At 60.9% G+C, this 54,114-nt stretch carries 62 protein-coding genes, 2 tRNA genes and 1 riboswitch (1 of these 65 running past the window's edge); of the genes, 40 read left to right on the top strand and 24 right to left on the bottom strand.

Annotation, left to right across the window (positions count from 1 at the left end; translation table 11 throughout):
* Positions 1-46: 46 nt before the first annotated feature.
* Positions 47-556, bottom strand: a complete 510-nt coding sequence (locus tag J1N02_RS21355; protein WP_421147698.1) for a phage regulatory CII family protein — start codon at positions 554-556, stop codon at positions 47-49.
* Between the two features lie 273 nt (positions 557-829).
* Positions 830-1,018: a Cro/CI family transcriptional regulator gene (locus J1N02_RS21350; RefSeq protein ID WP_053130838.1), complete on the bottom strand. Its 189-nt coding sequence runs from the start codon at positions 1,016-1,018 to the stop codon at positions 830-832.
* A gap of 98 nt (positions 1,019-1,116) precedes the next feature.
* Between J1N02_RS21350 and J1N02_RS21345 the strand changes: the two genes are divergently transcribed.
* The 12 genes from J1N02_RS21345 (at position 1,117) to J1N02_RS21290 (ending at position 9,107) form a co-directional block, all read left to right on the top strand.
* Positions 1,117-1,773, top strand: a complete 657-nt coding sequence (locus J1N02_RS21345; RefSeq protein WP_065927349.1) for a LexA family transcriptional regulator — start codon at positions 1,117-1,119, stop codon at positions 1,771-1,773.
* A gap of 266 nt (positions 1,774-2,039) precedes the next feature.
* Positions 2,040-2,600: a hypothetical protein gene (locus J1N02_RS21340; RefSeq protein WP_421147697.1), complete on the top strand. Its 561-nt coding sequence runs from the start codon at positions 2,040-2,042 to the stop codon at positions 2,598-2,600.
* Between the two features lie 9 nt (positions 2,601-2,609).
* Positions 2,610-2,900, top strand: coding sequence for a phage antirepressor KilAC domain-containing protein (locus J1N02_RS21335; protein WP_421147696.1), 291 nt, complete (start codon positions 2,610-2,612; stop codon positions 2,898-2,900).
* 162 nt (positions 2,901-3,062) lie between these two features.
* On the top strand, positions 3,063-3,530 hold the full coding sequence (locus J1N02_RS21330) for a hypothetical protein (RefSeq protein ID WP_421147695.1): 468 nt from the start codon (positions 3,063-3,065) through the stop codon (positions 3,528-3,530).
* Positions 3,527-3,847, top strand: a complete 321-nt coding sequence (locus J1N02_RS21325; RefSeq protein ID WP_184744335.1) for a pyocin activator PrtN family protein — start codon at positions 3,527-3,529, stop codon at positions 3,845-3,847. The genes J1N02_RS21330 and J1N02_RS21325 overlap by 4 nt, the downstream gene beginning before the upstream one ends.
* 88 nt (positions 3,848-3,935) lie before the next feature.
* Positions 3,936-4,334: a hypothetical protein gene (locus tag J1N02_RS21320; RefSeq protein WP_421147694.1), complete on the top strand. Its 399-nt coding sequence runs from the start codon at positions 3,936-3,938 to the stop codon at positions 4,332-4,334.
* Entirely contained in the window at positions 4,331-4,552 is a 222-nt protein-coding gene (locus tag J1N02_RS21315) for a hypothetical protein (RefSeq protein WP_421147693.1), read from the top strand. The genes J1N02_RS21320 and J1N02_RS21315 overlap by 4 nt, the downstream gene beginning before the upstream one ends.
* Positions 4,549-5,091, top strand: a complete 543-nt coding sequence (locus tag J1N02_RS21310) for a phosphohydrolase (RefSeq protein WP_421147692.1) — start codon at positions 4,549-4,551, stop codon at positions 5,089-5,091. The genes J1N02_RS21315 and J1N02_RS21310 overlap by 4 nt, the downstream gene beginning before the upstream one ends.
* 273 nt (positions 5,092-5,364) lie before the next feature.
* The gene (locus J1N02_RS21305) at positions 5,365-7,041 is read left to right on the top strand and encodes a DNA cytosine methyltransferase (protein ID WP_421147691.1); all 1,677 of its coding nucleotides are present in this window, start codon (positions 5,365-5,367) and stop codon (positions 7,039-7,041) included.
* Positions 7,042-7,363: 322 nt separating this feature from the next.
* Complete coding sequence (locus J1N02_RS21300; protein ID WP_421147690.1) at positions 7,364-7,681, top strand: hypothetical protein; 318 nt, start codon at positions 7,364-7,366, stop codon at positions 7,679-7,681.
* Positions 7,678-7,893: an excisionase family protein gene (gene xisR, locus J1N02_RS21295; RefSeq protein ID WP_421147689.1), complete on the top strand. Its 216-nt coding sequence runs from the start codon at positions 7,678-7,680 to the stop codon at positions 7,891-7,893. Before J1N02_RS21300 ends, xisR begins: the two co-directional genes overlap by 4 nt.
* The gene (locus tag J1N02_RS21290; RefSeq protein ID WP_421147688.1) at positions 7,890-9,107 is read left to right on the top strand and encodes an Arm DNA-binding domain-containing protein; all 1,218 of its coding nucleotides are present in this window, start codon (positions 7,890-7,892) and stop codon (positions 9,105-9,107) included. The genes xisR and J1N02_RS21290 overlap by 4 nt, the downstream gene beginning before the upstream one ends.
* A gap of 111 nt (positions 9,108-9,218) precedes the next feature.
* Here J1N02_RS21290 and J1N02_RS21285 read toward each other — a convergent pair.
* From J1N02_RS21285 to dapA, 5 genes are all read right to left on the bottom strand, one after another.
* A tRNA-Ser gene (locus J1N02_RS21285) sits at positions 9,219-9,308 on the bottom strand.
* Between the two features lie 83 nt (positions 9,309-9,391).
* Positions 9,392-10,105, bottom strand: a complete 714-nt coding sequence (purC, locus tag J1N02_RS21280; RefSeq protein WP_027604309.1) for a phosphoribosylaminoimidazolesuccinocarboxamide synthase — start codon at positions 10,103-10,105, stop codon at positions 9,392-9,394.
* 27 nt (positions 10,106-10,132) lie between these two features.
* Positions 10,133-10,891: an MBL fold metallo-hydrolase gene (locus J1N02_RS21275; RefSeq protein WP_027604310.1), complete on the bottom strand. Its 759-nt coding sequence runs from the start codon at positions 10,889-10,891 to the stop codon at positions 10,133-10,135.
* 4 nt (positions 10,892-10,895) lie between these two features.
* A complete protein-coding gene (bamC, locus tag J1N02_RS21270; RefSeq protein WP_027604311.1) occupies positions 10,896-12,011 on the bottom strand; it encodes an outer membrane protein assembly factor BamC in 1,116 nt (371 codons plus the stop codon).
* A gap of 17 nt (positions 12,012-12,028) precedes the next feature.
* Positions 12,029-12,907: a 4-hydroxy-tetrahydrodipicolinate synthase gene (gene dapA / locus J1N02_RS21265; protein ID WP_065928210.1), complete on the bottom strand. Its 879-nt coding sequence runs from the start codon at positions 12,905-12,907 to the stop codon at positions 12,029-12,031.
* A gap of 273 nt (positions 12,908-13,180) precedes the next feature.
* Here dapA and J1N02_RS21260 point away from each other — a divergent pair, with 273 nt between their 5' ends.
* Positions 13,181-13,741, top strand: coding sequence for a glycine cleavage system protein R (locus J1N02_RS21260; protein WP_003172487.1), 561 nt, complete (start codon positions 13,181-13,183; stop codon positions 13,739-13,741).
* Positions 13,742-13,753: 12 nt separating this feature from the next.
* A complete protein-coding gene (locus tag J1N02_RS21255) occupies positions 13,754-14,227 on the top strand; it encodes a peroxiredoxin (RefSeq protein ID WP_065928211.1) in 474 nt (157 codons plus the stop codon).
* Positions 14,228-14,276: 49 nt separating this feature from the next.
* Here the strand turns inward: J1N02_RS21255 and J1N02_RS21250 are convergent, their stop codons facing one another.
* Together J1N02_RS21250 and J1N02_RS21245 are read right to left on the bottom strand one after the other, a co-directional pair.
* Positions 14,277-15,347, bottom strand: coding sequence for an AI-2E family transporter (locus tag J1N02_RS21250; protein WP_027604314.1), 1,071 nt, complete (start codon positions 15,345-15,347; stop codon positions 14,277-14,279).
* 31 nt (positions 15,348-15,378) lie between these two features.
* Positions 15,379-15,618 (bottom strand): sulfurtransferase TusA family protein, encoded by a 240-nt coding sequence (locus J1N02_RS21245; RefSeq protein WP_010212198.1) that lies wholly within the window; start codon positions 15,616-15,618, stop codon positions 15,379-15,381.
* Positions 15,619-15,713: 95 nt separating this feature from the next.
* Between J1N02_RS21245 and J1N02_RS21240 the strand changes: the two genes are divergently transcribed.
* Positions 15,714-17,147 (top strand): M48 family metalloprotease, encoded by a 1,434-nt coding sequence (locus J1N02_RS21240; RefSeq protein WP_027604315.1) that lies wholly within the window; start codon positions 15,714-15,716, stop codon positions 17,145-17,147.
* Between the two features lie 67 nt (positions 17,148-17,214).
* Here J1N02_RS21240 and J1N02_RS21235 read toward each other — a convergent pair whose 3' ends face one another.
* On the bottom strand, positions 17,215-18,654 hold the full coding sequence (locus J1N02_RS21235) for a DegQ family serine endoprotease (RefSeq protein ID WP_027604316.1): 1,440 nt from the start codon (positions 18,652-18,654) through the stop codon (positions 17,215-17,217).
* Positions 18,655-18,679: 25 nt separating this feature from the next.
* Here J1N02_RS21235 and J1N02_RS21230 point away from each other — a divergent pair, with 25 nt between their 5' ends.
* A complete protein-coding gene (locus J1N02_RS21230; RefSeq protein ID WP_133822131.1) occupies positions 18,680-18,859 on the top strand; it encodes a hypothetical protein in 180 nt (59 codons plus the stop codon).
* A gap of 29 nt (positions 18,860-18,888) precedes the next feature.
* Here the strand turns inward: J1N02_RS21230 and J1N02_RS21225 are convergent, their stop codons facing one another.
* The 3 genes from J1N02_RS21225 to rpoE are packed head-to-tail and all read right to left on the bottom strand — an operon-like array spanning position 18,889 to position 21,069.
* Positions 18,889-19,851, bottom strand: coding sequence for a MucB/RseB C-terminal domain-containing protein (locus J1N02_RS21225; protein ID WP_098480214.1), 963 nt, complete (start codon positions 19,849-19,851; stop codon positions 18,889-18,891).
* A 16-nt stretch (positions 19,852-19,867) separates the two neighbouring features.
* Positions 19,868-20,455, bottom strand: a complete 588-nt coding sequence (locus tag J1N02_RS21220) for a sigma-E factor negative regulatory protein (RefSeq protein WP_003172479.1) — start codon at positions 20,453-20,455, stop codon at positions 19,868-19,870.
* Between the two features lie 32 nt (positions 20,456-20,487).
* Entirely contained in the window at positions 20,488-21,069 is a 582-nt protein-coding gene (gene rpoE, locus J1N02_RS21215; protein ID WP_003172477.1) for an RNA polymerase sigma factor RpoE, read from the bottom strand.
* A gap of 462 nt (positions 21,070-21,531) precedes the next feature.
* Between rpoE and nadB the strand changes: the two genes are divergently transcribed.
* The gene (nadB, locus tag J1N02_RS21210) at positions 21,532-23,148 is read left to right on the top strand and encodes an L-aspartate oxidase (protein ID WP_065928214.1); all 1,617 of its coding nucleotides are present in this window, start codon (positions 21,532-21,534) and stop codon (positions 23,146-23,148) included.
* On the opposite strand, the gene J1N02_RS21205 is transcribed toward nadB, so the two are convergent.
* Both J1N02_RS21205 and J1N02_RS21200 read right to left on the bottom strand, forming a co-directional pair.
* Positions 23,117-23,563 (bottom strand): protein YgfX, encoded by a 447-nt coding sequence (locus tag J1N02_RS21205; protein ID WP_108573987.1) that lies wholly within the window; start codon positions 23,561-23,563, stop codon positions 23,117-23,119. The two genes, nadB and J1N02_RS21205, sit on opposite strands and share 32 nt — an antisense overlap.
* The gene (locus J1N02_RS21200; RefSeq protein WP_027604321.1) at positions 23,547-23,801 is read right to left on the bottom strand and encodes a succinate dehydrogenase assembly factor 2; all 255 of its coding nucleotides are present in this window, start codon (positions 23,799-23,801) and stop codon (positions 23,547-23,549) included. The genes J1N02_RS21205 and J1N02_RS21200 overlap by 17 nt, the downstream gene beginning before the upstream one ends.
* Before the next feature lie 140 nt (positions 23,802-23,941).
* Here J1N02_RS21200 and J1N02_RS21195 point away from each other — a divergent pair, with 140 nt between their 5' ends.
* Positions 23,942-24,883 (top strand): YgfZ/GcvT domain-containing protein, encoded by a 942-nt coding sequence (locus J1N02_RS21195; protein ID WP_027604322.1) that lies wholly within the window; start codon positions 23,942-23,944, stop codon positions 24,881-24,883.
* A 36-nt stretch (positions 24,884-24,919) separates the two neighbouring features.
* Positions 24,920-25,741 (top strand): HDOD domain-containing protein, encoded by an 822-nt coding sequence (locus tag J1N02_RS21190; RefSeq protein ID WP_027604323.1) that lies wholly within the window; start codon positions 24,920-24,922, stop codon positions 25,739-25,741.
* Here the strand turns inward: J1N02_RS21190 and J1N02_RS21185 are convergent, their stop codons facing one another.
* Complete coding sequence (locus J1N02_RS21185) at positions 25,742-27,127, bottom strand: sensor histidine kinase (protein WP_027604324.1); 1,386 nt, start codon at positions 27,125-27,127, stop codon at positions 25,742-25,744. It lies immediately after the preceding gene.
* Positions 27,120-27,791, bottom strand: coding sequence for a response regulator (locus J1N02_RS21180; RefSeq protein ID WP_065938886.1), 672 nt, complete (start codon positions 27,789-27,791; stop codon positions 27,120-27,122). The genes J1N02_RS21185 and J1N02_RS21180 overlap by 8 nt, the downstream gene beginning before the upstream one ends.
* A 235-nt stretch (positions 27,792-28,026) precedes the next feature.
* On the opposite strand from J1N02_RS21180, the gene J1N02_RS21175 reads away from it, so the two are divergent.
* Genes J1N02_RS21175 through J1N02_RS21155 form a run of 5 tightly spaced genes read left to right on the top strand, consistent with a single transcriptional unit; the run spans position 28,027 to position 33,398 of the window.
* The gene (locus J1N02_RS21175; RefSeq protein WP_065947359.1) at positions 28,027-29,319 is read left to right on the top strand and encodes an OprD family porin; all 1,293 of its coding nucleotides are present in this window, start codon (positions 28,027-28,029) and stop codon (positions 29,317-29,319) included.
* Between the two features lie 31 nt (positions 29,320-29,350).
* A complete protein-coding gene (locus tag J1N02_RS21170) occupies positions 29,351-30,334 on the top strand; it encodes a Bug family tripartite tricarboxylate transporter substrate binding protein (protein WP_027604327.1) in 984 nt (327 codons plus the stop codon).
* Between the two features lie 59 nt (positions 30,335-30,393).
* Positions 30,394-30,852, top strand: coding sequence for a tripartite tricarboxylate transporter TctB family protein (locus tag J1N02_RS21165; protein ID WP_027604328.1), 459 nt, complete (start codon positions 30,394-30,396; stop codon positions 30,850-30,852).
* 1 nt (position 30,853) lies between these two features.
* Positions 30,854-32,368, top strand: a complete 1,515-nt coding sequence (locus J1N02_RS21160; protein WP_027604329.1) for a tripartite tricarboxylate transporter permease — start codon at positions 30,854-30,856, stop codon at positions 32,366-32,368.
* A complete protein-coding gene (locus tag J1N02_RS21155; RefSeq protein ID WP_027604330.1) occupies positions 32,361-33,398 on the top strand; it encodes an AbrB family transcriptional regulator in 1,038 nt (345 codons plus the stop codon). The genes J1N02_RS21160 and J1N02_RS21155 overlap by 8 nt, the downstream gene beginning before the upstream one ends.
* 31 nt (positions 33,399-33,429) lie before the next feature.
* Here the strand turns inward: J1N02_RS21155 and ung are convergent, their stop codons facing one another.
* Positions 33,430-34,122: a uracil-DNA glycosylase gene (gene ung / locus J1N02_RS21150; protein ID WP_027604331.1), complete on the bottom strand. Its 693-nt coding sequence runs from the start codon at positions 34,120-34,122 to the stop codon at positions 33,430-33,432.
* 136 nt (positions 34,123-34,258) lie between these two features.
* Between ung and J1N02_RS21145 the strand changes: the two genes are divergently transcribed.
* Positions 34,259-35,371: an enoyl-CoA hydratase/isomerase family protein gene (locus J1N02_RS21145; RefSeq protein ID WP_065938877.1), complete on the top strand. Its 1,113-nt coding sequence runs from the start codon at positions 34,259-34,261 to the stop codon at positions 35,369-35,371.
* A gap of 55 nt (positions 35,372-35,426) precedes the next feature.
* Here J1N02_RS21145 and J1N02_RS21140 read toward each other — a convergent pair whose 3' ends face one another.
* Positions 35,427-35,798, bottom strand: coding sequence for a hypothetical protein (locus J1N02_RS21140; RefSeq protein WP_081744398.1), 372 nt, complete (start codon positions 35,796-35,798; stop codon positions 35,427-35,429).
* 262 nt (positions 35,799-36,060) lie between these two features.
* On the opposite strand from J1N02_RS21140, the gene J1N02_RS21135 reads away from it, so the two are divergent.
* From J1N02_RS21135 to J1N02_RS21085, 11 genes are all read left to right on the top strand, one after another.
* Positions 36,061-37,683 (top strand): methyl-accepting chemotaxis protein, encoded by a 1,623-nt coding sequence (locus J1N02_RS21135; RefSeq protein WP_027604333.1) that lies wholly within the window; start codon positions 36,061-36,063, stop codon positions 37,681-37,683.
* Positions 37,684-37,851: 168 nt separating this feature from the next.
* Positions 37,852-37,953: riboswitch (guanidine-I (ykkC/yxkD leader) on the top strand.
* Between the two features lie 60 nt (positions 37,954-38,013).
* Entirely contained in the window at positions 38,014-39,081 is a 1,068-nt protein-coding gene (locus J1N02_RS21130) for a putative urea ABC transporter substrate-binding protein (protein WP_092356557.1), read from the top strand.
* Between the two features lie 12 nt (positions 39,082-39,093).
* Positions 39,094-39,909: an ABC transporter permease gene (locus J1N02_RS21125; protein WP_027604335.1), complete on the top strand. Its 816-nt coding sequence runs from the start codon at positions 39,094-39,096 to the stop codon at positions 39,907-39,909.
* A complete protein-coding gene (locus J1N02_RS21120; RefSeq protein ID WP_092356554.1) occupies positions 39,906-40,670 on the top strand; it encodes an ABC transporter ATP-binding protein in 765 nt (254 codons plus the stop codon). Before J1N02_RS21125 ends, J1N02_RS21120 begins: the two co-directional genes overlap by 4 nt.
* Positions 40,667-41,392, top strand: coding sequence for an urea amidolyase associated protein UAAP1 (locus J1N02_RS21115; protein WP_027604337.1), 726 nt, complete (start codon positions 40,667-40,669; stop codon positions 41,390-41,392). Before J1N02_RS21120 ends, J1N02_RS21115 begins: the two co-directional genes overlap by 4 nt.
* Before the next feature lie 9 nt (positions 41,393-41,401).
* Positions 41,402-42,031, top strand: coding sequence for an urea amidolyase associated protein UAAP2 (locus J1N02_RS21110; protein WP_421147687.1), 630 nt, complete (start codon positions 41,402-41,404; stop codon positions 42,029-42,031).
* A gap of 163 nt (positions 42,032-42,194) precedes the next feature.
* Complete coding sequence (gene uca / locus J1N02_RS21105; protein ID WP_421147686.1) at positions 42,195-45,800, top strand: urea carboxylase; 3,606 nt, start codon at positions 42,195-42,197, stop codon at positions 45,798-45,800.
* A gap of 47 nt (positions 45,801-45,847) precedes the next feature.
* Complete coding sequence (locus J1N02_RS21100) at positions 45,848-46,054, top strand: cysteine-rich CWC family protein (RefSeq protein WP_065938870.1); 207 nt, start codon at positions 45,848-45,850, stop codon at positions 46,052-46,054.
* Positions 46,044-46,736, top strand: a complete 693-nt coding sequence (locus J1N02_RS21095) for a 16S rRNA pseudouridine(516) synthase (RefSeq protein WP_421147685.1) — start codon at positions 46,044-46,046, stop codon at positions 46,734-46,736. Before J1N02_RS21100 ends, J1N02_RS21095 begins: the two co-directional genes overlap by 11 nt.
* A gap of 304 nt (positions 46,737-47,040) precedes the next feature.
* Positions 47,041-47,925 carry an alpha/beta fold hydrolase gene (locus J1N02_RS21090; protein ID WP_027604342.1) on the top strand — a complete coding sequence of 295 codons (885 nt, stop codon included), beginning with the start codon at positions 47,041-47,043 and terminating at the stop codon, positions 47,923-47,925.
* A 110-nt stretch (positions 47,926-48,035) separates the two neighbouring features.
* A tRNA-Gly gene (locus J1N02_RS21085) sits at positions 48,036-48,109 on the top strand.
* A 143-nt stretch (positions 48,110-48,252) separates the two neighbouring features.
* On the opposite strand, the gene J1N02_RS21080 is transcribed toward J1N02_RS21085, so the two are convergent.
* Both J1N02_RS21080 and J1N02_RS21075 read right to left on the bottom strand, forming a co-directional pair.
* Entirely contained in the window at positions 48,253-48,762 is a 510-nt protein-coding gene (locus tag J1N02_RS21080; RefSeq protein WP_092356545.1) for a GNAT family N-acetyltransferase, read from the bottom strand.
* A 9-nt stretch (positions 48,763-48,771) separates the two neighbouring features.
* Complete coding sequence (locus J1N02_RS21075) at positions 48,772-49,140, bottom strand: hypothetical protein (protein ID WP_133822129.1); 369 nt, start codon at positions 49,138-49,140, stop codon at positions 48,772-48,774.
* A gap of 496 nt (positions 49,141-49,636) precedes the next feature.
* Here J1N02_RS21075 and J1N02_RS21070 point away from each other — a divergent pair, with 496 nt between their 5' ends.
* Together J1N02_RS21070 and J1N02_RS21065 are read left to right on the top strand one after the other, a co-directional pair.
* On the top strand, positions 49,637-50,161 hold the full coding sequence (locus tag J1N02_RS21070) for a DUF3833 domain-containing protein (RefSeq protein WP_027604345.1): 525 nt from the start codon (positions 49,637-49,639) through the stop codon (positions 50,159-50,161).
* Positions 50,162-50,181: 20 nt separating this feature from the next.
* Positions 50,182-50,487, top strand: a complete 306-nt coding sequence (locus tag J1N02_RS21065; protein ID WP_092356542.1) for a DUF6482 family protein — start codon at positions 50,182-50,184, stop codon at positions 50,485-50,487.
* 68 nt (positions 50,488-50,555) lie between these two features.
* On the opposite strand, the gene J1N02_RS21060 is transcribed toward J1N02_RS21065, so the two are convergent.
* On the bottom strand, positions 50,556-50,795 hold the full coding sequence (locus J1N02_RS21060) for a DUF6124 family protein (protein WP_027604347.1): 240 nt from the start codon (positions 50,793-50,795) through the stop codon (positions 50,556-50,558).
* Between the two features lie 403 nt (positions 50,796-51,198).
* On the opposite strand from J1N02_RS21060, the gene J1N02_RS21055 reads away from it, so the two are divergent.
* A complete protein-coding gene (locus J1N02_RS21055; protein ID WP_051429321.1) occupies positions 51,199-51,441 on the top strand; it encodes a DNA-binding protein in 243 nt (80 codons plus the stop codon).
* Between the two features lie 5 nt (positions 51,442-51,446).
* Here the strand turns inward: J1N02_RS21055 and J1N02_RS21050 are convergent, their stop codons facing one another.
* Both J1N02_RS21050 and J1N02_RS21045 read right to left on the bottom strand, forming a co-directional pair.
* Positions 51,447-52,637, bottom strand: a complete 1,191-nt coding sequence (locus tag J1N02_RS21050; protein WP_098480225.1) for an MFS transporter — start codon at positions 52,635-52,637, stop codon at positions 51,447-51,449.
* Positions 52,634-53,797, bottom strand: coding sequence for an MFS transporter (locus J1N02_RS21045; RefSeq protein ID WP_368961174.1), 1,164 nt, complete (start codon positions 53,795-53,797; stop codon positions 52,634-52,636). Before J1N02_RS21045 ends, J1N02_RS21050 begins: the two co-directional genes overlap by 4 nt.
* A gap of 95 nt (positions 53,798-53,892) precedes the next feature.
* Between J1N02_RS21045 and J1N02_RS21040 the strand changes: the two genes are divergently transcribed.
* On the top strand, positions 53,893-54,114 hold the start of the coding sequence (locus J1N02_RS21040) for a LysR family transcriptional regulator (protein ID WP_027604350.1). The gene runs 675 nt beyond the window's last position; the window shows 222 of its 897 coding nt (coding positions 1-222); its start codon is at positions 53,893-53,895; the stop codon falls past the right edge of the window.

Here is a 54,114-nt window from a genome sequence, read left to right as displayed (position 1 = left end):
CACTGCAAGATTAAGAGCAATGACGTTATCAGCAACATCTGCGTTGTCAGACATAGGTCAGATCCTCCGCATGCATCTTGCGGAGTACCGCGCGCAACTTGAACACAGCCTGCACCATGCGCTCAGCCAGCAGCTCAAACTCGGCCAGTTCGGCATCGTCCAATTTGTCATCACTCAATGAAGCCGATACATGCGTGGCCAACTCTCCCTCACGAGAAAGCAACTCGCCAATGCTTGCCATCAGCGACTGCGCCGTGTCGGTGTCGCTCAACTCGGAAACGTCGATACCCACCCAGCCAATGGGATGCAACAACGCATCTACAATGCGCGGATCGCGCGTTGCATCCAGCACCAATTCAAGATCGCCGATATTGGGCGTGTGGCTGGTGTTGGTCAGGCTCAGCTTATGATTAAGGGTAGTGGCGTTGCCGCCGTCGATAGCGGCAATAGCAGTGGCACCGCCAGGATAATCACGTGCCGCGTGGAGCAAAGCTTGCGGTAGGGTCAACAGCGAACGCCGTGCGCGTTCAATGGAATTGAACTGTTTACGGTTCATGGCAAATCTCCAAAAACTCTGCCAGTGACCGCCGCACGCCTGTTTGATACAGTTGTGCCGTGGTCACTCACAAGTGGTCGCATGCAGCCGGTTGCTCTGTGGTAGGAAGTCCGGCTGCACCCCAATGGAAAGGCACACGCTCCGCATGTGCCTTGCCGTTACAGCCTGCAGACCGTGGTGGGTTAGCAGGCAACCCAGGGCATCCGTGCCTTGGGGGGTGGTGGAACGGCGCGTTGTATTGGTTTGCTCCGCGCCGCTCTGCCTTTTACTTCGTTAAGCGGCCTGCTGGCTTGACGCTTTATCTGTCGCCCTGAGCTTTCCATCTGTAAGCACTTGAACCTGATACTGGCGTGACTGCGGCGGCTCAGAGCCCCATTGCGATACTGCAGCGGGGGAGACTTTCAGAGCCGCAGCCACTTTAGATTTCCCTCCGAAGAAGGCGATTACTTCTGTCGTGAGCATGGTGCTCTCCTGTTTGCCTGCCCAATACAGTAAGTACACTTAACTTATTTGGCAAGCAAATGAAGGACTCCAAACAAAGTAAGCCTTAAGCTAGCTTAATGAATACTCCAGCAGAAAGAATCGCATACGCCATTTCCAAGTGCGGAAAGAAAGCCAGCGTCTTGGCCATAGAGTCCAACCTGAGTGCTGCCAGAATTAGCCAGTTAGCGCAGGGAGACGGGAGCCTCAAGGCTGAAAATCTTTTCCTATTCGCACGCGCTACCGGGTTCTCAGCACAGTGGCTTGCCGAAGGCATAGGGGACAAATATGACGCCGGTGCCCTCGAGGAGGGCCATGTGCTGATTCCCCAATTCACCGCCAAGGCGGGAGCAGGCCCGGGTCACACAAACCACCACATAGAAGACCTCGGCGGCCTAATGTTTAGGAGAGACTGGCTTACCCGAATGGGCTTGAAGGAAAAGAACCTCAAGGTCATCTACAGCACAGGAATGAGCATGTTCCCGACCATTGCTGATGATGATGTGCTGCTGATTGACGAAGGCCAGCGCGAGCCCTTGAACGGCAGAATCTATGCAATTCAGCGCCCAGACGGAGACATCAGCATCAAGCGCTTAGTCCACACGCTCACCAATGGCTGGATAATTCGAAGCGACAACGAGGACAAACGCGCTTATCCGGATGAGAGCGCTACCGATACAAGCATTGGTCATCTACTCATCATAGGACGGGCCGTATGGCACGCTGGAGCCCTCTAGCTGTAGATCTCTTAACAAAATACATTAAGTAGCCTTGACTTAAAAAGTTAAGAGAACTTTAATTGCCTCACTCTCCCACCACAGAGCGAGGCAATTCCCATGCAAACCGCAACGTTGCACGTCCTACCAACGTGCCCAGAAAGCCGCGTTTTCGAGGTGCGCCGCCTAGCCATAATCCACGGCTGCGCCTTCGCCCCTACCAAACGCAAATCAACCACCAACCCAACGCCAACCCCCTTCAATCCAGACGATGGAGGGCGTGCAGCATGAGTAGATTATCTCTCAACGCCAGCGCCTACATCCGTCTACAGGCCCAGGTAAACCTTAGCGGCACCTTCAATCACACCCTGCATTCGTGTGATGGCTGCCAATCCGTAGCGGCTCAGGTCGAGATCGAACAATGCACCGCCGGCATCACGGTGATGGTGCGCATCTGCGGGACGCGCAATACATCAGTCACTCTCGATAAGCACCGCAAAAACAACGCCACGCGCGTTGCGAGCTTTATCGAAGGTATCGCCAATGGCCGCAGTCCCACCGGTGTGCCCGACGTAGATGAGCATGAAGCTGTCAGCGATATAGAGGCCACCCTACGTCTGGCTATCCGGCGTGGGCGCGGCATCTACCACCTGATCGCCGACGAACTAGTGCCCTCCCTCCAGATCCAGCGCAACCCACGCGGCGGCTATATCGCCACGCTCGAACTCGACGACGCCGGCTACTTGTTCACCCTGCCCGCCGACAACCAGCGCGCCTACGCAATCCTGGCTGAATACCTTAACCAATTCCTGCAAGGCTACCGCGATAGCCTCGCAGCCGCCGCGTGAGGTACCGCAATGAGCCTATCCCTCAAACGCGTAGCCGATCGCCTAGGTCTGGGCCACCGCAAGCTGATGCAACGCATGCGCGAGAAAGGTCTGCTGGATAAATACAACCTGCCAGCGAATCCAGCCGCGACTAAAGACTTTCTGGTCACCCGAGAAAGCCGCTGGTTTCACGAGAAGCACGGCATGCAATACAAACGCACCACCCGCGTGACTGAGATCGGCATCTCCTGGCTAGCCAACCAGATCGGGATTGAACGCCCCACCCCACCAGCCGTGCCTGACCCGCGAGAAGTCGCCTAATGAGACAGCCCGAAGCCTGGCCGCGCCAGTACGCCCGTCAGATCACGGCAATGCGAACCCGCGAGAAACGCATCGCCGCGCTGGCAGAAGTACCGGAGCACCTACGCGATCTGGTACGCACCCACGTTGAGATCGCCTGGAACCACCCCCGAGGGAACACACATGGACCGCAAACTGATTGACACCCTATTGATCGAACTACTGAATCTGCCTGAAGAACGTCGTACGGCTGAGAAAATTCTTGCCAACCTCACCCTGGCCGCCACCGCCGCCGACGTTTCCCTCACCATCACCGGCACACCGCTGCAAATCGAACACCTCCAACTGGCGGCTGCTCTCGACCAACTCGTGATCGATCTCGGCCCCAACTACCGTGCTCGCGCCATGCTGCGCCTTGGCAATGGCATTGAGGGAGTTGAGCTGGGCGCCGTTCTCGAACCGCTAGACAGCACCTCACCACTGCCGCGTTTCGTGGCGTTTGGCAGCACGGCACGTACAGCCCTGGCAGCCATCAACCGTGACATTCGAGCGAGCCACCAACCGCGTACTAAAGAAGCGACGCAACGTACATCCGGAAAGCTGACGCTCGGCACGCTCAAGGCGCAGGTAGATAAGGCGAATGCAGCATGACGGCCTCCGTACAGCGCGAACTGCGCCTGCCGATAGCGCCCAGAAGTCAGACCGTTGACCTGTTGTACCGAACGCTCGGGGACCTGCTCGTGCCCGTCGAACAGGTACGTGAACGCTACTTCAGCAATCTGAACCAGGACAACTTCACTCGCGCACTGACAAGCGGCCGTGTAGCGCTACCCATCACAACTCTGGATACCAGCGCCAAGCGCCCCCGCTTTATCGACATCCGCCATCTGGCCATCTTCATTGATACCCAGGCTGATGCCGCAGACGAAGAACTGACAAACACTCAACCCCAGCCAGACGAGCGATGAGTCTTTACCTACGCACTTAGATAACAGCTGCACTACCGCAACCGCTGCACCACCAGCCAAGCGGAACACAACAGTAGGAGCAAACCACATGACTGCATTTGAAATTTTCGCATTGATCAGCTTCGTAATTGCACTCGCCATTCTGTATTGGGTCGGGTACCGAGGCGGCTTAAGGGACGGATGGGGCGAAGGCTACGACGACGGCCACGCTAAGGGCTACATCCAGGGCATTGAGGAGGGCGAGTCATCGGGTGCTACTGCTCTCGAAAACGCCACACGGCGATGTGAACGCTTGGAACTGATTTTGATCAGGGAACCTCAGGACCGTCAGATCCTTCTGGCCATCGCGGGAAAACTCAAACTCGCCGCCGATTTCTTCCACGCCATCAAATCGGAAAGCCACGCAACTCAAGCACTCATTTTACGTGACCACGCTTTGAACATGGCCGACGAGTTGGATTCCTTCTATCAGGAGGATGCAGCATGAGTCGCGCTATCCCAATGCTGCGTCTGACGCCCCAGGCCGCTGGAACACTGCAACAGCAGTACACCAAGGCCATGAAGGAACTGAGCGCATTAACACGCCACAACAAAGAATTTGACCGGCAGTTGAAAGCGCTGATTGGTTACGACGCACTCCACGAATTGCATAAAACAACTGAAAACGCCCTGCTGCTGGCCGATCTCGTGAAGGAGGCCGCATGAACTGGATCCTCCCCCATACCGGCAAGCGTTTTGATCTGTTCGAGCCTGACGCTGACATGATCGATCCACGGGACATCTCCCACTCACTGGCACACCTCTGCCGCTTCAACGGGCATACCCGCGAGTTCTACAGCGTGGCTCAACACAGCTGCATCGTCGCCGAGCTTGTGCCGGAAGAACACAAGCTCGCCGCCTTACTCCACGACGCGCCAGAGGCGTACCTGGGCGACATGACCAAGCCACTTAAGCAGTGGATACATACATACCAAGACTTTGAAGACTGGGTATGGCAACGCGTGTGCCAGCGCTTCGACATTGCTGCGGAACTTCCTGCATGCGTTCACCAGGCCGACTTGATTGCTCTCGCGACCGAACGCCGCGACCTCATGCCAACCGATCCGGCTATCTGGGATTGTTTGGTCGGCATACAACCCATGGCTGAAATCATCCGTCCATGGCCTGCCGCTGAAGCCCGACTCACCTACCACCAGCGCCTGATGGACCAACTCGCTGTCGAACATCGGAGGAAAGCGGCATGAAGAACCAACAGGAAAACACCAGCGCCCTGCCCGCTTTGCTCCGCAGCACCAGTGGTGTCGACAGTTCAGAAACAAACAGTCTCTGCTGCGCAGCAGCAGGCATTATTGCTCCTTCCAGCGCCACTGCCGAGGCACGTATACCCCACGGAAAGCTGCGCGGGGCAGCGGTCAGCAATGCAACGCTAACCGCTTCGGGACGCCCGCCCGCGCAGCCTGTCGTGGGGTATATGCGCACTGCGGGGAATAGCTGCCATGGTGCGCGGGAGGCCTCTCATGCTTAAGCGCACCCTCACCCACTTCCATTTTTGCTGTGGCGTCGGTGGTGGGGCCAAGGGCTTCAACCGAGCCAAACCCAAGGTAGGTAACGTTCAGGCTCAATGGGAGTGCATCGGCGGCATCGATGTTGACCCGGCCGGACTACGAGACTTCGAACGATTGAGCGGTGTTAAAGGCACCTTGCTGGACCTGTTCACCCGTGACCAATACATTCGCTTCCATGGTAAAGAGCCACCGCTGGAATGGCGTGAGGCAACCCCGGAAGACATCCGACGCGCCGCCGGCGGACGCAGGCCGGATGCCGTGTTCATTTCTAGCCCCTGCAAAGGGGCGTCGGGCTTACTGTCCGAGTCCATGAGCCTTACCCCCAAATACCAAGCTCTCAACGAGTTGACACTGCGGTGTATATGGCTGATGTGCGAAGCCTGGAAAGATGATCCCGTGCCGTTGATCGTCTTCGAGAACGTGCCTCGCCTGGCAACCCGTGGCCGGTACCTGCTGGACCAAATCAACAAGCTGCTGAACCACTACGGTTATGCAGTCGCAGAAACCACCCACGACTGCGGCGTTATCGGTGGTCTGGCCCAAAGCCGCAAGCGCTTCTTGTTGGTGGCGAGGAACATTGAGAAGGTGCCGCCCTTCCTGTACGAGCCTGAAAAGAAAACCCTCAAGTCCGTCGGTTCGATCCTGGGCCGAATGCCCATGGCTGGCGATGTAGAAGCCGCTGGCCCGATGCACCGGGTTCCGGCGCTGCAATGGAAAACATGGGTGCGGCTCGCTCTGGTCGAAGCAGGCAAGGACTGGCGCTGCCTGAATGAGTTAGCGATCGAGGACGGCTATCTGCGCGACCTGGTCATCGTTCCACAGTTCCGGGACGGCTTCCTGGGCGTGCACGACTGGAGCGAAACCGCCGGCACCGTAGCCGCACGCAGCGGACCAACCAACGGTAAGTTTTCGGTAGCTGATCCACGTGCCAGCGCCGGCGCCCTGCAATACCAGCAGTACGGTGTTCGTCGCTGGGACGAAACCAGCGGCGCAGTGATCGGCGTGAAGTCGCCCGGGCAGGGGACGTTCAGCGTTGCAGATCCCCGTGATCCAGGCATTGGGCACGCCAAGTACAACGTGGCCCAGTGGGATGGTGTATCGCGAACGGTGATTTCCGGCAGCACCACGGGCCAGGGTGCTTTCGCTGTTCAAGATCCACGGCCAGGCATGAGGCGCGGTAAGGGTGATGCCTACTTGACCGGTGGGCACTACGGCGTCACCAGCTGGAACGACCAGTGCGGCGCCGTTTCAGCCAGTGCCCGCCAGGATAACGGCCGGTGGTCTGTTGCAGATCCCCGCATGCCGGAAGCCAACGAGCGGTTGACCTGCGTTATCGAAAGCCTAGACGGCACCTGGCACCGGCCGTTCACCACGCTGGAACTGGCCGCGCTACAAAGCCTGGTCGAGCCAGAGGAAATGTTTGAGCTGGACGGCCTGAGCGACCAAGCCTGGCGTGAGCGGATCGGGAACGCCGTTCCACCGGCAGCCGCTGAAGCAATCGCCCACGTGATGGGCACCACCCTGTTGCTGGCCGAGGCCGGCGAAACCTTCATGCTCAACAGCATGCCGATCTGGGTTCAACCCGTGGCGATTGCGCTAAGCGTGGCTCAACTGGAGCAGCAGCCATGACCCAACTCCCAGCGTACTGCTGGTGCCTGCTGGCACTGGCACAACTGATTTGCTGAGGTGATTTATGAGTAATACGAAACCGATAACTCGCGACGGCCTATCGCCCATCCAGTGCCGCTTGCTCGATGGTTTAGCGGCAGGCAGTCGCCTTTACTCCGAGCGCTCATGCACAAACTTGACTATGAAAGCGCTGGAGAAGCGCGGCCTTGTGCGACTTGAATGGGTTGAACGGATAGCGGGCAATCCTTTTAGCCGCCGAGAAAACTGGATGTGTACTGATATTGGCAGAGCACTGGCGAGTAGTACGCTAACGATTGACTGCATGCCGAAACGATACCGGGCAAGCATTGGCAAATGGGGTGCTTCTCGGAGTGAATCGGTATACCTGTGTTCTGACATTGATGAGATAAAGGAGGGATTGTTCAAATCGGTTTCGGCACTGCGCGACTTGCTTGATGGCCGAGATCGTCGTGACAGCGTGCAGCGCTTCTGGTCCTACAACGCACAAAACATCCGCTGCGTTCGTGAGTCGGACTACGACGCCCTAGAGCAACGACTCACGAATGCCGAGGCGGCCCTGAAGTGGGAATCGGAGCGAAACGCGCTGTTACTAGCCGATCGCAAGCAGGTGGCATCATGAGCGCAGCAGAAAAACTCGACGTATACATCACCCCAGGCGCCTGGTTTCGCCAAGATCTGCTCTACCCAGTCTTCGGCCTAAGCACCGAAGCGGTTCGCAAATACCGCTCCAAAGGTCTGTGGCTTGAGGGCAAGCACTGGCGTTACGACCCAGCTAACGTGATCGTCTACAACCGCGCGGCCATTGAGCGCTGGATGGAAGGAAAGCCATGATCGATAAGATGCCAACTGGCGTGGAGATGAACGGCAAGCAACTCCGCATCTGGTTCATCTTCAACGGTCAACGGTGCCGAGAACCCCTGGAAGGGATCTCGAAGGTAAACAAGGCCGCTATCGCCTACGCCGACAACAAGCGACGTACCATTCTGGCGGAAATCAAAGAGAGCCGCTTCGACTATGCGGCCCACTTTCCCAACTCGCCAAGAGCCGCCATGTTCACGGGGACTGGCGGTCCTTCGCTCAAGCGCACCGTAAAGGAAGGCATTGACCGCTGGCTGGAGGTTCAACGCGCGCTCAAGGCGTCGAGCACCGTCATCAACTACGTCAGTAAGGCTGTGCACGTCGAGAAGAAATTCGGCAAGCGTCGAATCGTCGACGTCAGTAAGAGCGACATCGAGTTGTTTCAAGCACAGTTACTCAAGCAAGGCCTGGCCCCGAAGACAGTGAATGACATTTTTACCGTCGTCCGAGGTATTTGGGCCGATGCATTCGGCGATGGCATCCTGAAAGCTAACCCGCTCGACAGGATCAGTAACGTCGGATCGGATGTCGACCTGGAACATGCCGATCCTTTTAGTCGTACCGAGATTAAGCAGATCGGCGAAGCAGATCCTGACCGCCGAGCTGACACCCGAATGATTGAGTTCAACTGCTGGGCCGGATTGTCCCTTTCCGAACTCATCGGGCTCGCCGTTGAAGACGTAGATCTTGAAGCCGGCCTTGTACACGTCCGCCGCGCACTGGTGGTAGGAGAATTCAAAGTCCCCAAAGAGCGCTCCAGGGTTCGAGCCATCGAACTCATAGACCCAGCCCTCGTATTAATGAAAGAGATAGTTGCCGCCGCAAAGGAAGCTGTAGCCGAAGAGATCACCGTTATCCAACGCGACAACATCACGTCCAAGAAGATGAAAGTCAGGTTCCTTTTCCGCAGTTCGACCAGCGGTTTACTCTGGAACGGCAAGACATTAAGCAACTGGTTCACTACCCATCTGCAAAAAGCAGAGGTCCGCCACCGAGGCGCCAACCAATGCCGCCACACGTTTGCCAGTCAAATGCTGTCGAGTTACGTTCCGGTCGAATGGGTGGCCAGGCAACTGGGGCACGCCGATACAACCATGGTGCGAAAGCATTACGGGAGATGGATACCGAAGGACACCAAGAGCATGGCGGGTATCGTGTCAAAAATGTTGGGGTTTAGGCCGGACTAGAGCGGTATACAGGGAAAGGTTTTTGCCCTAAAAATGCCCTAAATGGTATGAAGAAAACGAAAAAGCCCCTGTAATCTCTAACGATTACAGGGGCTTAGTCATATTCAATAATGGCGGAGAGATAGGGATTCGAACCCTAGGTACCGGTGAAGGTACAACGGATTTCGAATCCGTCCCATTCGGCCACTCTGGCATCTCTCCAACGGCGCGCATCATAACAGCCTGTTTCGTGGAAGCAAAGCTCAAACGAGATTTTTTTCCGTGCTATCAGATGCTTGCGTCGATTAAAGCGGTACGCCGAGGCGCTTGGCGACTTCTTCGTAGGCTTCGATCACATCACCGAGGCCTTGGCGGAAGCGGTCCTTGTCCATCTTCTTCTTGGTGTCCTTGTCCCACAGGCGGCAGCCGTCCGGGCTGAATTCGTCGCCGAGGACGATGGAGCCATCGTGGAACACACCGAATTCCAGCTTGAAGTCCACCAGCAGCAGGCCTGCGTCGTCGAACAGCTTGCTCAGCACGTCGTTGACCTTGAGGGACAACTCCTTCATGCGTGCCAGTTGCTCGGCGGTGCCCCAGCCGAATGCCACGACGTGGGATTCGTTGATGAACGGGTCGCCCTTGGCGTCGTCCTTCAGGAACAGCTCGAACGTGTAAGGGTTGAGCTTGAGGCCCTCTTCCACGCCCAGGCGCTTGACCAGGCTGCCGGCGGCGTAGTTACGCACGACGCATTCCACCGGGATCATGTCCAGCTTCTTCACCAGGCACTCGTTGTCGCCCAGCAGTTTGTCGAATTGGGTCGGAATGCCGGCCGCTTCGAGTTTCTGCATGATGAAGGCGTTGAACTTGTTGTTCACCATGCCCTTGCGATCAAGTTGTTCGATGCGCTTGCCGTCGAACGCCGAGGTGTCGTTGCGAAACAGCAGGATCAGGCGGTTGGCGTCGTCGGTCTTGTAAACCGACTTGGCTTTGCCGCGGTAGAGTTCTTCACGTTTTTCCATGATGGGCTCCGCTTTGAGTGAGGTGGGCTAGGCGATATGTCGCCAGTCGAGCCCTGAATCTTGATCGGCCAGTTGCAGCCAGTCCGGGTCGCACCCGAGGGTGTCGACAAAACATTGCCGGGCAAGCGTCGGCAGGTTGTTCTTGCTGCTCAAGTGGGCCAGGACCAGGTGTTGCAGGTCTTGCCAGCCCAACTCATACACCAGGTACGCCGCCTGATGGTTGTTCAAATGTCCCAGTTCGCCGCCGACCCGTTGCTTGAGAAAGTACGGATAGTGACCGCGAGCCAACAGGTCTCGGCAGTGGTTGGACTCGATCATCAAGGCATCGAGGTTCCGGTAGCCGTCCAGTACCTTGGCGCAGTAGGAGCCCAGGTCGGTGAGCACGCCGAAACGCCGCTCTCCGTCACTGAATACATACTGCGTCGGTTCCTGGGCGTCGTGCGCCACGGCAATCACATCGATGCTCAGGGCACCGATTTGCAGCTGCTCGCCACCGGCCAGGAAACCTGCGGGTTCTATAGGTTTGCGCATCCCGCGCAGTGTGCCGCGACTGAGGTACACCGGAAGATTGTAGCGCCGAGACAGCAAACCCACGCCATGCACGTGGTCGGCATGTTCGTGGGTCACCAGAATCGCGCTCAGCTGCGAGGGGTGAACCCCCAGGCGCAGCAGGCGCCGCTCGGTTTCCTTTAACGAGAAACCACAATCCACCAGCACGTACGTGTCGTCATGGGCGACCAGCGTGCCGTTCCCTTGGCTACCGCTGCCGAGAACGGCAAAACGCATCGGATCAGCCCAGGTTGTCCTGAATCACGCCCAACACCTTGCGCGCTGTTTCAGCCGGCGCGACGGTGTTGATGTTCTTCTCGACGGTGACCTGCACAGTCTCGCCAACCTTGCTCAAACGCACCTGATAACGCTCGGCGCGGGTTTCGATTTCTTCCTTGGTCGGCTTGCTGCCGAACAGTTTGCCGAAGAAACCAGGCTCTTCGTCTTTGCGCTCGGCCTTTTCAGCCACGTTGATGTAGTACAGGCCCAGGCTGCGGTTGATGTCTTCAACACGCCATGGGCCTTGCTCCAACGCGCGGCCGACGCTGGCCCAGGCGCGATCCAGGTCTTCACCCAGGTTCAGCACCACGTTGCCGCTGCCGTCCTCGGTGAGGCTGACGCGGCTCGGGGTGTCGTAATCACGGGCGGCGAGCAGGGAAACGGAACCGCCCTTCTCGGAGATACGGCTCATGCTGGCCAGCATCTCGTCGACCAATGCCGAGTCGACACCGGTGTTGACCGAGCGGTTGGTGAAGTCGACGTTGGCGGTGCTGCCGGCAGGACGCTCGGCGCTGACCACGTAGACTTCACTGGTGTTGCGCTGTACGCCCGGCTCGATGCGCACACGCACACGGGCTTCGCTGTCGGCGGCGACACCACCGGCCTGCAGGCGCTTGGCCATGGTGGCGGACAGCTCGCTGCCCTGCTGCCATGCCGTGGTGAATTCACCGGTCTGCGGGCGCTGCTCATCGATGCGGAAACCGTTGTCCTGGAAGAACTGCACCGCTACCGGCCAGACTTCTGCAGGTGGGCGCTGCGCCACGATCCAACGCGAATCACCGCTCTTCTGCAGGCTGTAGTCGCTGGCATCCGCCACGGCCGAGATCGGCTGTGGACGTGGCACGACGTATTCACCCTTGGTGGTGTCGTCGGCAACGTTGCGTGGAATCGGCAGCAACGGGTCAAGGCGCTTGGCGACGTTGACGTCCGGCGGCAGTTGCATCGGTTTGGTTGCTTGTGCTTCCAGGTAATCGCTGCCGCGGTCACGGAAGTAGCCTTCCGGGCCCCAGATCCAACCGCAGCCACTGGTGCTGGAGATAATCAAGGCAAGTGCGGAAAGTCCGGCCAATCGCTTCATGCGTAGTGCTTCCTCAATTAAACCAGGACGCCGGACTGGCGCAGGGCCTGTCGCAGCGGTTCGTGACAGGCTTCGCTGAGGCGGGTGAGCGGCAGACGGATACCGTCCGGCATCAGGCCCATCTCGAACAGCGCCCACTTCACGGGAATAGGGTTGGATTCGATAAACAGTGTCTTGTTGAGCGGCATCAGCTTCTCGTGGATCGCACGGGCGGTCACGGCGTCGCCGGCGATGGCAGCGGCACACAGGTCGCTCATGGCGCGCGGGGCCACGTTGGCGGTCACGGAGATATTGCCCTTGCCGCCCAGCAGGATCAGCTCGACAGCCGTGGCGTCGTCACCGGAATACAGCAGGAAATCGCTGCTCACCCCGGCCAGGATGTCCTTGGCGCGCTGCAGGTCGCCGGTGGCTTCCTTGATGCCGATGATGTTCGGCACGGTGGACAGGCGGATCACGGTCTCGGCCTTCATGTCGCACGCGGTACGACCCGGCACGTTATAGAGGATCTGCGGGATGTCGACGGCTTCGGCAATGGTGCGGAAGTGCTGGTACAGGCCTTCCTGGGTCGGCTTGTTGTAGTACGGGGTCACCAGCAGGCAAGCGTCGGCGCCGGCTTTCTTGGCGTTTCGGGTCAGCTCGATGGCTTCGCGCGTCGAGTTGGCGCCCGTGCCGGCGATCACGGCAATACGCCCCGCGACACGCTTGACCACGAATTCGATCACCTGGATGTGTTCTTCCACATCGAGGGTGGCCGATTCACCTGTGGTGCCGACCGCCACGATGGCGTTGGTGCCTTCTTGCAGGTGGAAGTCCACCAGTTTGCCCAGGCTGTCCCAGTCGAGATGACCTTGTGCATCCATGGGTGTGACCAGTGCCACCATACTGCCCGCAATCATGCAACCGCTCCTGCCGGAAAAAGAGAGCCGTAATGGTACTGGCGCCAAGATGCTTGTACAAGCGAAGTACCGCCTGAGGATGCGTTCTGGCGCAACTAAACGACGGGCAATGCCATCATTGGGCCAAAGCACGGGTTGAGGCTGGGCAAAATCAGGCGGATCACGCAATGAAAACGCCACCTCCTATCCCTTGGCGACGCTTTTCGCTACCCTTCATGCTTTGATCGATACAGCCCTCACAGTATCGACCGCTCATCGTTTTAGGAAGGCTGCATGTCCACCCCCACAGTTCGCGAACAATTCCTTGTTATCAGTGCCCTCGGCGCCAACCCCATGGAGCTGACCAACGTCCTGTGCCGCGCCAGCCATGAAAACCGCTGTGCCGTGGTGACCTCCCGCCTGACCCGCCATGGCGAGTGCAGTGCGCTGGTCCTGCAGATTTCCGGCACCTGGGATGCCCTGGCGCGCCTGGAGACCGGCCTGCCGGGCCTGGCCAAGAAGCACGACTTCACCGTCAACGTGGTGCGCAGCGCCGCCCTGGAAAATCGCCCGCAGGCGCTTCCTTATGTGGCGTATGTCAGCTCGGCCTACCGCTCGGACATCGTCAATGAGCTGTGCCAGTTCTTCATCGACCACAACGTCGAACTGGAGAACCTGACCTGCGACACCTACCAGGCCCCGCAAACCGGCGGCACCATGCTCAACGCCACCTTCACCGTGACCCTGCCGGCCGGCGTGCAGATCAGTTGGCTGCGCGACCAGTTCCTGGATTTCGCCGATGCCCTGAACCTCGACGCGTTGATCGAGCCGTGGCGCCCACAGAACCCAATGTAAGGAAGTTTTTTCATGGCGGTAGTCATCGACAAACCCGTAGCCGATTTCGAAGCCCAGGCCACCAGCGGCCAGACCTTCAGCCTTGCCGCCCTCAAGGGCAAGCAAGTGGTGATCTACTTCTACCCGAAGGACAGCACCCCGGGCTGCACCACCGAAGGCCAGGGTTTCCGTGACCAGTACGCGGCATTCAAGGCGGCCAACACCGAAGTGTTTGGCGTGTCGCGCGACAGCGTGAAGTCCCATGAGAACTTCAAGGGCAAGCAGGAATTCCCGTTCGAGCTGATCAGCGACAAGGACGAAGCGGTCTGCCAGCTGTTCGACGTCATCAAGCTGAAGAAGCTGTACGGCAAGGAATACCTGGGTGTAGATCGCAGCACCTTCCTGATCGACAAGGACGGTGTGCTGCGCCAGGAATGGCGCGGCGTGAAAGTGCCGGGCCATGTGGACGCCGTTCTGGCCGCAGCCCAGGCGTTGAACAAGGCCTGATCTGTAGCGCGGATCACTGCGGCGATGAAGCAGTGATTCGCACCTCCCCTTACAACAACGGTGCCACCACCGGCTCCTGCCGCGGCCACGCATCCAGCACGGCCTTGAACAGCGTCGCCAGGGGAATCGCAAAGAACACCCCCCAGAATCCCCACAGTCCACCAAACAACAGCACTGCACAGATGATCGCCACCGGGTGCAGGTTGACCGCCTCCGAGAACAGCAGCGGCACCAGCACGTTGCCATCCAGGGTCTGGATGATGCCGTAGACCGCCATCAGGTAGATGAACTGGTCGCTCCAGCCCCACTGGAACAAGGCGATCAAGGTCACCGGCACTGTTACCACCACGGCACCGACATACGGCACCACCACCGAAATCCCCACCAGCAGTGCCAGCAAGGCGGCGTAGTTGAGGTCCAGTGCGATAAACGCGATGTAGGTAACGCCCCCGCAGATAATGATCTCGATGACCTTGCCACGAATGTAGTTGGCGATCTGCCGGTTCATTTCTTCGGCCACCCGGGTGATCAGCGCTCGTTCGCGGGGCAGATAGCCGCTCACCCAACGTCCGATCATGGCGCGGTCCTTGAGGAAGAAGAACACCAGGATCGGTACGAGCACCAGGTAGATCATGATGTTGACCAGCAGCGGCAGGCTGGACAGGGAAAAGGTCAGCGCCCATTGCCCGAATTTTCCGATTTCGCCCCGTGCCACTTCTATGGCCTGCAACACCTGCTCGTCCGACACCAGATGCGGGTAGCGCTCCGGCAACAGCAGCAACAGCGACTGCCACTTGGCGAGCATGCCCGGCAACTCGTTGAACAACGTGATCAGTTGGTGCCACAGCAGCGGCAATACCACGACGACAAACACCACCAGCAGCCCCATGAACAAGGCGAATACCAGGCCCACTGCCGCGCCGCCCGGCAAGCGTAGACGCTCCAGGGTGGTGACCAGGCCCTGCATCAGGTAAGCCAGCACCATCCCCGCCAGTACCGGCGCCAGCATGCCTCCCAAGGTGAGTACGGCCGTAAAGGCCAGAAACAGCAGGACCGCCAGCACCACGGCTTCTTCATCGGAGAAGTAGCGCTGGATCCAGTCTCGTAACACTTTGAACATCAATCAACCTCGGGTGGTAGGGGCAAACGGTTCAGGCCTTGCGCAACCAGTAACGGTACACACCGGCGGCGTCTTCTTCATGCAGCAGGGTATGGCCGGCCAGCTTGGCGAAGGTGCGAAAATCACGCTGGGAACCTGCGTCGGTGGCGATCACCTTGAGCACAGCGCCACTGGCCAATCGATTGAGCTCCAGCTTGGCCTTGAGCAGAGGCAACGGGCAATTGAGGCCGCTGGCATCGAGTTCGGCATCAAAGGCTACAGCGTCGGTCATGGTTTTACTCCGGGCACGCATTCGGGGTGCTTAGAATATCTGGTCCGAAGCTCAGTGTCCGGCTACAGTAAGCTCTTTGTCGAAAGGCTCTGTGCATGACTTTTTTGCGCCCCACCCTGCTGACGCTGGCTTGCCTGCTGGCCTCCCCAGGCTTCGCTGACGACCTGCCGTCACTTGGCGACGCCAGTTCTGCCATTGTCTCGCCGCAACAGGAATATCAGCTGGGCCGCGCCTGGCTGGCCTACCTACGGGGCCAGGTCTCGCAGTTGAACGACCCGCAGCTCAAGGATTACGTCGAAACCAGCGTGTACAAGCTGGTGGAAACCAGCCAGGTGAATGACCGGCGCCTGGAATTCATCCTGATCAACAGCCCGCAGCTGAACGCCTTTGCCGCACCCGGCGGTATCGTCGGCGTGAACGGCGGCCTGTTTCTCAATGCCCAGACCGAAGGGGAATACGCGTCGGTGCTGGCCCACGAACTGGCTCACTTGTCCCAGCGTCACTTCGCCCGTGGTGTCGAGGCGCAGCAGCGCATGCAGATCCCGATGATGGCCGCCCTCCTCGGCGGCATCATTGCGGCCGCCGCCGGTGCCGGGGATGCCGGGATTGCTGCGATTGCCGGCACCCAGGCGGCGGCCATCCAGGAACAACGACGATTCTCTCGCCAGAATGAACAGGAAGCGGACCGTATCGGCATCGTCAACCTGGAGAAAGCCGGCTACGACCCGCGTTCCATGCCGACCATGTTCGAACGCCTGATGCGTCAGTACCGCTTCGACGCCAAGCCGCCGGAATTCCTGCTGACTCACCCGGTGACCGAATCGCGTATCGCCGACACCCGCAACCGCGCGGAACAAGCCAAGGCCGGTGGCAAGGAAGACAGCCTGCGCTACCAGTTGATTCGCGCACGGGTACAGCTGCAATACGAAGACACCTCCGGACTCGCCGCCAAGCGCTTCCAGGCGCAACTGGACGAAAATCCTAAAAACGACGTGGCGCGCTATGGCCTGGCCATCGCCCAGATCAAAGCCTCCCAGTTCAAACAGGCACGGGAAAGCCTGCAACCCTTGCTGGCCAAGGCGCCCAATGACATCACCTACAACCTGGCGCAGATCCAGTTGGACATCGACAACAACCACCTGCCCGATGCCCAGCAACGCACGGATCGGATGCTGACCCAATACCCCGGCAACTACCCGCTGAATCAGATTCGGGTAGATCTGTTGCTTAAACAGAATCGCACCGCCGATGCGGAAAAGGCCCTGGATGGCTTGCTCAAGTCGCGCCCGGACGATCCGGATGTGTGGTACCAGGTCGCCGAGACGCGTGGTTTGTCGGGCAATATCATCGGCCTGCATCAGGCTCGCGCCGAATACTTTGCTTTGGTGGGAGACTTCCAGCAGGCGATTCAGCAGTTGGACTTTGCCAAACGTCGCGCCGGCAGCAATTTCCCGTTGTCGTCACGTATCGATGCACGTCAGCGTGAGTTGATCGAACAGGAGCGCCTGGTTAAAGGCATGATGGGCTAGACCCATCGCCCACAAAAAAGCCCCGCCCTCGTAACACGAAGGCGGGGCTTTTTATTGGCCGGGTGGGTTACTCGGCCAGCTTGAAGGTAATGAAGCTGGCACGCCCCTGGCGAAGCACGCGCATCGATACCGAGCGGTTCTTCGGCAACGCCTTGGCGATGTCGGTGAACTGCTTGGTAGTCTCAATCGCCTGATTGTTCAGGTGAGTGATCACGTCGCCAGGCTGCAGGCCGATCAAGGCTGCCGGGCCGTCCTGCACTTCCTTGATCACCACGCCGCTCTTGAGATCGAAGGCTTTCTTCTGCTCGTCAGTCAGCTCGGCCACGGCAATGCCCAGGCGATTGCTGCTGCGCTCGGCGCCCGGCTTGGTGTTACCCAGGGCATCCAGGGTCGCGCCCTCTTCAGGGATCGCTCCTACAGTCAGCTCGACATTCTGGCGCTTGCCATCACGAATCACTTCCAACTTGGCCTTGCTGCCGGCCTTGAGTGCGCCAACCAGGTGCGGCAGGTCGGCCGACATAACGATCGGTTGACCGTTCATGCTCAGGATCACGTCGCCCACTTGCAGACCGCCTTTGGCAGCCGGGCCGTCATCCTGGATTTGCGCGACCAGGGCGCCCGCCGGCTTGTCGAGGCCGAAGGATTCAGCCAGGTCCTTGTTCACTTCCTGAATCACCACGCCCAACCAGCCACGGCTGACCTTGCCACCGCTTTTCAGCTGATTGGAAACATCCATGGCCACGTCGATAGGAATGGCGAACGAAACCCCCATGAAGCCACCGGAACGGGTGTAGATCTGCGAGTTGATCCCCACCACTTCGCCCGCCAGGTTGAACAACGGGCCACCGGAGTTGCCCGGGTTGATCGGCACGTCGGTCTGGATGAACGGCACATAGTTCTCGTTCGGCAGGCTGCGACCAATGGCACTGACGATACCCTGGGTAACGGTATGGTCAAAACCAAACGGCGAGCCGATGGCTACCACCCACTGCCCCGCCTTCAGGTCCTGGGACTTGCCCAGCTTCAGCACCGGCAGGTCCTTGCCCTCGATCTTCAGCAAGGCCACGTCGGAACGCGGATCGGTGCCGACCAATTTGGCTTTCAGCTCACTGCGATCGGCCAGGCGTACGAGGATCTCGTCGGCGTCGGCAATCACATGGTTATTGGTGAGGATGTAGCCATCTGGCGAAATGATGAAGCCCGACCCCAGGGACTGCGCTTCACGCTGGCCACCACCGCCACCACGGGGCGCACGCGGTTGTGGCATGCCACGCTCGAAGAACTCGCGCAGCATCGGCGGCAGGCCTTCCAGGTCAGGCATCTGCTGGTTGGAGACTTTGCGATCCGGCAGCTTCTGGGTGGTACTGATGTTCACCACGGCAGGCGAGGCTTGCTCAACCAATTGGGTGAAGTCAGGCAACTCGACCGCTTGCGCGGGCACGGCCTGACCCAGCACCAATACCGTGGCGACTATGGATAGGTAAGACTTCAAACGTGGTATCGACATACAGCTCCCGTTACGACGAGCAGGGTTGAGCGACAGGGTTCAAGAAACGCCGAAAACTGCGAACGACATCTTTGTTCCGCGAACAAAACAAGGCCAGGGCCAACAAGCCCTGACCTATAAAAAACATGGGAGATTTTTGCAAGTGAAAATGCTGATCCAGACATTTCATGCTCTCGGCAGCCAACCTGGCATGGGCGTACTGTGAAAGATCCGGATGAACATAGGATTAACGACTCACGGCTTGGGGGTGGCCTTTTTTTCACCGCGCACCGACAGTGCGATGCGTTCGGCGGTGCCAATAGGTATTTCGCCGACCACAGTCACCATCATTTCGCCATCCACCGTATTCAAGCGACGAGATACAGCGACCGTGGGGCCTAATTGGGTGCGCGTCTCGGTCACGCTCACATCGCTGATCGGCTCGAGAAACACCGAGAAGCGCGCCAGTCCATCTTCATACATCAGGCTGTCGACCGTGGCCTTGGTATGGGGGTCCTTGCGGGCGCTGCTATTGGTCAGCTGAAAGCCTGGCGGCAACCACTCCAAGTGCCACGCCTCGGTGGCCTCTACGGCCGCTGCCTTGGTGTCGCCGACGGCGATGGAGGTGCATTCGCCGCTGGGCTGCAAGTCGCGATCATTAGGCGTGGTGGAGGTGTCCAATCGAGTGAACTGAAAGCGCTCCAGCAACTGCCCTTGATCATTCAGCAACAAGGATTTGAGCGGCAAGGCAGTTTCACGATCAAGGTGAAGCTCAAAACCGTAGCGGTATTGATCACGGGGTGTAATCGACACAATCACTGCATTACGACCGGCCACGCGAGATTTGCCGATAACGGCCAGTTCGTAGAATTGATTGAGTCTTTGTGGATCGAGGGCGCGCGAGGGTGCATCACGCGAATTGCCAAGGCCGGCGACAAGAGTGCCGCTGACGCACTGAGTACGACCGTCTATACGAACGACTTCCTGAGCAGAACCATCGAGCTGCAAGAGCCGCTCACGGACCTGGCCATTCTGGACACGATGCCAGATGTCATGGGTAGAAAAACTGCCATTACGTTCGTAGACAAACGTACCTTGAAAACTTTGCTGCTGCTCTGCACGCCCAAGTCGAGTCAGCCAGTCTTGGGCGTCGTCGGCATGGGCGGGGAGTGCAAACCAACCACTGAGCAATAACGTAAGGAGCGGTATGGCGCGCATAGGGCTCCTTAACGGATCAGCGGTTTTCCAGGCTTGCAGCGCGAGCGTATGGCAGAGCGCTTTCAGTGCCTTTCAAGGCGGATTCCTGTGCGTGTTGGCGCAGGTAGCCTGGAAGACGCTGGTCCTGCCAGCCGGATTGCCCTTGCAGCACACCGTTGGCCATAGGGCCGGTGGTGTCGGAGCTTTCCTTGTAGCCGGCCAGTACCGCTGGGCCTTTGACTTGCGGACCGGCCATGACCGGTTGCTGAGTCTGCTGTGCCAGTTCGGCACCGGCGATTTCGTCCTGGTTGTACAGGCGAACACCGGCCAGCACTGCAACAGTCACCGAGGCAGCCACTGCCAGGCGACCCAGGCTGCGCCAAGGGCCACGAGCAGCTTTTGCCGGAACGGCTTCATCAGCCAACGCGGCAGAAACGGCCGCAGCAATATCCAGACGAGGGATTAGAAGATCCTTGTGCATCACCGCCCGAGCGACTTGGTAACGAGACCAGGTATCACGGGTTTCGGCATCATCAAATGCATTGAGCACTCGACGAAGTTCCAGTTCATCCGCTTCGTTATCCATCACTGCGGACAGCGATTCCTGCAGGGCATCACGACTCATGGCGGTTCCTCTCTTGGCTGTCGCCGCTGTCTTTAGTTTTCCTGCAACAACGGTTGCAAGGCTTTATCGATGGCTTCCCGGGCCCGGAAAATCCGTGACCTTACAGTCCCCACCGGACACTGCATGACGCTCGCAATGTCTTCGTAACTCAGACCATCGAATTCACGTAAAGTTAACGCCGTACGCAAATCTTCTGGCAGTTGCTGAATTGTGCGATGAACGGTGCCTTCGATCTCGTCGCGCAGCAATGCACGCTCCGGCGACTCGAGATCTTTGAGGCCGTGATCACCATCGTAAAATTCTGCATCTTCTGAACTTACATCGCTATCCGGTGGGCGGCGTCCGCGAGACACCAGATAGTTCTTCGCCGTGTTGATGGCGATGCGGTAGAGCCACGTGTAAAACGCACTATCACCGCGGAAATTGCCCAGTGCACGGTACGCCTTGATAAAGGCTTCCTGTGCAACGTCCTGCGCTTCATGGGTGTCGTGCACAAACCGCACGATCAACCCGAGAATTTTGTGCTGGTATTTCAGCACTAGCAGATCAAATGCTCGCTTGTCACCGCGTTGAACGCGCTCGACCAGCTGCTGATCCTCTTCCTGGGTTAGCATGAACACTCCTCGTTGTACTTGAAGGAGGCTTGCATAACTAAACGATCAGGCTTGCAAACATAGACTCGGACTTTTCGCAAAAGTTCTCCCCCTTCAAGCAAGTTTCCGGCATGCACTGATTTGGCACACACGAAAAACGCAGCGCGGGCAACGCCGGCTGCGCGAATAATCTTGTCGTCGGTTTTCTGACGCGTCCAATGCTCCCGACGGGCCAATAAACTCAACGTTTCCCAGCTTTCGGGCAACCTGCTATTGAGTCGAGGCTTATGCAAAAAGTTCCCACCCCAATAACCTGCCGATTTTACCCGAGCCGTGCACCGTAATCTCACATTGCCACGAATGCCCGGCTATTGTGCCGCTCCCCCCCTCTATATACTAGTGGCCCGTGTGACCCTTTGATTCGCCGATCCAGGCGTCCTGTTTGCGCCAGCCCTGTGGATCGCTTTTTGCGGAATCCTTCAAATGAGCCAACAGTTTCAACACGATGTCCTGGTGATCGGCAGCGGCGCGGCCGGCTTGAGCCTTGCGCTGACCCTTCCCAGCCACCTGCGCATTGCCGTCCTGAGCAAAGGCGACCTGGCCAACGGTTCGACATTCTGGGCCCAGGGCGGTGTCGCCGCGGTGCTGGACGACACCGATACGGTGCAATCCCACGTTGAAGACACCCTCAACGCCGGCGGCGGCCTGTGCAACGAAGACGCGGTGCGCTTCACCGTCGAGCATAGCCGCGAGGCGATCCAATGGCTGATCGACCAGGGCGTGCCCTTCACCCGCGATGAACACGCAGGCAGCGATGACGGCGGCTTCGAGTTCCATCTGACCCGCGAAGGCGGCCACAGCCATCGCCGTATCATCCACGCCGCCGATGCCACCGGTGCCGCGATCTTCAGGACCTTGCTCGACCAGGCCCGCCAACGCCCCAACATCGAACTGCTGGAACAACGCGTCGCTGTCGACCTGATCACCGAAAAGCGCCTGGGCCTGCCGGGCGAACGCTGCCTCGGCGCCTATGTGCTCAACCGCGCCAGCGGCGAAGTGGATACTTATGGTGCGCGCTTCACAATCCTCGCCTCCGGCGGCGCCGCCAAGGTCTACCTCTATACCAGCAACCCCGACGGCGCCTGCGGCGACGGCATTGCCATGGCATGGCGCTCGGGCTGCCGGGTGGCCAACCTGGAATTCAACCAGTTCCACCCCACCTGCCTTTATCACCCACAGGCCAAGAGCTTCCTGATCACCGAAGCCCTGCGCGGCGAAGGTGCACACCTCAAGCTGCCCAATGGTGAGCGCTTCATGCAGCGTTTCGACCCGCGCGCCGAGCTGGCTCCACGGGATATTGTCGCCCGCGCCATCGACCATGAAATGAAGCGCCTGGGCATCGACTGCGTCTACCTGGACATCAGCCACAAGCCCGAAGCGTTCATCAAGACCCACTTCCCGACCGTCTACGAGCGCTGCCTGGCGTTCAACATCGACATCACCAAAGGCCCGATCCCGGTGGTGCCGGCGGCGCACTACACCTGCGGCGGTGTGATGGTCGACCAGCATGGGCGTACCGACGTACCCGGCCTGTACGCGATTGGCGAAACCAGCTTCACCGGCCTGCACGGCGCCAACCGCATGGCCAGCAACTCACTGCTCGAATGCTTCGTCTACGCCCGCTCGGCCGCAGCCGACATTCTCGAACAACTGCCGCGCATCCCGGTGCCGGCCGCCCTGCCCCGCTGGGATGCCAGCCAGGTTACCGACTCGGACGAAGACGTGATCATCGCCCACAACTGGGACGAGCTGCGGCGCTTCATGTGGGACTACGTGGGGATCGTGCGCACCAACAAGCGCCTGCAACGGGCACAGCACCGGGTGCGATTGCTGCTGGATGAGATTGATGAGTTCTACAGCAACTATAAGGTCAGCCGTGACCTGATCGAACTGCGCAACCTGGCCCAAGTCGCGGAGTTGATGATCCGTTCGGCCATGGAACGCAAGGAAAGCCGGGGCCTGCACTACACCCTCGACTACCCGCAGATGTTGCCCGAGGCCCGCGACACTATTCTGGTGCCAACCACCTACGGCGGCTGAACTTCAAGCGAACCCGCAGGCGCCGGTGCACATCGGCGGCCTGCGAATCCGTCGGCACGCAGACCGAGCGAACCCGCCATTCCCCCGGTACGCGATAGCGCAACACCACAATCAGCGGCAACGCCAGGCTGTCGGGGCGCAGCTGCACGCGATGCCAGCCGCGCTCACCGCTGAATAATTGCCAGCCCTCTTCATCCCGTCGCAGGCCACGAATCGACGAACGGTGAGTCAGCAGGACATAACGCGGCAATACCCAGGCAGCCTGGGCCAGGCACGCCAGCACGCCGAGGACGGCAAAGGGAGAGTCGAGGACCATCAGCGCACCCAGCGCGAACAGCTGGGCAAGGAGATACGCCGCCAGCAGCAGCCGTGAGGCCTGCCAGCGGCATTCAAAACGATTACTTGGGCTGGACACGATCCAGGATCATCCGGACCATGCGCTGCAGTTCAGGATCTTCGGATTCGGCCCGCTCCATGAACCAGCCGAACATGTCCTGATCTTCGCAAGTCAGCAGCCTGACGTAGAGATCGCGATCTTCCTTATTGAGCGTCGCATACACCTCTTTGGTAAAAGGCACCAGCAACACATCAAGCTCAAGCATGCCACGACGGCTGTGCCAGTAGAGACGATTGATTTCTACATCTTCGACCATGGAGCGCTCCTCAAATAGAGCGCAAGTATACAGGCCCGACGGCACCGGAACAGTCGGCTTTGGTCGCCCCCTACGGAAACTATCCATTTGCCGGGCGCCCCTCTATGATGCACCCATGACTTTTTGACCTGCGATGACCCATGGCTGACTCTGCTTTCTTCTGCCCCCTGTCCCACGAAGGCGTTCTCGCCGTCCGCGGCTCCGACGCTGCCAAGTTCCTGCAGGGACAACTCACCTGCAACCTCAATTACCTGAGCGACACCCAGGCCAGCCTCGGTGCGCGCTGCACGCAAAAAGGCCGCATGCAGTCGAGCTTCCGCATCCTGTTGCAGGGCGACGGCGTACTCCTGGCCATGGCCAGCGAACTGCTCGAACCGCAACTGGCGGACCTGAAGAAATATGCGGTGTTCTCCAAGTCCAAGCTCACCGACGAAAGCGCCGCCTGGGTGCGTTTCGGTGTGATCGATGGCGATCAGGCGCTGACCGGCCTTGGCCTTGAGCTGCCCACCGAAACGGACAGCGTTGCCCGTACCGAACACCTGATCGCCGTCCGCGTGTCCCCCGCCCGCGCCGAACTCTGGGTACCGGCCGAGCAAGCCGACGGCGTGCGCGGCCAATTGGCCGCACAGTTGACACAAACCGACTTGAATCACTGGCTACTGGGCCAGATCCGCGCCGGTATCGGCCAGGTCATGCCCCAGACTCGCGAACTGTTCATCCCGCAGATGCTCAACCTGCAGGCCGTGGGCGGCGTCAGCTTCAAGAAAGGCTGCTACACCGGCCAGGAAATCGTCGCGCGCATGCAGTACCTGGGCAAACTCAAGCGTCGCCTGTACCGCTTGAGCTTGAACGCGGCGCAAATGCCCGAGCCAGGCACCCCGTTGTTTTCCCCCAGCCACAACAGCTCGATCGGCGAAGTGGTGATTGCAGCAAAAGCTGACCAGGTGATTGAACTTCTGGCGGTATTGCAAGCCGAAGCTGCCGATAGTGGCGATGTGCACCTAGGCACACTGGAAGGCCCCGGTTTGCAACTGCTTGACCTGCCTTACACCCTTGACCGCGATCGTGAGATCCAGCGTTAGTCGCCGTATTTTCCTGCAACACCCTAGAGAGCATGAATGAACAAACTGGCGGAAAAAGTCCAACAGGCGTTGGTTAAGGCCATCGACAACGATGACCTGGTTCTGCCGACATTGCCGGAAGTGGCCCTGAACATCCGTCAGGCCGCTGAAGACCCGGAAATCAGCATCAGCCACTTGAGTAAAGTGATCGGCCGCGACACTGCGTTGTCGGCGCGCCTGATCAAAGTGGTCAACAGCCCGCTGTTGCGCGCCACCCAGGAAGTCACCGACCTGCACACCGCCATCACCCGGCTGGGCACCAACTACAGCAGCAACCTGGCCATCGGCCTGGTGATGGAACAGATCTTCCACGCCCGTTCCGAAGTGGTCGAACAGAAAATGCGCGATGTGTGGCGCCGCAGCCTGGAAGTGGCAGGTGTAAGCTACGCCCTGTGCCGCAACCACAGCCAGCTCAAGCCGGACCAGGCAGCGCTGGGCGGCCTGGTGCACCAGATCGGCGTGCTGCCGATCCTGACCTACGCCGAAGACCACTACGAGCTGCTGTCGGATCCGGTCAGCCTCAACCACGTGATCGACAGCATCCACCCGGTGCTGGGCGACAAGTTGCTGAGTGGCTGGGACTTCCCGGAAATGCTGGCGAAACTGCCGGGCCAGTACCTGAACCTGGAGCGGGACTCAGCCTGCCTCGACTACATCGACGTAGTGCAGATTGCCATGCTGTATTGCCATCACGGCACCGATCACCCCCTGGCCAAGGTGGACGTCTCCAGCGTGCCTGCGATGAAAAAACTGCGGGTTGATCCCTACAGCGAAAAACTGCGCGCAGAGCTGGATGAAGCGCGCGCCATGTTCGATTGATCAACCGGCGATAAAACTCACCCGCACCTTCAACCCCGCGTGCTCGCCGTCATGCAGGCTGATCTGGGCCAGATGCGCACGACAGATTTCGCCCACGATCGCCAACCCCAGGCCTGAGCCCATGCCTTGCTGGCTACGGCGGTAGAAGCGCTCGAACACCCGGTCGCGCTCATCCTGCGGAATACCCGGGCCATCATCTTCCACCTCCAGTACCGCCGGCGCCGTGACCCGCAGGATCACGTTGCCTCCCGGTGGCGTGTGCGCCAGGGCGTTGTCCACCAGGTTGCTCAACAGCTCGTTGAGCAGCGTCGGCTCGCCACGCAACCACACCGGTTCATCCGCCTCCAGCGCCAGTGCCACGCCGCGCGCATGGGCCAACGGCGCCATGGCCATGCCCAGTTCACGGGCCAATTGGCTGAGGTCGAGCAACTGCGCGCCGCCTTCGGCAATCGCCCGGGCACCGTTTTCGATGCGCGCCAGGGACAGCAACTGATTGGCCAGGTGGGTCAACCGATCGGTGCCTTGGGCGGCGGTTTCCAGGGTACTGCGCCAGGTTGCGGGATCTTCGGCGCGCAGGCCCAGCTCCAGGCGCGCCTTGAGCGCCGCCAACGGGGTACGCAGTTCATGGGATGCATCGGCAATAAACTGCGCCTGACGCTCGAACTGGCCGCGCAGGCGTTCGGTGAAGTGGTTGAGGGAACGCACCAGCGGGCCGAACTCATGCTGAACCTCCACCAACGGCAACGGCCGCAAGTCGTCGGGCTGGCGCTCTTCCACCGCCGTGCGCAGGCGCTCCAGCGGGCGCAAGGCGGCGCTGACGGCAAACCACACCAGCAACAAGGCGCCAATGGCGAGCATGCCCAGGCGCAGCAAGGTGTCAGCCATCAGGCTGCGGGCCATGCTCACCCGTGCCTCATCGGTTTCGGCCACGCGGATTTCCGCCATGCCGTTCATGTTCGGTTCGGAGACCGCCTTCAGCAGGCTGACCACCCGCACTTCCTGGCCCTGGTACTTGGCGTTGTAGAAGCGCGCCAGCGCCGGGTAGTCGTCGGTGCGCGGTGTGCCGGGGGGCGGGCCGGGGAGGTTTTCGTAGCCGGAAATCAGTTTCTGATCAATGTCATTGACCTGGTAATAGATGCGCCCGGCGCTGTCGTAGGCAAAGGTGTCGAGGGCGACATAGGGCACGTTGGCGCTGAGGGTACCGTCCACCTGGGTCAGGCCGGCGGCGATGGTACGCGCCGAGGCCAGCAGCGTGCGGTCATAGGCGGTGTCGGCCGCTTCGCGACCGTTCCAGTAGGCACTCATGCCACTGGCGAGCATCAACAGCACCAGCAGCAGCGCCAGGTTCCACAGCAGGCGCCAGCGCAGGCTGCTGGGCTTATGCATCGCGGGCTTCCAGCAGGTAGCCGAGACCGCGGAACGTCACGATGGCGATGGGTTGGCCATCGAGCTTCTTGCGCAGGCGGTGCACGTAGATTTCGATGGCGTCGGGGCTGGCCTCTTCGTCCAGGCCGAACACCTGGGAAGCCAGTTGCTCCTTGCTCATCACCCGGCCTGGGCGGGCAATCAGCGCTTCAAGCACGGCTTGCTCGCGGGAGGTCAACGTCATCAACTCGCCGCCCACGGTGAAACGGCGGGTGTCGAGGTCATAGACCAGCACCCCGCAGGCCTGCTGGCGCTCGCCGCCCAATACGCTGCGGCGCAGCAGCGCCTTGACCCGGGCTTCCAGCTCGGTCAGTTCGAATGGTTTGGCCAGGTAGTCATCGGCGCCCAGGTTCAGGCCATGCACGCGGTCCTTCACATCGCTGCGCGCGGTCAACATCAGCACCGGCAGGTTTTTCCCACGCGCCCGCAAGCGCGCCAGCACCTCGAAACCGTCCATGCGCGGCAGGCCCACATCAAGGATGGCGACCGCGTAATCTTCACTGCCCAAGGCCAAGTCGGCGGCCACGCCGTCATGCAATACGTCAACGGTCAAACCTGTGCTCTTGAGCGCTTGGGCGACGCTTTCGGCGAGTTGCAGATGGTCTTCAACCAGAAGGACACGCATGGATTTCCACCTTATTCGGACGTGGTCGGCGCCACGCTTTGCCGGGCAGTTTACAGGCGCCGACTGCCCTGTGAAGCCTGAAAACATTGAAAGGCAGCTGAAAGGTTAGTGAAAGCTTCGCCCTTTAGCATCCAGCCACGGTAGGTCCTGCCTGCCGAGCGACCTGATGGGTCGCGCCCGAAAAACGCCTCGAAGCGTTTTCGCCAAAATAAGAACAATAACGGAGTGCACCACGATGCTGTCGACACAGCCCCAGGCTTGCCCGCCTGTTCGTATTTCCCGCCTGACCCACACCGCCCTTGCCAGTGCCGCTGCCCTTGCCGGCTTTTCGCCGCTTGGCCAGGCTGCCTTCTTCGAAGACAGCAGCGCGACCCTGGAAACCCGCAACATGTACTTCAACCGCGACTTTCGCGACGGCACCAGCGCCCAGCAATCCAAGCGCGACGAATGGGCCCAGGGCTTCATGCTCAACCTGCAATCGGGCTACACCGACGGCACCGTCGGCTTTGGCGTGGATGCGCTGGGCATGCTCGGCGTCAAGCTCGACTCCAGCCCCGACCGCACCGGCACCGGCCTGCTGCCCACCCATGATGATGGTCGCGCCGCCAACGAGTACTCCAAGCTGGGCCTGACCGGCAAAGTGAAGATTTCCGCCACCGAGCTCAAGATCGGCTCGCTGATGCCTGAACTGCCGATCCTCAAGCCCAATGACGGGCGCATCCTGCCGCAGACCTTCAACGGTGGCCTGATCACCTCCAAGGAATTCAAGAACCTGGTCTTCACCGGCGGCCGCCTCGACAAGGCCAAGGACCGCGACGACAGCAACTACGAGGACATCGCCCTCAACAACAAGAACAGCCGCTTTCTCAGCGGTGCCACCGGCAAGCATTTCAACTTCGGCGGGGTCGACTACAAGTTCGCCGACAAGATCACCGGCAGCTACCACTTCGCCCAACTCGACGACGTGTACCGCCAGCACTTCCTCGGCCTGGTTGCCGCGCGCCCGATGGGCCCCGGCACCTTCGCCACCGACCTGCGCCTGGCGATCAGCGATGACGCAGGCGCAGCCCGTGGCGGCAAGATCGACAACACCTCCCTCAACGGCCTGTTCAGCTATGCCCTCAATGGCCATAAGCTCAGCGCCGGCTACCAGCATATGTCCGGCGACAGTGCCTTTCCGTACGTGGATGGCAGCGACCCGTACCTGGTCAACTTCGTGCAGATCAACGACTTTGCCGGCGCCGAGGAGCGCTCCTGGCAGGCGCGCTACGACTACGACTTCGCCAAGCTGGGCATTCCCGGCCTGAGTTTCATGAGCCGTTACCTCTCGGGTGACAATATCAAGCTCAGGAACGGCGACACCGGCAAGGAATGGGAACGCAACAGCGAGATCAAGTACGTGGTGCAAAGCGGCACGTTCAAGGATGTCGCCGTGCGCCTGCGCAATGCCACCTACCGTTCCAACTATTCAGCCCGTGATGCGGATGAAATGCGCCTGCTGGTCAGCTACAGCGTTGCGCTCTGGTAAGCCACTCATAACAACAAAGACGGAGATCACCATGACCCCTTCATTGCGTAAATTGGCCCTCGCCGCCGGCTGCATGCTGTTCGCCGGCCAACTGCTGGCCGCCGACGAACCCAAGCGCCCGGAATGCATCGCCCCGGCCTCCCCCGGCGGTGGTTTTGACCTGACCTGCAAACTGGCGCAAAGCGCGCTGGTCAACGAGAAACTGCTGAGCAAACCAATGCGCGTGACCTACATGCCGGGCGGCGTGGGCGCGGTGGCCTACAACGCCGTGGTGGCCCAGCGTCCTGCGGACGGCGGTACGCTCGTGGCCTGGTCCAGCGGTTCGCTGCTGAACCTGGCCCAGGGCAAGTTCGGGCGCTTCGATGAGAGCGCCGTACGTTGGCTGGCCGCCGTGGGTACCAGCTACGGTGCCATCGCCGTTAAAGCCGATTCGCCCTACAAGACCCTCGACGATCTCGTCAAAGCCCTGAAGAAAGATCCCGGCAGCGTGGTGATCGGTTCCGGCGGCACCGTCGGCAGTCAGGACTGGATGCAAACCGCCCTGATCGCCAAGGCCGCCGGGATCAACCCGCGCGAGCTGCGCTATGTGGCGCTCGAAGGCGGCGGTGAAATCGCCACCGCCCTGCTCGGCGGACATATCCAGGTCGGCAGTACCGACATCTCCGACTCCATGCCGCACATCCTCAGCGGTGACATGCGCCTGCTGGCGGTGTTCTCCGAGGAGCGCCTGGACGAGCCGGAAATGAAGAATATTCCGACCGCCAAAGAGCAAGGCTACGACATCGTCTGGCCGGTGGTGCGTGGCTTCTACCTCGGGCCAAAAGTCAGCGATGCCGACTACGCCTGGTGGAAGGAGGCCTTCGACAAACTGCTGGCCTCCGACGAGTTCGCCAAGCTGCGTGACCAGCGCGAGCTGTTCCCGTTCGCCATGACCGGCCCGGAGCTGGACACCTACGTGAAGAAACAGGTGGCTGACTACAAAGTGCTGGCCAAAGAGTTCGGCCTGATCCAGTAATCGCCCCTCTGTCGCGCGGCCATGCCTGGCGAACCCCAGGCATGGCCCAGGAGTTCAACATGCTCTTACAACGCATATTCGCCGCCGCGCTGCTGCTGGCCTGCGCCGGTCTGGCGCTGATGGCCTGGCCCTACCAGGCGTCGTTTTCCTACGAACCCGTAGGGCCCCGCGCCTACCCATTGCTGATGCTCGGGCTGATGAGCCTGGCGCTGATCTACATGCTGTTCCGCCCGCAACCCACCCAGCACACCGAAGAAGAACCGGCATTGGACCGCCAGACCCTGGTCAAGATCGGCATCTGCGTGGCGCTGTTGATCGTGTTTGCCGGCACCTTCGAGCCCCTGGGCTTCATCCTCAGCAGCATGCTGATCGGCATCCCCATGGCGCGCCTGTATGGCGGGCGCTGGGTGCCCAGCGTGGTGATCGTCAGCCTGATGGCCATCGGTCTTTATCTGCTGTTCGATAAAGCCATGGATGTTCCGCTGCCCCTCGGCCTGCTCGACGTTCTGGAGAACTGATATGGATACTTTCGGCTATTTGGGCCAGGGCTTCGGCGTTGCGCTGTCCCCCTACAACCTGGTGACTGCCCTGTGCGGCACCCTGATCGGTACCGTGGTCGGCCTGTTGCCGGGCCTGGGCCCGATCAACGGCGTGGCGCTGTTGATCCCCATCGCGTTCGCCCTGGGCCTGCCGCCGGAATCGGCGCTGATCCTGCTGGCGGCCGTGTACCTGGGCTGCGAATACGGCGGCCGTATCAGCTCGATCCTGCTGAACATCCCGGGCGAAGCCTCCACCGTGATGACCACCCTCGACGGCTACCCGATGGCCCGCAAAGGCCTGGCCGGCGTGGCGCTGTCGTTGTCCGCGTGGAGTTCGTTCATCGGCGCGTTTATCGCCACCTGCGGCATGGTGCTGTTCGCGCCGCTGCTGGCCAAATGGGCGATTGCCTTCGGCCCGGCGGAATATTTCGTGCTGATGGTGTTTGCGATTGTCTGCCTGGGCGGCATGGCCGGTGACAAACCGCTGAAAACCTTCGTGGCGGCGCTGATCGGCCTGTTCCTCTCGGCAGTGGGCATCGATGCCAACAGCGGCGTGTACCGGTTTACCGGCGATAACATCCACCTCACCGACGGCATCCAGTTTGTGGTGTTGGTGCTGGGCTTGTTCTCCATCAGTGAGATCCTGTTGCTGCTGGAAAAAACCCACCGAGGCCAGGAAGCAGTAAAGGCCACCGGACGGATGATGTTCAACCTGAAGGAAGCAGGTTCGGTGTTCGTGGTGAACATTCGTTGCGGCCTGCTCGGTTTCATCATGGGCGTGCTGCCCGGCGCGGGCGCGACCCTGGCCTCGGCCGTGGCCTACATGACCGAGAAACGCCTGGCCGGTGCCAGCGGCAAATTCGGCCAGGGCGACATGCGCGGCCTGGCGGCACCGGAAACCGCCATCGGCGCGTCCGCCTGCGGTGCCTTGGTGCCGATGCTGACCCTCGGCGTTCCCGGGTCGGGCACCACCGCCGTGATGATCGGCGCCCTGTCGCTGTACAACATCACCCCCGGCCCGCTGCTGTTCCAACAGCAACCGGACATCGTCTGGGGCCTGATCGCCTCGTTGTTTATCGCCAACATCATGCTGGTGATCCTCAACATCCCGATGATCCGCATCTTCACGCGCATCCTCGCCGTGCCGAACTGGGCGCTGGTGCCGGTGATCGCGATCATCACCGCGATCGGTGTGTACGCGGTGCACGCCACCACCTTCGACCTGTTCCTGATGGTCGGCATCGGCATCTTCGGCTACATCCTGCGCAAGCTGGACTTCCCGCTGTCGCCGGTGCTGCTGGGCTTTATCCTCGGCGGCCTGATGGAGCAGAACCTGCGCCGCGCGCTGTCGATTTCCAACGGTGACCTGCAGATTCTCTGGTCAAGCCCGATCACCTTCGGGGTGTGGGTACTGACCGCGTTGATGCTGGCGTTCCCGCTGGTGCGCATCTACCGCAAACGTGCCCTGCAGCGTCGTGCCGTGGCCGATGTCTGAGGTCACCTTTAAACATTGGTGGGGAACACCGCTGGTCGGCCTGGCCGGCGGTTACCTGGCCAGCCTGGTCGGCTGGCCTTTGCCGTACATGGTCGGCTCCTTACTGGCGATCATCCTCGTGCGTTGCCTAACGCCCTGGCAGTTGGCGGAGATTCCCGGCGGGCGCAAATGCGGCCAATGGGTGGTGGGCATCGGCATCGGCCTGCACTTCACCCCCGTGGTAATCGAACAGGTAATGAGCCATTTCGGCCTGATTTTCTTCGGTGCGTTGGTCACCAGCCTGTCGAGCGTGGTCGGCGTGTGGTTGATGCGCCGCAGTGGCGAAGACCGCGCCACCGCGTTTTTCTCGAGCATGCCGGGCGGTTCCGGGGAGATGGTCAACCTCGGCTCGCGCAATGGCGCGGTACTCAGCCGTGTGGCGGCAGGGCAAAGCCTGCGTGTGCTGGTGGTGGTGCTGTGTGTGCCGGCGATCTTCAAGTATCTGTTGGGCGGCGGTGCGCCGCAGTTTCATCCGGCGCCGGTCAGTTGGGTGTGGCTGGCGCTGCTGTTTCCACTCGGTGCACTGGTGGCCTGGGGATGGCAGCGCTTGCGCCAGCCTAACCCGTGGTTGTTCGGCCCCTTGCTGGTCAGTGCGACGGCCAGCGTGGTGTGGGACCTGCATATCGGCCTGCCCGACGGCGGCAGCCAGATCGGCCAGTGGTTGATCGGCAGCGGGTTGGGCTGCCACTTCAATCGGCAGTTCTTTCGTCGAGCACCATCGTTCATGGGCCGCACCTTGATCGGCACGGCCTTGACCATGGCGCTGGCAACGTTGGCGGCGGTGGGCTTGAGCGCCCTCACCCACCTGGACCTGCGCTCGCTGACCCTGGGCATGATGCCCGGCGGGATTGCCGAGATGAGCCTTACGGCCGAGACCCTGCAACTGTCGGTGCCGTTGGTGACGGCGATGCAGGTGATGCGCTTGTTGTTTGTGCTGTTCCTGGCGGAGCCGTTGTTTCGGCATTGGAACCGTCAGCCGGAAAAAATCTAAACCTTCGGCACAGGTTGAACTGTGCCTGGCCTTAGAGCGGCGGCAACCGCCACTCAATCGGCGTTTCGCCGTTCTGCTCAAGAAACTTGTTGGTGCGGCTGAAATGCCCGCACCCCAGGAACCCCCGGTACGCCGACAACGGCGACGGATGCACCGACGTCAGCACCAAATGCTTGGTGGCATCGACCAGCTTCTGCTTGCCCTGGGCATGGGCGCCCCACAACAGGAACACCAGGTGCGGCTGGTGCTCGCTGACCACCTCGATAATCCGATCGGTAAAGAACTGCCAGCCCTTGCCCGCATGGGCATTGGCGTTGGCGCGTTCCACGGTCATGGTGGTGTTGAGCAGCAACACGCCCTGGTCGGCCCAGCTCTGCAGGCAGCCGTGGTTGGGGATGTCGATGTTCAGGTCGCGCTTGAGCTCTTTGTAGATATTGACCAGGGACGGCGGCGCCGGCACGCCCGGTTGTACCGAGAAGCACAAACCGTGGGCCTGGCCGGGGCCGTGGTACGGGTCCTGGCCGAGGATCACCACCTTGACCTTGTCCAGCGGCGTTGAGTTAAGCGCATTGAAGATCAGCGGGCCGGGCGGGTAGATCTCTTTGCCGGCGGCATGTTCCTGGCGCAGGAACTCGCGCAACTGGCCCATGTAGGGCTTATCGAACTCATCACGCAGGGCGTGTTTCCAGCTGGGTTCGAGTTTGATACGGTCGCCTTCGGTCATAGTTGAAATGTCTTGTAGAAAAGAATGAGGCGAACCCTAGGAAAGCCGGCCCTGCTTGTCAATTGATCTGACACACCACCGGCACTTTCCCACGAAGCGATCATACTGATCCTTCACCTTCTCGATTGAGGTCACGATGAATCTGCACTTCGAAGAACTGACCGGCAGCGGCGGCGCCCGCGTCGGCATCGCCAGCCTCGACGCTGAAAAGTCCCTCAATGCCCTCTCTTTGCCGATGATCCTGGCCCTGACTGATCGCCTGGAGGCCTGGGCCAAAGACCCGAACATCGTCTGTGTGCTGCTGCGTGGCAACGGGCCCAAGGCGTTTTGCGCCGGGGGCGAAGTGCGCAGCCTGGCCCAGGCCTGCCGCGAGCAGCCGGGTGAAGTGCCGGCCCTGGCCGCACAGTTTTTTGCTGCGGAATATCGTCTCGACTACCGCTTGCACACTTACCCTAAACCACTGATCTGCTGGGGCCACGGCTACGTGCTGGGCGGGGGCATGGGCCTGCTGCAAAGTGCGGCCATACGGATTGTCACGCCGAGCAGCCGCCTGGCCATGCCCGAGATCAGCATCGGCCTGTACCCGGACGTGGGCGCCAGTTGGTTCCTGTCGCGCCTGCCGGGCAAGCTGGGCTTATTCCTTGGCCTTACCGGTGCCCATATCAACGGCCGTGACGCCCTGGACCTGGGCCTGGCCGACCGTTTCCTGCGCGACGATCAACAAGACGAGTTGCTCGATGGCCTGCTGCAACTGAACTGGCAGGAGCAGACCGCGATACAGCTCAACAGCCTGTTCAAGGCCCTGGCCCAGGAAGCCGTGGCCCAGCAACCCGAGGCGCAATGGCTGCCGCGCCGGGCACAGATCGACGAATGGCTGGACGTCGGCGATGTGCGCAGCGCCTGGCGCGCCTTGAGCCCGCTGCGCGACCACGCCGACCCGCTGTTCAACCGCGCCGGCAAGACGCTGAGCGAAGGCTGCCCGCTGACCGCACACCTGGTGTGGGAACAGATCCAGCGGGCCCGCCATCTGTCCCTGGCCGAGGTGTTCCAGATGGAATACACCCTGAGCCTGAACTGCTGCCGCCATCCGGAATTCAGCGAAGGGGTGCGCGCGCGGTTGATCGACAAGGACCAGAAGCCCCATTGGCATTGGCCGGACATCAATACGGTCCCGGACGCCGTGGTGCAGGCGCACTTCACCAAGGCGTGGGAAGGCCGGCACCCGCTGGCGGACTTGTCCGATTACTGAGGTTTTGCGCCCATGAAAAAGCGGCGCTTCATGCGCCGCTTGTCATACAGGCCGGTCAACGGTGACCGCCGCGGCCACCTCCACGGTCATGATCGCCACCGCGTCCATGCCCGCCATTGTTCCAACGATCCCCCCAGCCCTGGTTCGGGTAAGGCCGGTAACCGGCCCTTGGCCCTGACGGGTAATAGCGAGGCGCCGGCTGGTAATAACGCGGTGCCGAGTAGTAACGCGGTGCCGGAGCGTAGTAACGCGGCGACGGGTAGTAATCACGGCGATATTGATACGCCGTGCCGCCGCCATAGTAATAAGCCGGCGCCGGTGAGGTGTAGACCTCGGAACGGTAGTAGCTCTGGCCTCCATCGTAGTAGGGCACACAAGCGGAAAGGGTCAGACCGAGTAAAGCGCTGAGCAGCAGTCGTCGATACATGGCGGCCTCCTGGACCGCGGAAGAGCACCTCCAGCGACGCTGGGGGGCGGCATTCAGCTTTCACTGAATGACGAAATATCTGACATCAAAAAACGAAACTGGTGCGTTTTCGCAATAGTTTGAAACATGTGTGTAACCGTCATGAACAGGGCTTTTTTGTACGAACTGAAACTTTCCGGATTTGCATGATGTCATTACGACATCGCACAATGCCAGGGAGGCTCTAGCGCGAGCTTCCTCCCCTCATACCCGGATTCCAGTCATGAAGATTTCAACCAAACTGCTGCTCTCATTTGTATTGTGCGCGTTCATCACCCTCGTCGTGGGCGCCTTGGGTATCAAGGGCGTGACACGGCTGGCTTCGGCGCTTGAACTGACCTTCTCGAACAACCTGGTCTCGGTGAGCAATACCGCCGCCACCCTCAATGGCATGGTCGCCCACAACCGTGGCCTGTATCGCCTGGTGGATGCCAGCAATGGCGATGTGGCCCAGCAGGACCGCGAACGCGTGCGCCAGGACATCGCCAACGAACTCAAACGCAGCCAGACCGCCTACGCCATTTATCGCGCCACACCGTTGGAAGATGACGAACGGGCAGCCGGCGACAAGTTCGACCAGATCTGGCCCACCTACGTCAGTAACTCCGAACGCATCATCGCGATGCTCGATGCCGGCCAGCTTGAGCAAGCCCGTACGCAGCTCAACACCAGTAACAATGAACTGTTCCGCCAGGCACGTGAGCTGATTCGCGTGATGGTCGACTCCAATAACCGCCAGATCAAGGAAGGCGCCGCCGCCGCCGACGATCTGCGCAACAGTGCGATGACCTGGATGATTGCCGGCATCGTGCTGGCCTTCATCATTGCAATCATCATTGGCGTGCTGATCACGCGGCTCATCACCCGCCCCATCGCACAGGCGGTGGAAGGCGCGCAGCGCATTGCCAAGGGTGACCTGACCCAAGCCATCGTTACCGAGCGCACCGACGAAGCCGGGCAACTGTTGATGGCGTTGTCGGATATGCAGGGCGGCCTGAAAAGCACCCTGGTGGAAATCGCCAACGCTTCCGACCAGCTCGCGTCAGCCGCCGAAGAGCTGAGCGCGGTCACCGACGAAAGCAGCCGCGGCCTGACCCGCCAGAACGACGAAATCCAGCAAGCCGCCACCGCCGTCAACCAGATGACCGCAGCGGTCGACGAAGTGGCGAGCAACGCCGTGTCGACCTCCGAGGCGTCGCGCCAGGCCACCGCCGAAGCCGAGGACGGTCGCCAGCAGGTGGAGCAGGCCGTGTCGGGCATGTCATCGATGGTGGTCGAGATCAACGATTCGACCCAATCGGTCGCCGACCTCGCCAACCAGGTGCGCGAAATCGGCAAGGTGATCGATGTGATCCGCGGCATTGCCGACCAGACCAACCTGCTGGCCCTCAATGCCGCCATCGAAGCTGCCCGAGCCGGTGAACAAGGCCGTGGTTTTGCCGTGGTGGCCGATGAGGTGCGCGCGCTGGCCCACCGCACCCAGACCTCCACGGTCGACATCGAGAAAATGATCGGTGAAGTCCAGGCCGGTGCCGATGGCGCCGTGGCCGCCATGAACAAAAGCCTGACCTGGGCCAACAACACCCAGACCCTGGCGCAAAATGCCGGTCAGGCGCTGGAGCGCATCACCGCCAGCGTGGCCAGCATCAACGAGCGCAACCTGGTGATCGCCTCGGCGTCCGAGGAACAGGCCCAGGTGGCCCGCGAAGTGGATCGCAACCTGCTCAACATCCAGGACCTGTCGACCCAGACCGCCGCCGGTGCGCACCAGACCAACGCCTCCAGCCAGGACCTGTCGCGCCTGGCCACCTCGTTCAATGTGCTGGTCAGCAAGTTCCAGCTGTAAGCGCCTCATAGCAGTGCGCCGACGCACCCGCGTGGCGCACAACGCCCTCTTCTACCCCCTCCTCTCCCGCCCGCCCGGCTGAACCGCCGGGCATCGAAGCCACTTGGCACGACTCTCGCTTTGTCTCTTGCGTGCAGGATTCATCACAGGTTCGCGGCACCACAATTTGCAATGGCCGACTAGGGTTCCGGCTCGCCGAAAGCGAGTGGCTGGTCCGAGAGTTGGCGACCTCCAGTTGAGGTTACACGGCGGGATAAAAGCCCGGGAGACAAGCCACCGTTCACGGTGCCGCGTTGCTCCTGCTCGCCCTTGATCAACTGGAGAAGACCCATGCCCTCAATCCGTTTACCCGCCCTGCTCGCCGTCGTCTTTGCCGCCGTGCTGAGCGTCCAGGCCCAAGCCGCCCCCAAAAAACACTTCAGCGTGTGCTGGACGATCTACGCCGGCTGGATGCCGTGGGAGTACGCCGGCAGCCAAGGCATCCTCGACAAGTGGGCGAAGAAGTACGGCATCACCATCGACATGGTGCAGCTCAACGACTACGTCGAATCCATCAACCAATACACCGCCGGCCAGTTCGACGGCTGCACCATGACCAACATGGACGCCCTGACCATCCCCGCCGCCGGTGGCGTGGACAGCACCGCGCTGGTGGTCAGCGACTTCTCCAACGGCAACGACGGCGTGGTGATCAAGGGCACCGGCAAGACCGTGGCCGACCTCAAGGGCATGAACGTCAACCTGGTGGAACTCTCGGTGTCCCACTACCTGCTGGCCCGCGCGCTGGAGTCGGCGGACTTGACGGAAAAAGACCTGAAGGTGGTCAACACCTCCGATGCCGACATCGCGGCGGCGTTCAACACCGACCAGGTCCAGGCCGTCACCACCTGGAACCCGATGCTTTCGGAGATCAAGGCCAAGCCTGGGGTGAGCCAGGTGTTCGACTCGAGCAAAGTGCCCGGCGAAATCATGGACATGATGGTGGTCAACACCCAGGTCCTCAAAGACAACCCCAAGCTGGGCAAAGCCCTCACCGGCGCCTGGTTCGAAGTGGTCGCGCTGATGAGCGCCAAGGGCCCCGCCAGCACCGCAGCCCTCGAACATATGGCCAAGGCCTCCGGCACGGACCTTGCGGGCTTCCAGTCGCAACTGGACACTACCAAGCTGTTCGCCACGCCCCAGGAAGCCCTGGCCTTCGCCATCAGTCCACAGTTGCCCGCCACCATGGGCAAAGTCGCCGAGTTCTCGTTTAAACACGGCCTGCTGGGTGAAGGCGCCAAGGACGCCAGCGCCGTGGGCATGCGCTTCGCCAACGGTGTGACCAGTGGCGACAAGGCCAACCTCAAGCTGCAGTTCGACCCCAGCTACGTACAGATGGCCGCCGACGGCAAGCTGTAAGAGGACCCGGCCATGCGCCTGATCAACCGTCACCCGGACCGTTCCAGCCGCCTGTTGCTGGTGCTGCTGCCGTTCGCCCTGCTGCTGTTCGCCTACTTCGTGGGCTCGGCCGAGCGCCTGGCGGACAACCCCAACGACAAGCTGCTGCCCGGTGCCGGGCAAATGCTTGACGCGGTAAAGCGCCTGGCCTTCAACGCCGACACCCGCACCGGCGAATACGTGCTGTGGCAGGACAGCGCCGCCAGCCTGCGGCGCCTCGCCATCGGCCTGGGCATCAGCGCCCTCGCCGGCCTGTGCCTGGGGATCGCCGCCGGCACGCTGCCGCTGTTTGGCGCGCCGTTGTCACCGTTGCTGACGGTGCTGTCGATGGTGCCACCGCTGGCGATCCTGCCGATCCTGTTCATCGTGTTCGGGCTGGGGGAATTGTCCAAGGTGATGCTGATCGTCATCGGCGTCACCCCGTGCCTGGCCCGAGACCTGGAACAGCGCGCGCGGGAAATTCCGGTCGAGCTGCTGGTGAAGGCGCAGACCCTCGGCGCCTCCACCTGGACCCTGATGCTGCGTGTGGTATTGCCGCAATTGCTGCCGCGTCTGTTGATCTCGCTGCGGTTGATGCTCGGCTCGGCGTGGTTGTTTTTGATCGCCGCCGAAGCCATCGCCTCCACCGACGGTTTGGGCTACCGGATCTTCCTGGTACGGCGCTACCTGGCGATGGACGTGATCCTGCCCTATGTGGTGTGGATCACCCTGCTCGCCTGGCTGATGGACTGGGGCCTCAAGGCCCTGACCCGGCGTGCGTTCCCCTGGTACGAAGGAGCGCGGGCATGAGTTTTATCAGCGTCAATAATGTGTGGCAGCGCTATGGCGATCAGGTGGTGCTCGAAGGTCTCAACCTGCAGGTCGCCGAGGGTGAATTCTGCACGCTGGTGGGCACGTCCGGCTGTGGCAAGTCGACTTTCCTGCGCCTGCTGCTGGGCCAGGAAAGCGCGAGCAAGGGCCAGATCCTGCTGGACGGCCAGGCCCTCGCCGCCGAGCCGGATGCCAGCCGTGGCGTGGTGTTCCAGCGCTACTCGGTGTTCCCACATCTGACTGTGCTCGACAACGTCGCCCTCGGCCTGGAACTGCCACGTTCTCGCCTGCTGGGCCGGCTGTTCGGTAAAGCCAAAAAGGACGCCCGGGAACAGGCTGCCGCGCTGTTGCACAAGGTCGGCCTCGGCCACGCCCTGGACAAGTACCCCGCGCAGCTCTCCGGCGGCATGCAACAACGCCTGGCCATCGCCCAGGCCCTGATCATGAAACCCCGCGTGTTGCTGCTGGACGAGCCCTTCGGCGCCCTCGACCCGGGCATTCGCAAGGACATGCACCAGCTGCTGCTGGCGCTGTGGCGCGAAACCCGGCTGACGGTGTTCATGGTCACCCATGACCTGAGCGAAGGCTTCAGCCTCGGCACGCGCCTGCTGGTGTTCGACAAGGTTCGCGTCGATCCCCACGCCCCCGGCGCCTACGGCGCGCGCATCACCTACGACATCCCTTTGAACAGCGAACGCCGCAAGGCGCTCGCCGCCGAACTTGGAGCCACGTCCAAATGACCGATTCCACCCAACTGTTCCCACCCTTTGCCGAAGAAATGCTGCCCGGCGGCGGCCACCGTTCGTTCGTGCTCAAGCGCGGCCAACTGCTGCGCCTGACCGACCTGCGCGGCGGCGCCAACGTCAGCCTGACCCTGCTCAACGCCAACGAAAAAACCGAGCGCCTGAACCTGCCCGACAGTCTCAAATGCCAACACACCGCCAAGCTCACCACCGGCCATTGCCTGTACTCGGACATGGGCCGCGTGCTGGCCGCGATCACCGCCGACACCTGCGGCTGGAGCGACAGCATCGGCGGCGTACTGTGCGCCGCCGAAGTCGCCGAGAAATACGGCCAGGGCCGCTACCAGGAACTGCGCAATGGCTTCTTCCGCAACGGCACCGACAACCTGTTGGTGGAGTTGGGCAAGTGGGGCCTGGGCCTGTCCGACCTGCTGATGACCCTCAACCTGTTCAGCAAAGTCACGGTGGACAGCGACGGAGGCCTGCACTTTGTACCGGGCCATTCCAAGGCCGGCGATTACATCGAGCTCTACGCGCCGATGGACACCCTGGTAGTGCTCACCGCGCTGCAACACCCCATGGACCCGAACCCGCAATACGCCCCGCAACCGCTGAAACTGAGCTGGATGAACGCCGACAAAAGCGTCGCCGAACACTGCCGCACCTCGCGCCCGGAAAACGAGCGCGGCTTTATCAACACCGACCGCCTGTTCGCCTGAGGAGCTGCCATGTCTATCGCACTGAAACAACCGGACGCGGCCGTTTACCGCGCAACCATCCCCGCCGGCGAACCGTGGCTGATGGAGGTCAAGGCCGGGCAGACCCTGCGCATCCTCGACCTGGAGGGCAACCAGGCCGTCGACACGTTGTTCTACAGCGTGAAAAACCCCCGTGAACGCTACGACGTGCAACGCACGTTGCGCCGGCAGAACAGCGTGTACCTGGGCACCGACAGCGTGCTGTATTCCAACCTCGGCCAGCCGATGCTGACCATCGTCGATGACACCTGCGGGCGCCACGACACCCTCGGCGGCGCCTGCGCCCAAGAGAGCAACACCGTGCGCTACGCCCTGGAAAAACGCTACATGCACAGCTGCCGCGACAACTACCTGCGCGCCTGTGCCCACGACGGCCGCCTGGGCAAAGGCGACATCGGGCCGAACATCAATTTCTTCATGAATGTGCCGGTGACGGCCGACGGCGGGCTGACCTTCGAAGACGGCATTTCCGCCCCCGGCAAGTACGTCGACCTGCGGGCGGAGATGGATGTGATCGTGCTGATCTCCAACTGCCCGCAGTTGAACAACCCATGCAACGCCTACAACCCCACCCCTGCGGAGCTGCTGGTATGGAACTGAAACTCAAGCGCCTGCGCCGTTGGCTGTTTGCCCTGTGCCAATCCCGAGCCGGGCAGTGCATCCGCAAACAATAACGCGCCAATCTGGGATCCACACTGACTGCACCCACTGCGGACGACCGCAGTGCTCCCCCACTTTGCGGGACGGCCCGCAGGGTTTTGCCATGTTCGAAAAACTGTTGATCGCCAACCGTGGCGCCATCGCCTGCCGCATCCTGCGTACCTTGCGCGAGCTGCAGGTCAAGGGCATCGCCGTGTACGCCGAGGCCGATGCGGCGAGCCTGCATATCCAGCAAGCCGACGAGGCCTACAGCCTCGGTGAAGGCGCAGCGGCCAGTACGTACCTGGCGGTGGACAAAATCCTCGCCACCGCCAAGGCCTGTGGGGCCAAGGCGATCCATCCCGGCTACGGCTTCCTGTCGGAGAACGCCGCGTTTGCCGAAGCCTGTGAAAACGCCGGCATCGCCTTTGTCGGGCCGACGCCGCAACAGCTGCGGGTATTTGGCCTCAAGCACACCGCCCGCGCCCTGGCCAAGCAACACAAGATCCCGCTGCTGGAAGGCACCGAACTGCTCGACAGCCTCGCCTCTGCGTTGCTGGCCGCCGACGCCGTGGGCTACCCGGTGATGCTCAAAAGCACCGCCGGCGGTGGCGGTATCGGCATGCGCGTATGCCGCAGCAGCGTGGAGTTGAGCAAGTCCTTCGAGGCGGTCAAACGCCTGGGGCAGAACAATTTCAGCGATGCCGGCGTGTTTATCGAGAAGTACATCGAGCACGCGCGCCACCTGGAAGTGCAGGTGTTCGGCGACGGCGCCGGTGAAGTGATCGCCCTCGGCGTGCGCGACTGCTCGGTGCAACGGCGCAACCAGAAAGTCCTCGAAGAAACCCCGGCGCCGAACCTGCCCGAAGGCATGGCCGAGGCCCTGTGCGCCGCCGCCATCACCCTGGCCAAGGCCGTGAACTACCGCAGCGCCGGCACCGTGGAATTTATCTATGACAGTGCTGACGGGCGCTTCTACTTCCTCGAAGTGAACACGCGCTTGCAGGTGGAACACGGCGTCACCGAACAGGTATGGGGCGTGGACCTGGTGCGCTGGATGGTGCAACTGGCGGCCGGGGAAATGCCGCCGCTGAACACACTCGAGTTAACCCCCCGGGGCCACGCGATCCAGGCGCGCCTGTATGCCGAAGACCCGGGCCGCGATTTCCAGCCCAGCCCCGGCTTGCTGACCCGTGTGGATTTCCCGCTGGCCGAGGGCCTGCGCATCGACACTTGGGTGGAAGCCGGCTGCGAGATCCCGCCGTACTTCGACCCGATGATCGCCAAGCTCATCACCTGGGCGCCCACCCGCGAACAGGCGCGCCTGGATCTGCACCGGGCGTTGAGTGACAGTCGGTTGTACGGCGTGGAAACCAACCGCGATTACCTGCGCCAAATCCTGCTGGCTCCGCCCTTTGCCAATGGCCGGCCGTGGACGCGGTGCCTGGAAGACCTGGTCTACGTGGCCGCCACGTTTGAAGTGATCAGCGCAGGCACGCAAACCAGTGTGCAGGACTATCCCGGCCGCCTCGGCTACTGGGCCGTGGGCGTGCCGCCGTCGGGGCCGATGGACAGCCGCGCGCTGCGCCTGGGCAATCGCCTGCTGGGCAACGAGGAGGGAGCAGCGGCGCTGGAAATCACCCTGAGCGGGCCGCTGCTGCGCTTCAATTGCGCGGCGGTGGTCGCCGTGACCGGCGCTGAAATCCCGCTGCGGTTGAATGATCAAGCCGTGCCAATGAACACCGCGTTGTTGATTGAGGCCGGGTCGGTCCTGAGCCTGGGCACCCTCGCCGGCGCCGGGGCGCGCAGTTACCTGTGCCTGCGTGGCGGGCTGCAAGTGCCGGACTATCTGGGCAGCAAAAGCACCTTCACCCTCGGCCAGTTTGGCGGGCATGGCGGGCGCGCCTTGCGGGCGGGCGATGTGTTGCATCTGTTGCCGTTGGAAGACCGGAACGCCGGGCAACAATCAGTCGCTGAACCGCTGCCGGAGGTCCGCACACTGCGGGTGATTTACGGCCCCCACGGCGCACCGGAATACTTCCTGCCGGCGTACATCGACACGTTCTTCGCCACGCAGTGGGAAGTGCATTTCAACTCCAGCCGCACCGGTGTTCGGCTGATCGGGCCCAAGCCATTGTGGGCGCGTACCGATGGCGGTGAAGCGGGGCTGCATCCATCGAACATCCATGACAACCCCTATGCCATCGGCGCGGTGGATTTCACCGGTGACATGCCGGTGATCCTGGGACCGGACGGGCCGAGCCTGGGCGGTTTCGTGTGCCCGGTGACGGTGATCGAGGCGGACCTTTGGCAACTCGGCCAGCTCAAGGCCGGTGACAAGGTTCGCTTTGAACCGGTGGACCTCAAGACCGCCCGCGACCTTGCCCTGAACTGGGATCAAAAGAATGCCGAAACCCTGTGGGAGCAGAGCTTGCTCGCGATGGGACCAACTCGGTCAGCCGCCCGCATCGAGCAATTGGCATCCCCCATCATCCTGGACATCGGCCACGCCGACACCCGCCTGGTCGCGCGCCTCGCCGGCGACACCCACCTGCTGCTGGAAATCGGCGCGCCGGAGCTGGACCTGGTGCTGCGCTTTCGCGCCCATGCCCTGATGCAGGCCCTGGAAACCCGAGCGCTGAAGGGCGTGATCGACCTGACGCCCGGGATCCGCTCGTTGCAGATCCACTACCAGCCGGAACAACTGCCCCTCGCCGACCTGATCGCACTGATCAGCCACGAGTGGACCGCCGTGTGCACCCGGCAAAACCTGCAAGTGCCCTCGCGCATCGTGCACCTGCCGCTGTCCTGGGACGACCCGGCGTGCCAACTGGCCATCGAAAAATACATGACCACCGTGCGCAAGGACGCCCCGTGGTGCCCGAGCAACCTGGAATTCATCCGTCGCATCAACGACCTGGCCAACCTCGATGAAGTGCGCCACACCGTGTTCGACGCCAGCTACCTGGTGATGGGCCTGGGCGACGTCTACCTCGGCGCGCCGGTGGCTACGCCGCTGGACCCGCGTCATCGCCTGGTGACCACCAAATACAACCCGGCCCGCACCTGGACCGCCGAAAATTCGGTGGGCATCGGCGGCGCGTATTTGTGCGTGTACGGCATGGAAGGGCCCGGCGGTTATCAGTTTGTCGGGCGCACCTTGCAGATGTGGAACCGCTATCGCGAAGTGGCGGCGTTTGACGGCAAGCCGTGGCTGCTGCGCTTCTTCGATCAGATTCGGTTCTATCCCGTGAGCGCGGATGAGCTGGTACGGATTCGTCGGGATTTCCCCCTGGGACGCTTCGAGCTGGATATCGAGGAGAGCACCCTGAACCTGGCGGATTACCAGGCATTTCTTGCGCGGGAAGCCTCGGGGATCAGTGCTTTTCGTGAACAACAGCAACAGGCGTTCAATGCCGAGCGTGAGCGCTGGATCGTCAGCGGCCAGGCGCATTTCGACAGCGAAGAGCTCGCGGCGCCAGCGGCGCAAGACACGCTGCTCAAGGCCAATGAATACAGCATCGACAGCCCTATCGCCGGCAACCTCTGGCAGGTGCCGGTGGCCGTGGGTGCGCGGGTTGCCGCCGGGGATGTGCTAGTGATTCTGGAGTCGATGAAAATGGAGATCCCGGTGCTGGCGCCCTTTGCCGGGGTGGTGCGGGAAATCCCGGTGCAGCCGGGCAGCGGCATTGGCGCCGGCCAACGGGTCGTGGTGCTGGAACGGGACTGACCGGCGCTGTATCGTGCAGGGACTTCCGAGGCCCTGCCCCACCGACCATGACCACGCCAACCCTTTGCCCCGCCTGCGGGGCCCGCAACGATTGCACCCTGGCCGACCCACGCACCGCCGACCAGCCGTGCTGGTGCTACAGCGTCACCATCGACCCGGCGGTGCTTGAAGCGCTGCCCGATGCATTGCGCAACACAGCCTGCCTGTGCCCGCGCTGTGCTCAGGTGGATGAGCAGCTTCGCAATGCGCGTTGACCGTTTCCTCAGCAACCTGCCGCGTTTCAATCGCCAGCAAGTGCGCGTGTTGCTGGTGGAGCGGCGGGTGAAGGTGGATGGCGTGGCAGTCAGCGACCCTCATCATGAAGTGCGCGAATTCAGCCGCGTGTGCGTGGACGATGACGTACTGCAGGTGGGCAAAGCGGCGCGCTATTTCATGCTGCACAAACCCCAGGGCTGCGTCAGCGCGACCTCAGACCCGCAACACCCGACCGTCCTGGACCTGCTGGATGAGCCGGACAAAGACGAGCTGCATATCGCCGGCCGCCTGGATTTCAACACCACCGGCCTGATGCTGATCACCAACGACGGCCAGTGGTCGCGGCGCCTGACGCAACCGCAGACCAAGTTGCCCAAGGTCTATCGGGTAGAGACGGAGCAGGACATCGGCCCCGAATACGCGGCAACCTTTGCAGCGGGCCTTTATTTCGCCTTTGAAGACCTGACCACGCAACCGGCCGAGCTGGAGCTGATGGGGCCACGCCTGGCCCGGCTGAGCATCATCGAAGGCCGCTATCACCAGGTGAAGCGCATGTTCGGGCACTTCAACAACAAAGTGATCGGCCTGCACCGTGAGCGAATGGGCCCATTTCGCTTGGATGCGGCCCTGGCGCCCGGCAAGTACCGGGCGCTGTCCGAGGAAGAAATCCGACAGGTCTGACGACCGTTCGGCCGGTGATGGCAAAAACCCATTTGCGCGACTTGCGGCATCCCCGGTCTACTGCTTGAATCAAACCGTCAGCCAAATTATGACTGGCGAGTCGCCTATAACCTCCAAGAAACACCTTGCCCCGCCCGCGCTTGATCTACGGGCCTCCCAGGCAAACAGCCCGCCCTAACAACAGCCGTCGGCCAGCCGTCATCGGACCGACATGGGCTCTCATCTTCCAGGCGTATGCCTACCTGTCATAAAGCTCGTGCAGAGTGATCTGCGCGCCCTACCCGCTTGCCAGGAGTCTTACGACATGAGGCCAGAAATCGCTGTGTTGGATATACAGGGTCAGTATCGGGTTTACACGGAGTTCTACCGCGCGGATGCTGCTGAAAAGACCATCATCCTGGTCAACGGCTCGCTGGCCACCACGGCCTCCTTCGCCCAAACCGTGAAAAGCCTGTACCCGCAATTCAATGTGGTTTTGTACGACCAGCCCTACGCCGGTCGCTCCAAAATCCATAACCGTCATGAGCAAATGCTGACGAAGGAAGTCGAAGGCCAGATCCTCCTGGAGCTTATCGACCACTTCGCCGCCGAGCACGTGCTGTCCTTCTCCTGGGGCGGCGCCGCCACCCTGGTGGCCCTCGCCCAGCGGCCACGGCGTGTGGAAAAGGCCGTGATCAGCTCGTTCTCGCCGGTGATCAACGCGCCGATGCGCGACTACCTCGAGCGTGGCGTCGACTACCTCGGCAACCTCGACCGCGACCGCGTCGGGCACTTGATCAACAGTACCATCGGCAAACACCTGCCGTCGCTGTTCAAGCGTTTCAACTACAAGCATGTGAGCAGCCTGGCCGAGCACGAATACGGGCAGATGCATTTTCACATCAGCCAGGTACTGCACAACGACCGCCTGTGCTACCTCAAGGCCGCGCGGCAGATCGATGTGCCGGTGCTGTTTTTGAACGGCGAATGGGACGAATACACCAGCGCCGAGGATGCCAGGCAGTTCGGGCAGTACGTGACGAAGAGCAGCTTCAGCACCATCCAGGCGACGGGGCACTTCCTGGATATGGAGCACAAGGCCGCCTGCCGGGACAGCCGGGACGCGGTGGTGGGCTTTTTGAAACCGGAACGGCAAGCCAGCCGATTGCGTTATCACCAGGGCCAGACGCAGCATGCATTCGCCATCTGAAATGAAGGCTTGCCGTGGCGAACGGACGTGCTCGCCACGGCAAGCTGCACAAATTCCGAAGAAAAACTTCAAATCCCGGCGCACATCTGGTACAAAGTCAGCCGCTCTGAGCGGGTGTCGTATAATGGCATTACTCCAGCTTCCCAAGCTGATAACGAGGGTTCGATTCCCTTCACCCGCTCCACTCAGACATAGATTCCACGCCGGCAGGATTTTGGCGGGGGATGCATAAAAAAACCGGTCCTTGGTGGCCGGTTTTTTTATGGGCTTTCCAGAATCAGCTTTATTGGGGGACGCCTCTACTTATTCTTCCTGCTCACCAGCAACTCAAGCCACCGCCCGGAATCCTTTGATCAGAGTTGCAGTGGACAATATTAGACGCCTAGGATTATTCGTTGACGCCACGAAACCCAACTTAGCCTGGTAATAACTTGCAGCTCTCTGATCTTTAGCATCCACGACTACAAACGCTACGCCCGATTGTTTGGACACCGTATAAACCCGCCTGAAGAAGTCGGACATGAGCCGCTGGCCAAGCCCCACGCCCTGCCTGCTTTTATCAATCGCCAAACGACTCAAAAGCACTGCCGGCATGGGGTATCCGGGCATCCGCTTTTTTTGGTCTTCACTCAGTTCGTCAACCGCAACAGATGCATTCGCCAAAGCATAGTAGCCGAGCAAAATGCCCCTTTCGATGTACATGAATGTTCGAGAAACGTTGCGCTTTTCGTCTTGCCCTGCGTGCTGGGCGATATAAGCGTTTAGCGCTGGGTGAACTTCACAATCGAAAGCAGAACGGTCAATAGACTTGTTAAAATTGACGGTAATGAAATCCATTGAGAGGCCTTAGCGCAAGGCGAGCAATTTTTGCAGAGCCTCTGTCGGCTCTGGTGGCGTATCCAACAGTTGGTGTGCGGTACCGGCATCAAGCACAGTGACGCCGTAAAGGTCCAAATCAAAAGCCATTTCTTCATGCGCGACAGAGCGTACAGCCAGCGCTGCTACAACTTTCTTGAGCTCTGCCAGCTCGCGTTCCACACTCGAAAGATGCGTAGCACGCATTGAACGAGTCTTAAGCCCACTGGTGCGACTGAACGCACTACTTGCCAGGCTTTTCGAGGCATGTCGCTCAACCACCGCGTCGGCGTCTGACAAAGCAGCCGACACCTTGTCGGCGGTCAGCTGCGTGCTTTTTGGTTGAACCGGTTTGTTCACGATGCATCCCTCTGTATTCGTGAATCCTAGCACATTGGACTTTACGCCTATCCTCAGGCCTTGCCTCTCGGACTTGCCCCGACTGAGTGAGATAGAACGCGATACGCCTCCATGTTCACTTCGAACGATTTCGTCCATCTGCCACAGACTTTGCGCCAAACGATCAAATAAGACTTTTTCCACCACTTCTCTCCCCTCTGGTGCTCTGTAAGGCCTGCTCAACCCATTCTCATTTGATCTATGGGGTAGCTTTTTTCGGGACACCAGCACACTCCAAATGCCCTGCATACAGCTGCGGTCAAGCGCGGATAGTCGCTGGCAAACCATAAGTACCTCGTCCAACACGCACAACACCGACGCTTCCGATGATTGCGTAGGCAATGCCCGAAATTTCAACATCCCTCGCGCACTCAAAAACATGTACAAACAATGAATTATGTACAAGTATCAGGCCCAAGCGTTGGCATCGCGCCTCGCACGCTCAAGGAGCCTGGTCATGACGCGTCTATGGGTTTCACTGTTGCTGGCATTGAGTGTGAGCAGCTGCGCCAATGTGGGTGTCGACCACTACGCCGACCAGCAACCGAAACTGGACCTGGAGCGCTTCTTCAGTAAACCGGTGAAAGCCTGGGGCATCTTCCAGAAGCGTTCGGGGGAAGTGGCCAAGCGCTTTGAGGTCGATATTGCCAGCCGGCGCGAGGGCAACGCGTTGATTCTGGATGAGCGTTTCTTGTACAGCGATGGCACGCGCCAGCAACGAGTGTGGACACTGACGCCGGACGGCCCAGGACGCTGGCGCGGACGAGCCGGGGATGTGGTGGGCGAGGCGATCGGCGAAGTGGCGGGTAATGCGCTGCGTTGGCGCTACCGGCTCAACCTGCCGGTGGATGGCTCGGTGTACGAAGTCAGCTTTGACGATTGGATGTACCTGATGGACGAGGACACCTTGATCAACCGCTCGAGCATGTCCAAGTTCGGTGTCGAGTGGGGTCAGGTCACGCTGTTCTTTCGTCGCCAATGAGCCACGAGCGAGGGTCAATCATGAATATGCAAATGCTGGCCGAGCTGGCCGGGAAAGGCGAAATACGTGAGCTGGAGTTGCTGTCCCTGGAGGGTGGTTTCTATATCGCTCGCGTCAGGCTGGAGCACATCGAGGCGACGTTACTGGACGATCAGGGCAAGCCGATGCGCATCGGGTCCACCACGCATTTACGCGACCTGTTGCAGCGGGTTCCGCCGTTTCCTTGCGTACTGGTGCAACACTGCGTTCACGATGAAATGTGCGGTACGCGTGAAGGGCCTATCGGTGCGTTGCGCATTCCGTTTTCGCTGGCGGCGACACTGTAAATCCTGGCTCCCCTCCCCCGTGGTATGGGCGGCCTGGGAAGGCAAGCCGTTTACACCGTACGGGTGACCTACGCGGCTCGGTCCACGCGGTCCTGAACAGCCTCGACCAGCAGCAGGCCCAGTTCAATCATCTGCTGAATGGCCAGGGCCAGGTAGCGCTGTTGAGAGGGCAGGCTTTCGACGAACTCGTGGGTCATGGCACCTGCACCGGCGATGGTTTCGTAGGCGTTGGCGAGCAGCGCTTGAGTGTCGATTTCGGGACGGACGCTGAACAGTTTTACGGATGGATTGCATGAGTCAGTACACATCTGTTGATCCTCGTTAGGGACCGCATACCAGAGCTACTAAACAATGGGTGGCGGCTGTACGCAGGTTAGTAGACCGGCGAATCAACGAAACCGGCGCGCCCGAAGACGCCCTGCGTGCAGCCACCATAAGAGCAGCTGTACGCCGTTGATCGTATCGGGCTACTAAACCCGACCGCTGATGGGCAGCGGCTGACGAACCTTAAAGAGGCCGTCCAAGGCGCACAACTCGGACGAGTCTGATCGTTGTGTAGGCAATGCCGCAAGGTTCAGACTCATGCTCGAAGCGTGAAGAAATCGAAGCTTTTGGCAACAAATAGCCGTTGAAGAACGTTTGAATTCAACCTACCACTCACATCATTGTCCATGGCCCCAGCCCACCAGAAATGCATACGCAGGTTTGATCATGACTCAGCCATTGACCGCTTTCGATATTGTTGACCTGCTCGACAGCCAGGAAGCCATCCACGAATACCTTTCTCAGGTGATTGCAGAGGGTGATAAATCAGAGTTCCTAAGGGCTGTCGATTTTGCGGCCAAAGCCCGTGAGAAAATCCGGGCAGAACTGGCGATGGTTGAGTCCAGCCGAGAACCTCAGCCGTTCGACTCCGTGGCATTTAAGCAAAAAATTCCAAGTACCCGAGAGTGAGCCTTTTAAGCCTCAACCCCACTCCTCTGCACCACCCACGCCAACGGCAACGTCACACCCAACATCCCCGCCAACACCATCACCGCCACCGGCACGCCGAGCACATCCCCCACTGCACCAAACACCACCGGCGCCAGCGCGCCACCCCCAATCGTGCCGGTGTAGAACAGCGCAAACGCCTGCTCGCGCTTGCCCGCGCCGGCAAGGTCGGGCACGGCGCCGTACAGTACCGAGGAGGTGCCATTAAGCACCAGGCCCAAGAGCGGCAGCATCACCATCAACCCGCTGAGCGGCAGGTACACCGCCGCGACGATCAGCACTGCAGTGCTGGTTTCCGTGATCCACACGGTCTTCATCATGCCGATGCGCGCGCCGAGGTAGCCGCAGAACAGTTTGCCGAAGGCACCACCGATGAACAGCAAGGTGAGGGCGAGGCCGATGCCAGCAGTACCGGCGCCTTTGGCTTGCAGCAGGAACGGCAGGAAAGTGAGAAATCCCATGCGCACGGCGCTGTCGAGGGTGCCGGTGAGGATCAGCGCGCGCAGGCCCGTGGCGGAGGCGCTACCCCTGAGGGACTTGGCTTTTTTTGTGGCGGTGGATTCGGATGCTTGAGCAGGAATCAGCCACCACAACAGCCCCGCCGCCGCCAGGCCAAGCAGGCCCAGCAACGTGGCGCTGGCCCGCCAACTGATGACGGTGAGCAGCAGCCCGACCAGACCAGGAATCAAGGTTTTGCCGATATCGCCGGAGAAGTTGTACTGGGACAGCGCCTGCTTGATCCCACCGCCGTCCTCGTAGGCGTCGGTGATCATCGACGAGGCCAATGGGTGCTGGGTGCTGGCGCCCAGGCCGCCGAGCAGCAGCGCCACCAGCAACACGCTCAGCCCTGTAGCCTGCCCCACCAACAAGTAGGCAGTACCCGCCAGCGCCGTGCCGCCCACCAGCATCGGTGTGCGGCCCCAGCGTCTGGCGGCGCGGCTGGCCAGCAATTGGAACACGGCCATCACCCCGGAATAGGCACCACGCAGCAGGCCGATCTGGGCGTAGGACAAGGCGAACTGAGCCTGCCAGACAGGCAGCAAAACGTAGATCACATCAGTGAGCCCATCATGCACGGCATGGGCGCTGCAACCGGCGCACAAGGCGCGACGGCGCGTCGATGATTCGGGCGAAGGCACAGCGACTGTGTCGTTCATGGTGCAGGAATCAGCTCAGGTTTAAGAGGCTTCCAGCCGGTCAAGGCGATCAACAAGGTCAGCAGCTGGAAACCGATGATCAGCACCACGCAACCGGCCCAGCCCCAACGTTCCCAGATCAGCGCCGGGACAATGGCGCCACCACTGCCGCCCAGGTAATAACAGGTGAGATACACACCGACAGCGCCCGTCTTGTTATCGCCCGCGGTAGCGGTGATAAACCCATTGGCGGCCGCTTGGGCGAGGAACACACCGGTGGAACTGAACGCCAGGCCGACTACGATGCACCAGAGGGAGGGCATCAGGGTCAACGCCGAACCACTGACGCCCAGCACGGCGGCGACACCCAGCAGTTGGGCATGGGGCCGGGCTTTGCTGAGGCGTCCAGCGATGGGGATCACGATCAACGCCAACAGGAACACCATGTACAGCGTCCCCAACGCCGCAGGCCCGAGGTTGAACGGCGGCAGGCCCAAGTACAAACCTGCGTAGGTAAACGCCGCGACTTGCGAAAACAACACGCAGAAACCTACGGCGTATGCGGCCAACAGCGGCTGGCGAAATACACCTGACGAGGAGGCTTTAACCTGCACGGTCCGCGGGCGGTTGGCCGGCAACAGAAACTGGATGAATCCGCCGACCATCAAGCTCAACACTGCGAGCACTTCAAAGGCCTCACGCCAGCCCACATACTCGGTCATGACTCCGGTGACGAAGCGCCCGGCGAACCCGCCCAACACGGTGCCCGCGACGTAGAGACTCGTCACCTCCGTGACCGTGCCGCCGTGCCAGCGGTCGCCGATGTAGGCCACGCTGGTGGCGAACAGTACCGGGATCAGCATGCCCTCGACAAAGCGCCACACCAGCACTTCGGCAAAGCTGTCGGCATAAGCGGTCATCAATGCCGGCACCGCCAGCAGCACAGCGGCCACCGAGATCACCGTGCGTTGTGCAAAACGTCCGGTCAGGCGACTGACGAAAGGTGCCGTGATCGCCACCGCCAGGGTGGTGACGGTGATGCTCCAGCCCGCCTCCTTGGCACTGATATGAAAGTGCGCGGCAAACGTCTGGAGGATGCTTTGGGTCGCATAGAGGTTGAGAAACGCCGCGCAGCCACACAGGAACAGGGCAAGGCGGGCACAATGCAGGCGCGGTTTCATGAAACCTCTCGTTTTATTTTGAAAGGTCTTTATAGAATGGCCGGCGGGTCTTAAACCAATACCGAATTCCGACCGATTGATACCCAAGGATCAGGATGCTCGACCTACGCAAGCTGCGTTACTTTCTGACCGTCGCCGAAGAATTGCACTTCGGTCGCGCGGCCCTGCGCCTGCACCTCGCCCAGCCGCCTTTGACCCGGCATATTTCAGCGCTGGAGGCAGAGTTGGGTTTCAAGCTGTTCGATCGCACCAGCCGCACCGTGACCCTCACCGCACAGGGACGCTCGTTCTTGCCCTATGCACGTGGCGTGTTGGAA

The sequence above is a fragment of the Pseudomonas sp. NFX5 genome (assembly GCF_049132125.1).
In the GTDB taxonomy this organism is placed as follows: domain Bacteria; phylum Pseudomonadota; class Gammaproteobacteria; order Pseudomonadales; family Pseudomonadaceae; genus Aquipseudomonas; species Aquipseudomonas marginalis.
This window is presented reverse-complemented; position numbering and strand designations above follow the sequence as displayed.

What these genes read in the sequence shown, in the direction of transcription:
- J1N02_RS21355 (WP_421147698.1), bottom strand. Translation starts at nt 556, where the DNA reads ATGAACCGTAAACAGTTCAATTCCATTGAACGCGCACGGCGTTCGCTG.
- J1N02_RS21350 (WP_053130838.1), bottom strand. Translation starts at nt 1,018, where the DNA reads ATGCTCACGACAGAAGTAATCGCCTTCTTCGGAGGGAAATCTAAAGTG.
- J1N02_RS21345 (WP_065927349.1), top strand. Translation starts at nt 1,117, where the DNA reads ATGAATACTCCAGCAGAAAGAATCGCATACGCCATTTCCAAGTGCGGA.
- J1N02_RS21340 (WP_421147697.1), top strand. Translation starts at nt 2,040, where the DNA reads ATGAGTAGATTATCTCTCAACGCCAGCGCCTACATCCGTCTACAGGCC.
- J1N02_RS21335 (WP_421147696.1), top strand. Translation starts at nt 2,610, where the DNA reads ATGAGCCTATCCCTCAAACGCGTAGCCGATCGCCTAGGTCTGGGCCAC.
- J1N02_RS21330 (WP_421147695.1), top strand. Translation starts at nt 3,063, where the DNA reads ATGGACCGCAAACTGATTGACACCCTATTGATCGAACTACTGAATCTG.
- J1N02_RS21325 (WP_184744335.1), top strand. Translation starts at nt 3,527, where the DNA reads ATGACGGCCTCCGTACAGCGCGAACTGCGCCTGCCGATAGCGCCCAGA.
- J1N02_RS21320 (WP_421147694.1), top strand. Translation starts at nt 3,936, where the DNA reads ATGACTGCATTTGAAATTTTCGCATTGATCAGCTTCGTAATTGCACTC.
- J1N02_RS21315 (WP_421147693.1), top strand. Translation starts at nt 4,331, where the DNA reads ATGAGTCGCGCTATCCCAATGCTGCGTCTGACGCCCCAGGCCGCTGGA.
- J1N02_RS21310 (WP_421147692.1), top strand. Translation starts at nt 4,549, where the DNA reads ATGAACTGGATCCTCCCCCATACCGGCAAGCGTTTTGATCTGTTCGAG.
- J1N02_RS21305 (WP_421147691.1), top strand. Translation starts at nt 5,365, where the DNA reads ATGCTTAAGCGCACCCTCACCCACTTCCATTTTTGCTGTGGCGTCGGT.
- J1N02_RS21300 (WP_421147690.1), top strand. Translation starts at nt 7,364, where the DNA reads ATGCCGAAACGATACCGGGCAAGCATTGGCAAATGGGGTGCTTCTCGG.
- xisR (WP_421147689.1), top strand. Translation starts at nt 7,678, where the DNA reads ATGAGCGCAGCAGAAAAACTCGACGTATACATCACCCCAGGCGCCTGG.
- J1N02_RS21290 (WP_421147688.1), top strand. Translation starts at nt 7,890, where the DNA reads ATGATCGATAAGATGCCAACTGGCGTGGAGATGAACGGCAAGCAACTC.
- purC (WP_027604309.1), bottom strand. Translation starts at nt 10,105, where the DNA reads ATGGAAAAACGTGAAGAACTCTACCGCGGCAAAGCCAAGTCGGTTTAC.
- J1N02_RS21275 (WP_027604310.1), bottom strand. Translation starts at nt 10,891, where the DNA reads ATGCGTTTTGCCGTTCTCGGCAGCGGTAGCCAAGGGAACGGCACGCTG.
- bamC (WP_027604311.1), bottom strand. Translation starts at nt 12,011, where the DNA reads ATGAAGCGATTGGCCGGACTTTCCGCACTTGCCTTGATTATCTCCAGC.
- dapA (WP_065928210.1), bottom strand. Translation starts at nt 12,907, where the DNA reads ATGATTGCGGGCAGTATGGTGGCACTGGTCACACCCATGGATGCACAA.
- J1N02_RS21260 (WP_003172487.1), top strand. Translation starts at nt 13,181, where the DNA reads ATGTCCACCCCCACAGTTCGCGAACAATTCCTTGTTATCAGTGCCCTC.
- J1N02_RS21255 (WP_065928211.1), top strand. Translation starts at nt 13,754, where the DNA reads ATGGCGGTAGTCATCGACAAACCCGTAGCCGATTTCGAAGCCCAGGCC.
- J1N02_RS21250 (WP_027604314.1), bottom strand. Translation starts at nt 15,347, where the DNA reads ATGTTCAAAGTGTTACGAGACTGGATCCAGCGCTACTTCTCCGATGAA.
- J1N02_RS21245 (WP_010212198.1), bottom strand. Translation starts at nt 15,618, where the DNA reads ATGACCGACGCTGTAGCCTTTGATGCCGAACTCGATGCCAGCGGCCTC.
- J1N02_RS21240 (WP_027604315.1), top strand. Translation starts at nt 15,714, where the DNA reads ATGACTTTTTTGCGCCCCACCCTGCTGACGCTGGCTTGCCTGCTGGCC.
- J1N02_RS21235 (WP_027604316.1), bottom strand. Translation starts at nt 18,654, where the DNA reads ATGTCGATACCACGTTTGAAGTCTTACCTATCCATAGTCGCCACGGTA.
- J1N02_RS21225 (WP_098480214.1), bottom strand. Translation starts at nt 19,851, where the DNA reads ATGCGCGCCATACCGCTCCTTACGTTATTGCTCAGTGGTTGGTTTGCA.
- J1N02_RS21220 (WP_003172479.1), bottom strand. Translation starts at nt 20,455, where the DNA reads ATGAGTCGTGATGCCCTGCAGGAATCGCTGTCCGCAGTGATGGATAAC.
- rpoE (WP_003172477.1), bottom strand. Translation starts at nt 21,069, where the DNA reads ATGCTAACCCAGGAAGAGGATCAGCAGCTGGTCGAGCGCGTTCAACGC.
- nadB (WP_065928214.1), top strand. Translation starts at nt 21,532, where the DNA reads ATGAGCCAACAGTTTCAACACGATGTCCTGGTGATCGGCAGCGGCGCG.
- J1N02_RS21200 (WP_027604321.1), bottom strand. Translation starts at nt 23,801, where the DNA reads ATGGTCGAAGATGTAGAAATCAATCGTCTCTACTGGCACAGCCGTCGT.
- J1N02_RS21195 (WP_027604322.1), top strand. Translation starts at nt 23,942, where the DNA reads ATGGCTGACTCTGCTTTCTTCTGCCCCCTGTCCCACGAAGGCGTTCTC.
- J1N02_RS21190 (WP_027604323.1), top strand. Translation starts at nt 24,920, where the DNA reads ATGAACAAACTGGCGGAAAAAGTCCAACAGGCGTTGGTTAAGGCCATC.
- J1N02_RS21185 (WP_027604324.1), bottom strand. Translation starts at nt 27,127, where the DNA reads ATGCATAAGCCCAGCAGCCTGCGCTGGCGCCTGCTGTGGAACCTGGCG.
- J1N02_RS21180 (WP_065938886.1), bottom strand. Translation starts at nt 27,791, where the DNA reads ATGCGTGTCCTTCTGGTTGAAGACCATCTGCAACTCGCCGAAAGCGTC.
- J1N02_RS21175 (WP_065947359.1), top strand. Translation starts at nt 28,027, where the DNA reads ATGCTGTCGACACAGCCCCAGGCTTGCCCGCCTGTTCGTATTTCCCGC.
- J1N02_RS21170 (WP_027604327.1), top strand. Translation starts at nt 29,351, where the DNA reads ATGACCCCTTCATTGCGTAAATTGGCCCTCGCCGCCGGCTGCATGCTG.
- J1N02_RS21165 (WP_027604328.1), top strand. Translation starts at nt 30,394, where the DNA reads ATGCTCTTACAACGCATATTCGCCGCCGCGCTGCTGCTGGCCTGCGCC.
- J1N02_RS21160 (WP_027604329.1), top strand. Translation starts at nt 30,854, where the DNA reads ATGGATACTTTCGGCTATTTGGGCCAGGGCTTCGGCGTTGCGCTGTCC.
- J1N02_RS21155 (WP_027604330.1), top strand. Translation starts at nt 32,361, where the DNA reads ATGTCTGAGGTCACCTTTAAACATTGGTGGGGAACACCGCTGGTCGGC.
- ung (WP_027604331.1), bottom strand. Translation starts at nt 34,122, where the DNA reads ATGACCGAAGGCGACCGTATCAAACTCGAACCCAGCTGGAAACACGCC.
- J1N02_RS21145 (WP_065938877.1), top strand. Translation starts at nt 34,259, where the DNA reads ATGAATCTGCACTTCGAAGAACTGACCGGCAGCGGCGGCGCCCGCGTC.
- J1N02_RS21140 (WP_081744398.1), bottom strand. Translation starts at nt 35,798, where the DNA reads ATGTATCGACGACTGCTGCTCAGCGCTTTACTCGGTCTGACCCTTTCC.
- J1N02_RS21135 (WP_027604333.1), top strand. Translation starts at nt 36,061, where the DNA reads ATGAAGATTTCAACCAAACTGCTGCTCTCATTTGTATTGTGCGCGTTC.
- J1N02_RS21130 (WP_092356557.1), top strand. Translation starts at nt 38,014, where the DNA reads ATGCCCTCAATCCGTTTACCCGCCCTGCTCGCCGTCGTCTTTGCCGCC.
- J1N02_RS21125 (WP_027604335.1), top strand. Translation starts at nt 39,094, where the DNA reads ATGCGCCTGATCAACCGTCACCCGGACCGTTCCAGCCGCCTGTTGCTG.
- J1N02_RS21120 (WP_092356554.1), top strand. Translation starts at nt 39,906, where the DNA reads ATGAGTTTTATCAGCGTCAATAATGTGTGGCAGCGCTATGGCGATCAG.
- J1N02_RS21115 (WP_027604337.1), top strand. Translation starts at nt 40,667, where the DNA reads ATGACCGATTCCACCCAACTGTTCCCACCCTTTGCCGAAGAAATGCTG.
- J1N02_RS21110 (WP_421147687.1), top strand. Translation starts at nt 41,402, where the DNA reads ATGTCTATCGCACTGAAACAACCGGACGCGGCCGTTTACCGCGCAACC.
- uca (WP_421147686.1), top strand. Translation starts at nt 42,195, where the DNA reads ATGTTCGAAAAACTGTTGATCGCCAACCGTGGCGCCATCGCCTGCCGC.
- J1N02_RS21100 (WP_065938870.1), top strand. Translation starts at nt 45,848, where the DNA reads ATGACCACGCCAACCCTTTGCCCCGCCTGCGGGGCCCGCAACGATTGC.
- J1N02_RS21095 (WP_421147685.1), top strand. Translation starts at nt 46,044, where the DNA reads ATGCGCGTTGACCGTTTCCTCAGCAACCTGCCGCGTTTCAATCGCCAG.
- J1N02_RS21090 (WP_027604342.1), top strand. Translation starts at nt 47,041, where the DNA reads ATGAGGCCAGAAATCGCTGTGTTGGATATACAGGGTCAGTATCGGGTT.
- J1N02_RS21080 (WP_092356545.1), bottom strand. Translation starts at nt 48,762, where the DNA reads ATGGATTTCATTACCGTCAATTTTAACAAGTCTATTGACCGTTCTGCT.
- J1N02_RS21070 (WP_027604345.1), top strand. Translation starts at nt 49,637, where the DNA reads ATGACGCGTCTATGGGTTTCACTGTTGCTGGCATTGAGTGTGAGCAGC.
- J1N02_RS21065 (WP_092356542.1), top strand. Translation starts at nt 50,182, where the DNA reads ATGAATATGCAAATGCTGGCCGAGCTGGCCGGGAAAGGCGAAATACGT.
- J1N02_RS21060 (WP_027604347.1), bottom strand. Translation starts at nt 50,795, where the DNA reads ATGTGTACTGACTCATGCAATCCATCCGTAAAACTGTTCAGCGTCCGT.
- J1N02_RS21055 (WP_051429321.1), top strand. Translation starts at nt 51,199, where the DNA reads ATGACTCAGCCATTGACCGCTTTCGATATTGTTGACCTGCTCGACAGC.
- J1N02_RS21050 (WP_098480225.1), bottom strand. Translation starts at nt 52,637, where the DNA reads ATGAACGACACAGTCGCTGTGCCTTCGCCCGAATCATCGACGCGCCGT.
- J1N02_RS21045 (WP_368961174.1), bottom strand. Translation starts at nt 53,797, where the DNA reads ATGAAACCGCGCCTGCATTGTGCCCGCCTTGCCCTGTTCCTGTGTGGC.